Genomic DNA, 55,607 nt, shown 5'->3' with positions numbered 1-55,607 from the left:
CCAGTACAGCTGGGCGGCGATCAGCACCCCCACCAGCATGCCGACCACGCCCCAGACCACGGTCATCACCGCGAACTGCAGCACGACCTTGTCGTTGTAGGTTTCTGCCTTGTTGTCCAGCGTCATCGCCTGCCCCTCGTTGCTTGCCGCGAATTATCCGGTCGGCCCGGCGGGGCCGGCTTGACCCAGGTCAATTCGGCGCCCGGGGCCCGGGGTTTCAGCGCTTGGGAACGGCCAGAGCGGCCCGGACCGCGGCCAGGAAGGCCGGATCGGGCTGCGCGCCCAGCGTTTCCGTGCGCGCCAGCACCCGGCCTTCGCCGTCGAGCAGCACCAGGGCGCTGCTGTGGTTGAACTCGCCGTCGGCCAGGGCGCGGTAGCGGATGCCGAGCACGGCGGCGGTGCGGCGCACGCCGGCGGCCTCAGTGCGGGCCAGGGTCCAGCGGGCCGGGTCGAGCCGGCGCTTGGTGGCGATGCGCTTGAGCGCCGCGGGATCGTCGCGGGCAGGGTCGAGGCTGACCAGCAGGATTGCCAGGCGGTCGCGTTCGGCCGGGGTCAGCGCGTGTTCGACGCCCTTGGCGCTGTCGATGATCAGCGGGCAGATGTAGGGGCAGGAGGTGTAGAACATGGTCGCCAGGCGGACCTTGCCGCGGCCGTCGGCGAGCCGGAAGGCGCGGCCGTCCTGGTCGACGAAGGTGTCGGTGAGGCGGTAGACGGAATCGCCGGGCAGGGCCGGCTCCGCCAGCGCGGGCGCGGACAGCAGCAGGGCGGCGAACAGCATCAGGCCGCGGATCATCGCGTGGCTCCCTGGGAGTTGCGGGCGCAGCGGAAGCCCATGTTGCCGGTGGTGTCGTGCGCCTCGAGCGAGGACAGCATCGCGACGCGCATCAGGATGGCGTAGTTCTCGCGGTCCTCCATCGACAGCGCGCCGGCGCCGCAGAAGCGCATGCTGTCGGGGTCGCCCTGTTCGCGGCTGTCGGACGAGACCAGCATGGCGCTGTGGTCCTCGACCCATTCCCAGACCAGGCCGTGCAGGTCGCGCAGGCCATAGGCGTTCGCCGGGCTCAGGCCGACGCGGTGCAGCGGGCGGTTGGAGGGCACCGAGTACCAGGCCAGGATGCGTTCGCGCCAGGCCGGATCGGCGCGGGCGTCGGTGCGGGTTTCATCGGCCGCGGCGGCGAACTCCCATTCCGACCAGGTCGGCAGGCGCCCGCCGATGGATTCGCAGTAGGCCTGCGCGGCGAACCAGCTGACCTGGACCACTGGACGGTCGGGCAGGGCCTTGGCGCCGGGTTCGGTGGCGGACTGCCAGTTCTGCAGGTAACGCGCCTCGGCGAACACTTCCGGCGCCTGGCCGCGCCGCCATTCCGGGTTCGCGCGCACGAAGGCGGCGAACTCGGCATTGCTGACCGGCTGGCGCTGCATCTCGAACGGCGCCACCCGGACGGTGCCGCCGGTGTCTTCGTAACGCAGCGCCGAGCGGAACTCGCCGCCCGGCAGCCGGGCCCAGTCGCCGGTGGCCGCGTTCGCGGCCGCCGGCATCAGGGCGAGCACCAGCAGCGCGGTGCGCATCTCAGTGCGCCGCGCCTTCCGAGCGCGCGGTCCCGGCGCGCACCTTGGCCACTTCTTCCTTGCTCACGCGGCCACCCGGGTTGCCCCAGCTGTTGAGCGTGTAGGTCAGGATGTTGGCGACCTCGTCGTCGGTCAGCTGGCTCATCGGCGGCATCACCGAGTTGTAGTCCTGGCCATTGACGGTGACCGGGCCGGTGAGGCCATTGAGCACGACCTTGATCAGCTCGGTATTGCCCTTGGCCAGGTAGTCCGAACCGGCGAGCGGCGGGAACACGCCGGCCAGGCCCTTGCCGTCGGGCTGGTGGCAGGTCGAGCAGGTGCCGGCGAACAGCGCGCCGCCCGCCTTGACCTGGTCTTCCTGGCTGAGCGTGCCGGCCTGCGCGGCAGCGGCGGCCTCGGCGACGGGCGCCATGCTCGCGGCCTTGTCGCCCAGGTAGGTGTGGTCGACTTCCTTGCCGCTGTAGATCGCGGTGTTCTCCGGGCCCTCGACCTTCATGATCGCCAGCGCGCCCTTGTTGAAGGCGCGGAACAGCGAGTGGTCGACCAGCACATAGCTGCCCGGAACCTCGGTATAGAACTCGGCGATGGCGGCGCCGCCGGCCGGGATCAGGGTGGTCTGCACGTTTTCCTGGTAGCGGGTGCCGCCCTCGAACCAGACCTTGTCGAAGATCTCGCCGATGACGTGGAAGCTCGAGATCAGGTTCGGGCCGCCATTGCCGACGTACATGCGCACCGTCTCGCCGACTTCGGCCTTGAGCGCCTTGTCGCCGGTGAGCGCGTTTTCGGCGCCGTTGAACAGCACGTAGGTCGGGTTCTCGTCGATCGCGCGCTGCATGTCGAAGGGCGCGAAGCCCTTCTCGCGGTATTTGGTGGTGGTGTAGAAGTCGCCCTGCATCACGTAGAACTCCTTGTCCACCGCCGGCAGGCCTTCCGGCGGCTCGACCAGGATCAGGCCGTACATGCCGTTGGCCACGTGCATGCCCACCGGCGCGGTCGCGCAGTGGTAGACGTACAGGCCGGCGTTGAGCGCCTTGAAGGTGAACTGCGAGCCGTGGCCCGGCGCGGTGAAGCTCGACGCCGCGCCGCCACCGGGACCGGTGACGCCGTGCAGGTCGATGTTGTGCGGCATCTTCGAATCGGGGTGGTTGTTGAGGTGGAACTCGACCGTGTCGCCCTGGCGCACGCGGATGAAGCTGCCGGGCACGGTGCCGCCGAAGGTCCAGAAGGTGTAGGTGACGCCTTCCGATATCTCCAGGTCCACCTCGCGCACCTCGAGTTCGACCTTGACCTTGGCCGGGTAGTCGCGGCCGGTGGCCGGCGGCACGTTCGGCGGGCTGGTGAGCACGGCATTGATCATCTCGCCCTGCGGCGGCCCGAAATCGCCCTTGCGCGATCCGCCGGTGTCGGTGGCATCGGCCGCGGCGGTGGCCTGGCCGCGGGCGTCGAGGTCGGCGTTGGGGTTGTCGCGGCAGCCGGGCAGGGCGAGCAGGGCGGCGATGGAAAGCGCGAGCAGGTGGCGTTTCATCAGTGCTTCTCCGGTCAAGGGTTGATTACCAACCATGGCGGCAGCTTCCCGCGAACACGGCGCCCGCACCCTGACTTGAGTCAAGTCGCCGAGGGGGGCGCCCACAGTCTGCCCCGCTTTGGAGGCAAGGGAAACCCCGGAGGCGGGCCGCGCGGAATCGCCGCGGCTTGACCTGGCTCAGGGGCGGATGCCGTCGGCGCTGCCAGCATTTGCCCGACCCGCTACGGGCCCTGTTACGGAATGCCCCGATGATTCCCGCACGCTTGCTCACCCTGGCGCTGGCCTGCGCCGCCCTGCCGGCGCTGGCCGGCGACTGGACCGCCAACCTGCGCTACCGGCACGAACGCGTCGACGACGCCGCGTTCGCCCGCGACGCCGAGGCGGACACCCTGCGGCTGCGGCTGGGCTGGAGCCATGCCTTCGCCCACGGCCTGAGCGCCGGCGCCGAACTCGACGCGGTCGCCGGGCTAGGCGACCGCTACAACTCCGGCGCCAACGGCCGCAGCGCCTATCCGTCCGTGCCCGACGCGCGCGCGTTCGAACTCAACCAGGCCTGGCTGCGGTGGCGCGGCGACAAAGGCGGCGCGGTGCTGGGCAGACAGCGGCTGCTGTTCGACAACCAGCGCTTCATCGGCAATTCCGGCTGGCGCCAGAACGAACAGACCTTCGACGCCGTGGCCTTGGACTTCGCCGCACACGAGGGCGTGGTGCTGCGCTACGCGTGGTTGGGCCGCGTGCATCGCGTTGCCGGCGACAACGCCCGCGATCCGCTGGCGCGCGAACGCCGGCTCGACGCGCACCTCGCCAACGCGGCGTGGACGGGCGCGGCCGGCACCCTGGTCGGTTACGGCTACTGGCTCGACGATCGCGACGTCGCGACCGCTTCCACCCGCACCCTGGGCCTGCGCTGGACCGGGCAGCGGCCGCTGGGCGCCGCCAGCGTCGCCTGGTCGCTCGAGGCCGCGAACCAGGCCGACCATGCGGGCAACCCGCGCGACACCGACGAGAACTATTTCCTGGTCGAACCCGCGCTCACCGCGCGCGGCCTGACCTGGAAGCTGGGCTGGGAGCAACTGGGCGGCAGCGGGCTCACCGCCTTCCAGACGCCGCTGGCGTCGCTGCACGCCTTCAATGGTTGGGCCGACAAGTTCTCGGTGACACCGGCGGACGGGCTGGACGACCGCTACGCCGCGGTGTCGGGCAAGCTCGGCCGCGGTCGCCTGCAGGACAAGCTGGCCTGGACCGTGGCCTGGCACGACTTCGACGCCGACCGTGGCGGCGCCGACTATGGCCGCGAGTGGGACGCGTCGCTGGCCTTCCCGCTGCCGCATGGACTCTCGGGGTTGGTGAAGTTCGCCGACTACCGCAGCGACGGCTACGCGCGCGACACCCGCAAGCTGTGGCTGCAGCTGGAATGGAACCACTGAACCTGTGGACCGGCGCGGCCCGGATTGATCCTGATCAGGGCGGCGCGGCGCCCGCCGCGCTGGAATGGACACATGGACGACGACCTGCCCCTGCTGGACCTGCGTGACCTTCCCGCCCCGGAGCCGCTGGTGCGGGCCCTGCTCGCCGTCGAGGCACTCGCGCCCGGCGGCGCGCTGCGCGTGCTGACGCCGATGTTCCCGCAGCCGCTGCTGGACGTGCTGCGGTCGCGCCGTGTCGGCTACTCGACCACCGCCTGCGACGGTGGCGGTTGCGCGGTGACGGTGTGGACAGAAGATGGTCCGCCTGGCGCTTGACCAGGCGCCGCTGCCGGAGGGTCCCGGTCGATTCCTGCGAAGCGTGCCCGCCTGGGGTGCGCTGGCGGGACTGATGCTGATGGCGCAGGGACCGACGCTGCTGCTGTCGCGCTGGTCGCCGGCGACGGTGGCCCTGGTGCACGTGTTCACCTTGGGCGTGCTGGGCAATGCGATGGTCGGCAGCCTGCTGCAGTTCCTGCCCGCCGCGGCCGGCGTACGCCTGCGCGGCGGCCCCCGGCTGCCTTGGGTGCTGCACGCCCTTCTCAATGCCGGCACCGTGGCTCTCGTGGCGGGATTCCAGCTGCCCAGCGCGACGGGACGAACGGCGGGCGCCGTGTTGCTGGGGGCGACGTTCCTGGTCCTGGCCGCGGCAAGCCTGCCGGAGCTGCTGGCGCGCGCGCGGTGCAGCCTGCTGCATGCGGGCATCGTGTTGTCCCTGCTCGCGGCGCTGGCGACGGTTGCGCTGGGCTGCCTGCTCGTCGCGGCGATCGCCGGCAGGGTCGCGCTTTCGATTCCGCGCTGGACCAATCTGCATGCCGCGGTTGGCGTGCTGGGCTGGGTGCTCGGCCTTGTCGCCGCGGTCGGGCGCGTGGTGATGCCGATGTTCCAGGGCGCACCCGAGGTGCCGGCGCGGCTCCAGGCCGGCTGGCTTGCGGCGCTGGCGCTTGGGCTGACGGTGGCCGGTGTGCTCGCCGCCGGCACTGGCGTCGATCTGCCGCTGCGCGTGCTTGCCTCGGCCGCGGCGCTCTCGCTGGCTGGCGGCGGGCTGTGGCTGCAGTCGCGGTCGCGAAAGTCCGCGCCGGGCGAATTGGCGCGGTTCTGGCGCTTCGGTTTCCTGGCGCTGGCCGCGGCTGGCGCCCTGTTGCTGGTCCCGGGCGAACACAGCCTGCTGGTCGGCGTGCTGGGGCTCGGCGTCGGGTTGCCGATGCTGGTGCTGGGCATGTTGCTGGAAATCGCCGCCTTCCTGGGCTGGATCGCGCTGCACCGGCGCTGTGGTCGCGGCCTGCAGTTGCCGGGTGTGCAGGTGCTGCTGCCGGCGTCGCGTCGCCGGATCGTGCGGCGCTGCTTCGCGTTGGCCGGCCTCGCCCTGGTCGCCGCCGCGCTCTGGCCGCCCGCATTCGCCCGACTGGCCGGAGCCCTGCTGTTGGCGGCAAACCTGTCGCTGGCCTGGGCGCTGGCGGGCGTCGGGCGCGGTGTGCGCGAATTCACCGCCGCGCATCCCGCACGCTGACCAGCGGTTTTTTTGGAGATACCCATGGTCCGTACCGCCCCGCTGCTTCCTGCTTTCCTGATGCTGGCACCGTTGCGCCGCGGTATCGACGGACTCGACGACGCCCTGCTGCTGCTCCTGGCCGGGCGACGCCAGCTCGTGGCCGCCGCCGCCGCCGTAAAGCAGCGGCAAGGGCTGCCGGTGCGCGATGCCGGCCGCGAAGCGCGCATCTTCGCGCGCGGCAAGGGCCTGGCCCGGCGGCTCGGGCTGCCGTCGGAGTTGGCTCGAAGGCAGCTCGCACTGGTGATCGACGATGCCTGCCGCCAGCAGGGGCTCGCACCTGATCCGGGTCAAGGCGCCCCCCCCGTCGCCCCGGGCAGTCTGTCGCCCGCCATGACGCCTTCCGCTTCCGACCATTCCTTGCTGACGCGCCGACTGCTGCGCGGATTCCCGCCGCCGGCCCGCTGGGCGGCGCTGCTGCGGCGACTGCCGCCGTCATGGCAGGCGCGCGTGCTTGAAGCCGCGGTTGCCCGGCTGCTGGCGCAGCCGCTGGGCGCGGGACAGCTGGATTTCATGCAGGGCCGGCGGCTCGGCATCGAGGTGCCGGACCTGGGCCTGTGCTGGGTGCTGGTGCTGGACGGAAGCCGCCTGCGCGCCACCGACGCGCCGGCGGAGGCGACAGTGCGCGGCAGTGCCACCGATCTGCTGCTGCTGGCCAGCCGGCTTGAGGACGCCGACACCCTGTTCTTCCAGCGTCGCCTCGAACTGACCGGCGACACCGAACTGGGCCTGACCGCGCGCAACCTGCTCGACCGCCTGCCCTGGGAAGAGGTCCCGCTGGCCGTCCGCATCCTGCTCAACCGCGGCGCCCGCGCCGCCCGCGCCGCCCGCCGCGCGCACCGGGGCGAAGCATGAGCACGACCGCGCCGCGCTGGCGCCCCGAGCTCGAGCAGCAGTACGCCGGCCTGGCGGAGCGGCTCGAGCAGCTGTTGCCCTGCCTGGAAGTGCCGATGCACCTGCCGTGGATCGACGCGATCCGCGAACTCAAGCGCGAACGCGGCGCGGTGGTGATGGCGCACAGCTACCAGTCGCCGGAGATCTTCCACGGCGTCGCCGACATCACCGGCGACTCGCTGGCGCTGGCGCAGGCGGCGGCGCGCTGCCAGGCCGAGGTGGTCGTGCTGTGCGGCGTGCACTTCATGGCCGAGACGGCGAAGATCCTCGCGCCGCACGTGAAAGTGCTGATCCCGGACCCGGCCGCGGGCTGTTCGCTGGCCGATTCGATCACCGCCGCGGATGTGCGCGCCCTGCGCGCGCGGCATCCGGGCGTGCCGGTGGTGAGCTACGTCAACACCACGGCCGAAGTGAAAGCCGAGTCGGACGCCTGCTGCACATCGGCCAATGCCGTGCAGGTGGTCGAGGCGATGGGTGCGGACAAGGTCATCTTCCTGCCCGACAGGTACCTGGGTGCCCATGTCGCCAGCCAGACCGCGGTCGAGCTCGTGCTGTGGGACGGCCGCTGCGAAGTGCACGAGACCTTCACCGCCGCCCAGGCGCGGCATGCCCGCGAGCGTTTCGACGCACGCCTGGTCGCACATCCCGAATGCCCGCCGGAGGTCCTGGCCGAGGCCGACTTCATCGGCTCCACCAGCGCGATGGCGCGCTGGCTCGAGCGCGAGAGGCCCGAGCGGGTCGCCCTGATCACCGAATGTTCGATGGCCGACAACCTGCGCCTGAGCTTCCCGCAGACCGAGTTCATCAAGCCCTGCAACCTCTGTCCGCACATGAAGCGCATCACCCTCCAGAACATCCACGCCTGCCTGCTCGGCATGGGTCCGGAGGTGCTTGTGCCGTTGGACGTGGCGGCGCGGGCGCGGCGTGCACTCGAGCGCATGCTCGCGGTGGGCCGCGGCGAGCGGGTCTGAGCGAGGTGCCGGCGCCGCTGGTGGTGGTCGGTGCCGGTGTCGCCGGACTGAGTGTCGCGCTGGCGGCGGCGCCGCGGCGCGTCCTGCTGTTCAGCCGCGCGGCGGGCGACGGCGCGACGGCGCTGGCGCAGGGCGGCATCGCCGCCGCGCTGGCGCCGGACGACGATCCGGATCAACACGCCGCCGACACGCTGGCCGCGGGCGCCGCGCACAACGATGCAGCGCTCGTGTCCCGGCTGGTCAACGGTGCGCCGGAGGCGATCCGCTGGCTGGCCGCCCGCGGCGTGCCTTTCGACCGAGAGGGGTCCGGCTGGCAGCTGGGCCGCGAGGGCGGGCACCAGCGGGCCCGCATCGTGCATGCGGGTGGTGACGCCAGCGGCCGCGAGCTGCTGGCGGCGCTGTCCGGCGCGGTCGCGACGGCACCCCACATCGAGCGGCGCGAAGGCTGGACCCTGCGATCGCTGCGGCTGCAGGACGGACGCATCGCCGGCGTCGGCCTGGCACGGACGACAGGCCGCGGCGAAGTGCAGATCGAAACGCCCGACGTGGTGCTGGCCACCGGCGGCATCGGTGCGCTCTTCGCCGCCACTACCAATCCACCGGGCGCGGACGGCGCCGGCCTCGCGATCGCCCTGGCCGCCGGTGCGGCGGCGCGCGATCTGGAGTTCGTCCAGTTCCACCCGACGGCTCTGGCGGTGCCCGGCCTGCGTCCGCTGCCGCTGGTGACCGAGGCGCTGCGCGGCGCCGGCGCGGTGCTTCGGGACGCGCAGGGCCGGGCGCTGATGGCCGGGGTGCATCCGCTGGCCGACCTGGCGCCGCGCGACCGGGTTGCGCGCCGCATCTGGAGCGAGCTGCGCTCCGGCGGCGAGGCCTGGCTCGACGCCACGGCGCTGGACGCGTCGGCATGGCGGCAGTTTCCGACCGTGCGTTCGCTCTGCCTCGCGCACGGTATCGACCCGCGCGTGCAGCCGATCCCGGTGACACCGGCGGCGCATTTCCACATGGGCGGCATCGCGGTGGATGCGCGCGGACGCAGCCGCCTGCCGGGGCTGCATGCCGTCGGCGAGGTGTCCTGCAGCGGCGTGCACGGCGCCAACCGGCTGGCGAGCAATTCGCTGCTCGAGGGCGTGGTGTTCGGGCGCCGGCTCGGCGAATGGCTTCGGAAACCCGGCGTATCGCCGCGCACAAACGTCGCTGCGCAATCGGTCGTCCTGGCGCCTGCGGCTGCCGAGCCCGCACTGCTGCAGCTGCGTGAATGGCTGTGGCAAGGGCTGGGCCCGGTCCGGGATGAAGCGACGATGCGTCACGCGCTCGCGCGCATCGACGCCCACGCCGGACTCAGCGAGAGCTGGCAGGCCGGACTGGCGCGCCAGCTCCTCCTGTCTGCGATCGCACGGCGCGAAAGCCTCGGTGCCCACCATCGCGTTGACGTGTCGCCGGATTCTTCCATACACCAGCGAATCGCTACGCCTGCGTACGGCGAAAATAATTGACGCGAGTCAGCCACGAGGGTGCGTGGGGATGAAAGAATCGCGCTTTCCCTTGAAGGAGCGCGCCATGAACCTTCCGCTTCCCCATTCCTTCGATCGAAGTCAGCTGCTCGAATGCGCCAGCGGTGCGATGTTCGGCGCCGACGGCGCACGCCTGCCGTCGGACCCGATGCTGATGTTCGACCGCATCACCGAGATCCGCGAGGACGGGGGCCGGCACGGCAAAGGTTTCATCCGCGCCGAACTCGACATCCGCCCGGAGCTCTGGTTCTTCCAGTGCCACTTCACCGACGACCCGGTGATGCCCGGCTGCCTGGGCCTCGACGCGATGTGGCAGCTCGCCGGCTTCTTCCTGCCCTGGCTGGGCGAGCCCGGCCGCGGCCGCGCGCTCGGCGTGGGCGCGGTGAAGTTCACCGGCCAGGTGCTGCCGACGGCCAAGCTCGTCACCTACGAGATCGACATCCGCCGCGTCGTGCGCGGTCGCCTGAAGATGGTGATCGCCGACGGCCGCACGCTCGTGGACGGCCGCGAGATCTACACCGCCGACGAGCTGCGCGTCGGCCTGTTCACTTCCACCAAGGACCTGTGACGATGCGGCGTGTCGCGATCACCGGCATGGGCATCGTCTCGTGCCTGGGCAATGAACTCGATGTGGTTTCTTCGGCGCTGCGCGAAGGCCGGGCCGGCATCCGCCAGCTGCCCGAGGCCGCCGAACGCGGCCTGCGCAGCACGGTCGGCGGCGCGCCGGAGATCGACCTGGCCGCGCGCATCGACCGCAAGCAGCTGCGCTTCATGGGCGAGGCCGCGGCCTATGCCCACATCGCCATGCAGTCGGCGATCGCCGACGCGGGCCTGGACGAAACCGCGGTGCGCAGCCCGCGCACCGGCCTGATCGCCGGCTCCGGCGGCGGTTCGGCGCAGTGGCAGGTGGAGGCCGCCGACCTGTTGCGCGAGCGCGGCGTGCGCAAGGTGGGCCCTTACATGGTGCCGCGTACGATGTGTTCGACGGTGTCGGCCAACCTGGCCACCGCCTTCGGCGTGCAGGGCGCGACGTATTCGATCGGCGCGGCCTGCGCCAGCTCGGCGCACTGCATCGGCGCCGCCGCCGACATGATCCTGGCCGGCCGCCAGGACATCGTCTTCGCCGGCGGCGGCGAGGAGCTGCACTGGACCCTGAGCCTGCAGTTCGACGCGATGGGTGCGCTGTCCACCCGCCACAACGATCACCCCGCGCGCGCCTCGCGTCCCTACGACGCGAATCGCGATGGTTTCGTCATCGCCGGCGGCGCCGGCATGCTGGTGCTCGAGGATTACGATCACGCGATCGCGCGCGGCGCGCGCATCCACGCCCTGCTGGCCGGTTACGGCATCAGCTCGGACGGCGCCGACATGGTCGCGCCGTCGGGCGAAGGCGCGGTGCGCTGCATGCGCATGGCGCTCGAAGGCGTGGATGCGCCGGTGGATTACCTCAACACCCACGGCACCTCGACGCCGCTGGGCGACCTGGTCGAACTGCGCGCGATCCGCGAGGCCTTCGGCGACGCGGTGCCGCCGCTGTCCTCGACCAAGGCGCTGTCGGGTCATTCGCTGGGCGCTGCCAGCGTGCACGAGGCGATCTACTGCCTGCTGATGATGCGCGACGGTTTCATCGCCGGCTCGGCCAATATCGAAACGCTCGATCCGCAGGCCGAGGGCTTCCCGATCGTGCGCGAAAGCCGCGCGGCGAAACTCGACACCGTGATGTCCAACAGCTTCGGCTTCGGCGGCACCAACGCGACGCTGGTGTTCCAGCGGAATAGGTGAGCGATCAGCCGGGCGGCAGTCCCGGCTTTCCCGGCTGGCCGTGCCAGTAGCCGTTCACGGCACCGCGGCGCGGTGGCGGCTGGGGCGAGCGGCGGGCGAGGTCGAAATGCTCGACGACCTCGCGCATGCCCTCGGCCTGCGGATACAGGCGCAGCAGGTCGACGCCCAGCGCGCGCAGCGCCGGCAGTTCCGGTCCCAGGTCGGTCACTTCCTCGCCCTGGACCTGGATGCCGTTGATGCGCAGGAAGGGCTCGCCCTCACGCGTCGCCAGCGGCAGGCCGTCCGGATGTTCGATGCAGCGGAAGCCGCAGGCGTCCTTGGCGACGTCGAGTGCGCGGGCGGTGAAGCAGCGCGCCGAGTAGGCCAGCGGCAGGCGGCCCCAGGCGATCACCTCGAGCTCGGGTATCGCGCCGCCTTCGGCGCGCCGCGCGTCGAGCAGCTCGGCGATCAGCGCCTGTCCCTGCTCGACGCCCGGAACCCAGCGGCGCAGGCCGTCGTCCATCAGCATGGCCAGGGCACGGTGGTTGTAGAGGTTCAGGCTCGGCCCTGCGACGAAGGGCAGGCGCCGTTCCCGGCACAGCTGCACCGCGGTCAGGTCGTTGGCCTCGATCAGGAAGCCGCCGTGGTCGAGCATGCGGTTGAGCGCGTTGAGTTCGGATTCGGCCTCGACCAGGGCCAGGCTCGAGAGCACGATCTCCTTGCCGGTGGACGCGAGTTCGAAGGCCAGCGAAATCCAGTCGCGCGTGCCGAGTTCGCGGCGTTTGCTGCAGACGGTTTCGCCCAGGTAGACGCTGTCCACCGGCCAGTCGGCAGCCTCGCGGTAGAAGGCGAGCGTGCGTTCGCGGGGCCAGAAGTATTGCGGGGGTCCGAGGCTGAGTTTCATTCGGTCAGTGCCAGGCGCGGTGATAGGGGCCGAGGGTGGTCTGGTGGCCCTCGGCGTGGGCGGACAACGCGGCCTGCCACTCCCCGCGCGGCGCCCAGGCGTCGGGCGCGGCGGCATGCCGGTCGATCGCTTCGCGCCAGGTCCGGGTGACCGCGGTGACGTAGGCGACGCCGCGCTGCCGCCCTTCGATCTTGAGCGCGGCCACGCCGGCGCGGGCCAGGCGCGGCAGCAGCTCCAGGGTGTTGAGGCTGGTGGGCTCCTCGAGCGCATGGAAGGTTTCGCCGCCGACCGTGAAGCGCCCCTTGCACACGGTCGGATACGCCGCCGGTTCGCCGGGCGAATAGCGGTCCATCAGCAGGCCGTTCAGACGCACGCCGCGGCTGCCGTCGCCGTGTTCCTCCCAGCGCACGAATCGCGCCGGCGAACAGACGCCGTGGCGGTTGGGCGAGGCGCCGGTGACGTAGCTCGACAGCTGGCAGCGGCCCTCGACCATGATGCACAGGCTGCCGAAGCCGAATACCTCCAGCGGCACCGGCGAGGTTTCGCACAGCCGTTCGACCTGCTGCAGCGACAGTACCCGCGGCAGAACCGCCCGGCTGATGCCGAAGCGTTCGTGCATGTAGCGCAGCGCCGGCGCCGTGGTGGCCGAACCCTGCACCGACAGATGCCTTGCCATGCCCGGATATTCGCGCGCCGCATGCTCGAGCACCGCCATCTCGGCGGCGATGATGGCGTCGCAGCCCAGCTCCGCCGCATGGTCGACCGCGGCCTGCCAGGCGCGCAGGCGCGAGGTTTCCGGATAGGTATTGAGCGCCAGGTAGACCTTGCGGCCGCGCGCGTGGGCGTAGGCGATGCCGGCGCGCAGTTCGGCTTCGTCGAAGTTCAGGCCGGGAAAGGCGCGGGCGTTGGTCTGGTCGCGGAAACCGGCGTAGACGGCGTCGGCGCCGGCGTCCACGGCCGCGCGCAGGGCCGGCAGATTGCCGGCGGGACAGACCAGTTGCATCGGGAACTCCTCGTCGGGGCCGGTGGCCATGCTGTACGCGACGAAGCGGGCGGACATTGACCTGGATCAGTTCCCGTCGCCGTCGCCGGGTCCAGCATGGCGACATTCGGTCCCGCCGGGACCGGTCGAGGAGACCCCGATGATCCGTCCTTCCATGCGCTGCCTCGTGGTGGCACTGGCGCTGCCCGTCCTGGCCGCGGGCTGCGCGCACCATCCCGGTCGCGGCGAAGCGGCGCCGCAGCACGCCGGACCCCATGCCGATGCTGCGGGCCCCGGGGATACTGAAGACCACTCGGGCCACTCGGGCCACTCGGGTCACTCGGGTCACTCGGGTCACTCGGGTCATGCGTCCCATGCAAGGCATGCGAACCCCGCCGGGCATGCCGCGGGGGAAGCGCCCATCGACGCGCCGGACGCGCGCTGGCCGGCCGATGCGGCGCTGAGCCGCGGCATGGGTCGGGTGCGCGCCGCGGCCGACTCGCTGGTGCACGCCTCCCACGGCCACCTCGATGCCGCCGGAATCCAGGCGCTTTCCGCCGAACTCAAGTCGGCGGTCGAGACGATGTTCCTCGAATGCCGGCTCGACCCGGCGCCGGACGCGGCCCTGCATCCGCTGCTGGCGCGCGTGCTCGGCGCGAGCGAGGCCCTGTCCGACGGCCAGTTCGACGCCGGTGCCCTGGCCGAGCTGCGCGCGGTGCTGGCGCGTTATGGCGAGCTGTTCGTCGACGACGCCAGCAGCGTCGACCAGATCGACTCGGCCTGACGTTCCGCCGCCGGGTCGGGCACGATCGGTGCGCTCCAGGGCCGGCGCGTTTCGCCCGGCCACTTGTGCGTCGCGTCCAGGCCGAGCTTGGAACCGAGGTTGGGCTCCGGGCTGGAAAAGTCGAGGTAGTCGATCGGCGTGTTCTCCACCAGCAGGCTGTCACGCGCGGGGTCCACGCGCGTGGACAGCGCCCAGACCACCTGCGGCCAGTCGCGCACGTCGATGTCCTCGTCGGTGACGATGACGAACTTGGTGTAGGTGAACTGGCGCAGGTACGACCAGATTCCCATCATGATGCGCCGCGCATGCCCCGGGTACTGCTTGCGGATGCTGACCACGGCGATGCGGTAGGAGCAGGCTTCCGGCGGCAGATGGAAGTCCACGATCTCGGGGAACACCTTGCGCAGGATCGGCACGAACACGTCGTTGAGTGCGGCCGACAGCACCGAGGGCTCGTCCTGCGGCGCCCGGCCCATGTAGCTGCCGTGATAGATCGCATCGCGGCGCATGCGCAGCCGCTGGACCGTGAAAACGGGGAACTCGCCCTGGGCGTTGTAGTAGCCGGTGTGATCGCCGAACGGGCCTTCGGTGGCGGTGTCGTCCGGGTGGATGAAACCCTCCAGCACGATCTCCGCGCCCGCCGGTGCGTCCAGGTCGGTCAGGGCACTGCGCCAGACGCGGGTACGTGCGCCGCGCAGCAGGCCTGCGAATTCGTACTCCGAGAGCGTGTCGGGCACTGGCGCGACCGCCGCCAGCATCGTCGCCGGATCCGCGCCGATCGCGACCAGCACGGGGAAGGGTTTGCCGGGGTGGGCGGCCCGGAAGTCGGCGAAGTCCAGGGCACCGCCGCGGTGCGGCAGCCAGCGCATGATCACGCGGTTGCGGCCGATCAGCTGCTGGCGGTAGATCGCCACGTTCTGGCGCGGCTGGCGGGTGCCGCGCGTCACCACCAGGCCGAAAGTGACCAGGCGCGCGACGTCGCCCGGCCAGCAGCGCTGGATCGGCAGGGCGCCCAGGTCGATGTCCTCGCCTTCGAGCACGATGTCGTCGAAGGCGGCGTCGGCCACCACCCGCGGCGCCACGTGCGCCAGCTGGGCCAGCTCCGGCCAGCTCGACAGGGCCTGGCGCAGGTTGGCCGGCCAGCGCGGTTCCTTCAGTGCGGCCAGCAGCTCGCCCAGCTCACGCAGCGAGGCCAGCGGTCGCCCTCCCAGCGCCAGTTCGATGCGGTCGCGGTGGCCAAACAGGTTGCCGAGCAGGGCCTGTCGCGAGCCCACCGGGCGCGTCATCAGCAGGGCCGGCCCGCCGCGCATCAGCGACAGGCGGCACAGCGCGGTGCTTTCCAGGTCCGGGTCCACCGGCGTGCCGACCTCGCGCAACTGGCCGCGCGCCGACAGCGTTGACAGGAAGCTCCGCAGGTCGTGGTGACTCACGGGGCGACGATGCCCAGCTGCGCACGCAGCCGCGCCAGAGACGGCGCCAGGCAGATGCCGCGGGCCGTCAGCCAGTCCGGGTCGAACAGCGTCTCGGCGTAGCGTTCGCCGCGGTCGCCGAGCAGGCTGACGATGCTGCCGGTGCGGCCCTGTGCGCGCAGGCGTGCGGCCAGCTCGAGGCAAGCCACGAGGTTGGTGCCGGAGCTGCCGCCGTAGCGCCGGCCGAGCAGCTCTTCCAGGGCCCAGGCGCCGGCGATCGAATCAGCGTCGTCCACTTCGACGACGTCGTCCACCACGTCGAAAAGGAAACCCGGCTCCACGCGCCGCCGGCCGATGCCTTCGACCCGCGTGGGCGCAAGTGCGACGGCATCGCGGCAGCCGCTGCGCCAGCCGGTGGCGAAGGCGCCGCCGGTCGGCTCGGCCACGCAGACGCGGGAATCGAGCCGGCGGTAGCGCAGGTAGCGCCCCAGCGTCGCGGAGGTGCCGCCGGTGCCGGCGCCGCAGACGATCCAGGCCGGCTCCGGGTCCGGTTCCCGCGCCATCTGTGCCAGGATCGATTCGGCGATGTTGTTGTTGCCGCGCCAGTCGGTGGCGCGTTCGGCCAGGCCGAACTGGTCGAGGTAGCACAGGCCGCGGGCGGTGGCGAGCTCGCGCGCCATCGCGCTGGCGTCCATGGCCGAGGGCACCAGCACGCATTCGGCGCCGAGCGCGCGGATCGCGCGGATCTTGCCGGGCGCGGTGCAGTCCGGCATCACCGCCTTGAAGCGCAGCCCGAGCAGGCGCGCGAACCAGGCTTCGGAGATCGCCGTACTGCCCGAGGACGCATCGATGACGATCTGGCCCTCGTGCAGGCGGCCATTGCACAGCGCGTAGAGGAACAGCGAACGCGCCAGCCGGTGCTTGAGGCTGCCCGTGGGATGCGAGGCCTCGTCCTTGAAGTAGAAGCGGATGCCCGGGAACGCCGGCAGGTCGACGCGCAGCAGGTGGGTGTCGGCCGAACGCGCGGCTTCCTGTTCCAGCGTTGCCAGGGCGCCGTGCAGCCAGCGGCGGTCGGCGGCGGTTTCCGCGACGGCATTCATGCCGGCACCGCCATCAGGGCGGTCGCGCGCCGTTCCAGATAGTCGAAGTACAGCTCCAGGTAGCTGATGCCGTTGCCGCTGTCGAGCAGGAAGGGATTCATCAGGGTGTGACGCAGGATCACCAGGCGATCGTCGTCGTCGCCGCCGGCGTCGAGCGTGGCCGGGTCCAGGGCCAGCGAGGCCAGCACACGGGCGGTGTCGGCGTCTCCCAGGATCTCCGGGCGCAGGGTCGTCATCGAGCCGAAGAACTCGCGGGCCTGCAGCGGCTGGTGCGGGTCGTAGCTCAGGCCTTCGTGCAGGGCGCGCACGAAGCGGTTCATGCGGCCCACGTCGCGGTTGCCGGCGGGATTGAGGGCAAGGCAGATCAGGTTGCTGTCGGGTTCGAAGGGGATGCGACAGTGCAGGCGGCCTTCGAGCCGCGCGGCGAATCGCGCCGCCGCGGTGCGGAAGGCTTCGGTGGCCAGGATGCTTTCCCGCGGCAGCGCGCCGAAGTTCTCGTGGTCCAGCGGCAGCACGCGATGGGTGACGTAGACCGCCGCCGCCGCCGCGCCGGACTTCGAGCCCTCGGGGATGTAGCGCCCCAGCTGCCGGAAGCGCTGGAAATAGTCTCCGCCGGTGTCGGCGCTGAAGACGTAGTCGGCGTCTTCGGCCAACAGGGCCATCGCGCGCTGGTCGCGGCAGAGGAAAGCACCGGCGCCGTAGGGCAGGTAGCCGAGCTTGTGCGGGTCCACGGTGATCGAATCGGCGCGGTGCAGGGCGCCGACGGCGGCGTGCACTTCCGGCGCGGGGAAGTCGCGGAACTCCTCGCGCATGTCCGCCAGCGGGCGCAGGCGGCCGTCGGGTTCGCGGAACAGGGTGGCGAGGTAGCCGCCCCAGGCCGCGTCCACGTGCACGGCGAAGCCCAGGCCGAGCGGCGCCCAGCGCTCGCGTGCGGCCACCAGTTCGTGCACCGGGTCGACCGTGCCGAACTCGGTGCTGCCCATGACGCCGACCACGGCGAGCACCGGCTGGTGATTGCGCAGGCAGTCGTGCAGGCGTTCGTCGAGCGCGCCGGCATCCAGGCGCATGCCCGTCTCCGGCACCAGCTCCAGCTGGGCGCGGCCCAGGCCCATCAGCTTCATGCCCTTGGACCACGAGTAGTGCGCCGTGACCGGCGCGAACACCCGCGGCGAGCCCAGCGCGGGATGCCGGCCCAGGAACTCGGCCAGGCCCAGGGTTTCCAGCCGCTGCGCCGTCAGCCGCGCGCGCCATTGCCGGCGGTCGGCAGGCGACTGCGTGGCCAGCCACGTTTCCCAGGCCGTCAGAAGGGCGATGGCGTCCGCCGGCGTCGTGTTGAAGGCGGCGCGGTCGTCTTCCGGCAGCGCCAGCCCGGGCGGCGCCGCGGTGCGCAGCGCCACCGGGAACGCCTTGAGCGCCAGCGCCAGCCGCAGTGCCTGGAAGTTGGCGAGCGTGCCGCCCGAGGTCAGGTGGCCGAAGGCGCAGTCCGGCCGCGTCGGGTCGTCGACATAGCCGAACATGCGCGCCAACTGCAGGCCGGCCTTGATCTCCAGGTCGATCGTCACCGGCGCGGCGTCGAGGCTGACGTTGTTCGGGTTGTAGGGCAGGGTGAGGAACTGCGCCGCCAGTCCCGGCAGCAGCAGGTCGGACACCATGTGCCCGATGTAGCGCGGGCTGTGGAAGGGAACGGAGCGCTTCAGCGCCGCCGAAAGCGTGTGCAGTTCGCGGCGCATGCGCGCCTCGAAGTCGCGGAAGGCCGGTTCGCCCGCCGCGGCGGTCGGAATCGCCGGCGGGTCCTCGGGATGGAAGTTGCGGCGCCAGTACACGTGGTCGCGCAGGAACTCGACGACCAGTTTTTCCAGCAGCGTGTCGTTCTCGCCGTAGGGGCCGAGGAAGCAGGGATGCAGGGAGGGCGAGGTCATGACGCCAGCCCCTGCAGGATGCCCAGCGGATGGTGCGCGCGGGCCACGAAGTACATGAAGGCGAAGCAGCCCAGCGCCGCGGCGTAGCAGAGCGCGCGGCCGCGGGGGCTGCGCGCGCGCTTGAGCGCCAGGGTGCCCAGCACCACGTAGCACAGCAGCAGGCTCAGTTTCACCGACAGCCAGGGTACGGCGAAGGGATTGAGCTTGAGTGCGGTCAGCAGCATCAGCGCCGCGGTGAGCAGCACCGTGTCGATGCTGTAGCTGAGGTAGCGCAGCGGCGCGGCCATCGCCCAGCGCTGGCCGGCCAGCACGGCGGCGCCGCGCAGCGCGAACAGGCCGCCGCTGGCCAGCACGGCGGCGATGTGCACGGCCTTGATCTGCAGGTAGAAGACGATCATCGCGCTCTCCGCTCAGCCCGGCCGGCCGTCGGCGCGCGGCGTGGCGTAGATCCACAGCGAGCGCAGCACCCAGGGCAGGAACACCGCCACCCAGGCCAGACCGGCGGCGAGGAACCACGGCGCCGGGTTCGGCGACAGCTCGGAGAACACGCGCACGACGGCGACGACCTGCATGCCGATGAAGGCCAACGCCGGGATCCGCCCCAGCACCAGCGGCCGGCCCGAGTGGCCCTGGGTGACACGCGTCACCATCGCCACCAGCAGGCTGCCGAAGAAGCCGACCGACACCGCGTGCACCGGCCCACGCCCCAGCGCGAACTCGCCGGTACCGAGGAACCACAGGCTCTGCGCCGCATACAGGGCCAGCGCCACCGGCAGCCAGGCGTAGCCGATGAACAGCACGCGCAGCAGCGCCGGCGCCTTGCCGCGCGGCCACCAGCGCCACAGCGTCAGCACGCCGAGCCCGAGCAGCGGCAGGTCCACCAGCCAAAGCCACTGGTATAGATGCGCGAGCTCCAGCGCCACATGGCCCAGCCACAGCGGCCACGACGCCGCCAGCAGCCACATCGGACGCCACGGTTTATAGCCGGGCACGATGTTGCCGGCGAAGAAGGGGAACATGCGGTGGGCGACCGTGCTGTAGACCGGGACCAGCAGGCCGAAGGTGCCGATCTTCAGCATGGCGAAGGCCAGGCGCGGCTCGGTGGGCAGATGCAGGTAGATCACGAAGGCGATCAGGCCGGCCAGGCCCATCAGCAGCCCCGCGAAACACGAGACCGCATGCCAGTTGCCGCTGCGGTCGCGCGCCAGCCAGCCCGCCAGCACGACCATCGCCGCGATCCAGCCGGCCAGCGTGTTGACCACGCCGATGTGCAGCAGCACCGCCGAGCCCGACAGCAGGCCGGCCAGGGTCAGCGCCTGGCCCGCGACCAGGCCCAGGCCCACTGGCAGGTAGTGCCAGCGGCTGGCTTCGGTCTGCGCCATCCAGCGCGGGAACACCGTGAGCAGGAAGCCGAAGATGAAGGTCGGCAGCACCTGGTACTGCATGATGAAACCGTGCATCCAGCCGGCCGGCACCGTCGGTGCGGGCAGCAGGCCACCCAGCCAGCCCGTCCACCAGGCCATCGCCGCGAGCACGTTGGCGGCGCCGATGAAAAACAGCAGGCGGTGCGGTGCGGCGGCGAGGGCGGCCAGCGGGAAGGAGCGGTCGAGCGGGACGGCGGTGGCCATGGCGGACTCCACGGATTCTGGTGTCCATGGTGGATTGGCCGCGGTGCCGGCGCCTTGATTCAGGTCATCCGGGGCCGTTCCCGCGGCCCGCGCAAAAAAACGGGGCCGCAAGGCGACCCCGTTCAAGACCGACCGCAGTGTCCCTCAGCGGGCGGTTTCGGTCACGCCCTCCACCTTCACCGGCGCGGTGCGCGGCTTGATCCACAGCCGCGCCACGAACCAGGCCAGGGCCACGGCGCCGACGCTGAAGATGGTGTCGCCGGGTACGCGCATCCACACCAGCATGTCGATGATCGGCTGCTGCATGAACTCGGCCGAGCGGGCGTACCAGTAGCCCTCGCCGATGGCGGCGTTGAGCTGCAGGATGCCGATCGGCAGCAGGGTGAACAGCGCCATGCCGACCAGGCCGATGTTCAGCGCCCAGAAGGCGGTGCGCAGCGGCGCCTCCGGCCAGATTGCCTGCGGCTTCATGCCCCGCAGGCAGAACAGCATCAGGCCGATGCCCAGCATGCCGTACACGCCGAACAGGGCGGTGTGGCCGTGCAGCGGGGTCAGGTTCAGGCCCTGCATGTAGTACAGCGGCAGCGGCGGGTTGATCAGGAAGCCGAACAGGCCGGCGCCCACCAGGTTCCAGAACGCAACCGCGGTGAAGAACAGGATCGGCCACTTGTAGCGCTGCATCCACGGCGTCGCCTTGCCCAGCTTGAAGGTGTGCCAGGCCTCGAAGCCGACATAGGCCAGCGGCACCACTTCCAGGGCGCTGAAGCTGGCGCCGAGCGCGATCACCGCAGTCGGCGTGCCGGTGAAGTACAGGTGGTGCAGGGTGCCCAGCACGCCGCCCGCCATGAACACGATGGTCGCGAACAGCGTGGCCAGGGTGCCGGTGCGGATCTTGATCAGGCCCAGCCTGGTGAACAGGAAGGCGATGACCGCCGTGGCGAAAACCTCGAAGAAGCCTTCCACCCACAGGTGCACCACCCACCAGCGCCAGTATTCGACCATCGACAGGTGCGTGTGTTCGCCCCACAGCAGGCCGGCGCCGTAGAACAGGCCGATCGCCACGGTGGAGAGGAAGAGCAGGGTGGTGATGGACTTCGACTCGCCGCCGGCCTTGATCGCCGGCACCAGGCAGCGGCCCACCAGGGTCAGCCAGATGCCCAGGCCCAGGAACAGGAACCACTGCCAGAACCGGCCCAGGTCCACGTATTCCCAGCCCTGGTGGCCCCACCAGAAGTTGTGCTCGAGCCCGAGCTTCTGCATCACCGCGAACCACTGGCCCGCGAAGGAACCGACCACGATGATGATCAGGCAGACCCACAGCACGTTGACGCCCAGGGCCTGGTATTTCGGCTCATGCCCGGAGATCGCCGGGCCGATGTACAGGCCCATGCCCAGCCAGGCCGTGGCGATCCACAGCACCGCCAGCTGCGTGTGCCAGGTGCGCGTGAGCGAATAGGGCAGGATTTCCGACAGCGCGAAGCCGTAGGCCTCCTGGCCTTCGACCTGATAGTGCGCGGTGATCGCGCCGAGCAGGATCTGGGTCAGGAACAGCGCGATCACCACCCAGAAGTACTTGGCGGTGGCCTTCATGGACGGGGTGACCACGATCTTCGCCAGCGGGTCGCTGGCCGGCAGCACCGGGTGCTCCTCCTTGTCGTGGCTGACCGCGTAATGCCAGCCCAGCAGGGCGACGCCGGCGATCAGGAACAGCACGCTGAACACCGTCCACACCAGCAGGTTCGGCGGCGGCGTGTTGCCCACGAGGGGCTCATGCGGCCAGTTGTTGGTGTAGGTGATGTCCTTGCCCGGGCGCTCGGTGACCGCCGTCCAGGCCGTCCACCAGTAGAAGGCGGTCATCTGGCGCCGGTGTTCGGCGTCGGGCACCGTCGCTTCCTTCATCGCGTAGGCCTCGCGCAGCTCGCGCGTGGCCGGGTCGTTGCTGAACAGGCTCTGGTAGTGCGCCGAGACGTTGTTGATGGCGGCCAGGCGGTCGGCGTCGATCACGATCACGCCATTCTCGGCGTCGAAGGTGTTCGTGCGCAGCCGCTCCTGCAGCCGGGCTTCCAGCAGCGCCTGCTCGGGCTTGCCCAGCGCGGCATGGTTGGCCACGGCATAGTCTTCGCGGGCCCAGCGGTCCAGGATGTCCACCGCCTCGCGGTGCAGCCAGTCGGCGGTCCAGTCCGGCGCGACATAGCCGCCGTGGCCCCAGATCGAGCCCAATTGCTGGCCGCCGATCGACTGCCAGACCTGGCGACCGGTCTGGATGTCGTCCTTGGTGAACACCACCTCGCCCGAGGTGGTGACCACCTGGTCGGGAATCGGCGGCATGACGCGGTGGATCTCGCTGCCCACCCATAGCAGGGCGGAGAACGAGACGATCAGAAGGGCGGCCAGGCCGGCCCATAGTTTGCGGGTACTGCTCATGACGGCTCTCCTGTCAGGATGGCGCCATGCTCTGCCCTTCGCCGCCGGCGGACCCTGATTCAGGTCAAGTCGGGGCAGGGTGGACGGGGCCTCAGTGACGCAGGACCGGCCGGGCCAGCTCTTCCAGGCGGGCGGGGTCGAGCATCTCGAGCTCGCGGCGGTCGACCCGGATCAGGCCGTCTTCCTGTAGCCGCTTGAGCACGCGGCTCACCGTTTCCGGCGCCAGGCGCAGGTAGTTGGCGATGTCGGTGCGGGTCATGGTCAGGTGCAGGCGCGTGGCGGAAAAACCGCGCTGGGCGAACCGCCGCGACAGCGCCACCAGGAAGGCCGCCATGCGCTGGTCGGCGCTGTAGTCGCCGGCCAGCAGCGCGGCCTTGCCGATGTCCTGGCTGAGCAGGCGGAACAGTTGCGCCTGCAGGCCCGGCATGCGCGTGGCCAGCAGGGCCATCTTCGGGAACGAGAACCGGCACAGCATCACCGTGTCCAGCGCCACCGCGTTGCAGGGATAACGCGCCTCGCTGATGGCGTTGAGGCCGATGATCTCGCCGGGCAGGTGGAATCCCAGCACCTGTTCCTGGCCGCTGGCGTCGAGCACGTAGGTCTTGACGGTGCCGGCGCGCACGGCGGCGATGGCGTTGAACTCGTCGCCCTCGCGGAAGATGTGCTCGCCTTCGTGGAAGGGGCCGATGTGCTCGACCAGCACATGCAGGTCCATCAGCGCCGCCTTGTCGTAGCCCTGCGACAGGCAGGCGTCGGAGAAGGCGCAGGTGCTGCAGAAGCGCAGTTCGTTGCCGTCGTCGGCGATCGGATTGGGCCGGGGCCGGCGCGACGGAGTGCTCACCGGAACGCCCCGGAGATAGTCAGATGGACTTCGAGTAGCGCACGGGCTGCTCGCTGGGCTGGTGCAGGTAGCGGTCGAAACATGCAGCGATGATACGCAGCAGCAGGCGTCCGCGCGAGGTCGCCCGGATCCGGCCGGCGGGCCGTTCGACCAGGCCGTCGGCCTCCAGCGCCTGCAGCCGCTCCAGGTCGGCGGCGAAATAGATGTCGAAGTCCACGTCGTGTCGCTCCTCGAGGGCGGCGATGTCGATCTCGCCCTGGCACATCAGCTGCTGGATGAGGTCGGCGCGCAGCACGTCGTCGGCGTCCAGGGTCATGCCGCGCCAGGTGGGCAGGCGGCCGGCGTCGACGGCGATCTCCCAGCTGGGCAGGTCGCGCGGGTTCTGGCTGTAGGTGTCGCCGATGTGGCTGATCGCGCTCACGCCCATGCCCACCAGGTCGCTGTCGGCGTGGGTGGTGTAGCCCATGAAGTTGCGGTGCAGGCCGCCGCGCTCCTGCGCCAGCGACAGGTCGTCCTCGGGCAGGGCGAAGTGGTCCATGCCGACGTAGCGGTAACCGGCCACCGACAGTTTTTCGATCGCCAGCTGCAGCAGACCCAGCTTGGTCTCGGGGTCGGGCAGCAGGCTGGCGTCGAGCTGCTTCTGCGGCTTGAACAGCTGCGGCATGTGCGCGTAGCTGTACACCGCGAGGCGGTCCGGGCGGGCTTCGATCACGGTGTCGAGCGTGCGGCCGAAACCCTCGCGGCTCTGCAGCGGCAGGCCGTAGATCAGGTCCACGTTCACCGAGCGGAAGCCGTGTTTGCGGCAGGCGTCGATGACGGCGCGGGTTTCTTCGACCGACTGGATGCGGTTGACCGCCTTCTGCACCGCCGGGTCGAAGTCCTGCACGCCGAGGCTGGCGCGGTTGAAGCCCATGAAGGCCAGGGCCTCGATGTCGCCGGGGTTGACGAAACGCGGGTCGAGCTCGATCGAGAAATCGCGCTCGGGCGAGCGGCTGAAGCGGAAGTGCGTGTCCAGGCTTTCCAGCAGTTCGCCGATCTGGCCGGGCGTCATGAAGTTCGGGGTGCCGCCGCCCAGGTGGATCTGGATAACCTCGCGGTCGCGGTCGAACAGCGGGCCCAGCATCGCCGCCTCGCGCACCAGGCGCGAGAGGTAGGCCTCGGCGCGCGAATGGTCGCGGGTGATGATGCGGTTGCAGCCGCAGTAGAAGCAGGGGCTGAAGCAGAACGGCACGTGCGCGTACAGCGACAGGCGGCGCGGGATCGGGTCGTCGTTGCTCTGGCGCGCGGCGCGGGCCATCTCGGCGGCGCCGAAGCCGCCGTGGAACTGCGGCGCGGTCGGGTAGGACGTGTAGCGCGGCCCCGGCCGGTCGTAGCGGCGGAGCAGGTCGGCGTCGAAGGGCGGGATCGCGGTCATGGCAGGCAGGGTAGGCCGGGCCCGGCCCACCCGCCTTGATCCGCGTCAAGCCACCCCCGCAGGAGGAATTTCGAACGGGGTCAGGTTCACTTCCTGGCGCGGGAAGTGAACCTGACCCCGTTCTTTGCCGCGGCCCGCGCCGTACCGCGGGTCAGATCCATTTCGCGCGGCGCAGCACGACGAACAGCCCGGCCACGATCGCCGCCGTGCCGCCGATCAGGATCCAGTAGCTGTAGCGCCCGCCCAGCTCCGGCATGTGGGTGAAGTTCATGCCGTACCAGCTGGCGATCAGGGTCGGTGCGGCCAGCAGGCCGGCCCAGCCGGCCAGGCGCTTGACCACCTCGCCCTGGCCGACGGTGACCAGGGCGAGGTTCACCGACATCGCCGCGGTCAGCATCTCGCGCAGCGTGTCCACCGCGTCGTTGACGCGCAGCGTGTGGTCGAACACGTCGCGGAAGTACAGCCGCATCTCCTCGCCAACCAGCTGCGTGTGTACGCGGGTGAGCTGGCCGGTGATGTCCTGCAGCGGCGCCACGGCCAGGCGCATGCGGGTGAGCTCGCGCTTGAGTTCGTACAGGCGCACCACGGTGTCGCGGCGGAAGGTCTCGGCGAAGATGTCCTGCTCGAGCTCGTTGAGCTGGTCGCGGAACTCGTCGACGATCGGCAGGTAGTTGTCGACGATGTAGTCGAGCACCGCGTACAGGCCGTAGCTGGGCCCGATCGCCAGCAGCTCCTTCTCGCGCTCGGCGCGGGCGCGCACCGGCGCGTAGGACAGCGAGGCGCCGTGGCGCAGGGTCACCAGGTAGCGCGGGCCCATGAAGATGTGGGTCTCGCCGAAGGCGATCTTCTCGTCCACCAGCTGGGCGGTGTGGGCGACGATGAAAAGCGAATCGCCGTAGGCCTCGATCTTGGGCCGCTGGTGCGCGTTGCGGGCGTCCTCGACCGCGAGGTCGTGCAGGCAGAACTCCTCCTGCAGCTTGTCGAGCAGCGCATCTTCGGGATTGAACAGTCCGACCCAGACGAAGCTGCCGTCGTCCACGGCCAGCACGTCGCTGATCTGGTCGAGGCTGAGGTCGCGGCGGGTGCCGTCGCGGCTGTAGGCCACGCAGTTGACGACGCAGGCGGGGGTGGTCGGCGCGGCGGGAGCGGAGAGGTCGTTCATGGCCGGCATCATCGGCCGCGCGGCCGGTGCCGGCAAGCGTTCAGCGCCGGGGCGCGAACGCGCGCAGCAGGGCCCAGTGCAGGGGCAGCAGCAGCAGGACCCATTCGACGTTCTGCTGCGGCCGGAACGGCAGGAACTTCAGGAAGCCGGCCAGCGCGGCGCAGGCGGCCACCGCGACCAGCAACGCGCGGAAGAACTTCGAGGCTTCGCGGCCGCGGGCGACGGCCCAGCCGCCGGGCAGCAGGCCCAGGCAGAGCGGGCTGAGCAGCAGCAGGTTTTCGTTGCCCCAGCCGGCGACATGGGCACTGCCGAACCAGATGAAGAGCATGGTCAGGCCCGCCAGCCCGGCCACGGTCCAGACCGGAAGGGCCAGCGCGGCGAGCAGGCGCGGGCGGCGCCGGCCCAGCCACAGCGCGCCACCAGCCAGCACCAGGCCGGCGGCGAAGGCCGCGCCGCGCAGCTGCGGCGCTTCCGCCGGCGGCTGGCCGATGCGGTGCGGCAGCAGGGTTTCTTCGGCCAGCACCAGCGGACGGCCATCGGCCAGCTTCACCTCGCGCAGCGCGTCGCGCAGGCGCATCGGGATGAAGGACTCGTCCCAGCGCGACAGCGGCCGGTCGGCGTAGTCGGACAGGCCGACGTGGAAACCGATCGCCATCCAGGGCGCGGGGGCGGCCAGGCGCACCGATTCGCTGCGGTAGGTATTGCCCTGCGAGCGGCCGCTGAGCTGGGACTTCAGCAGGCCATCGAGCGCGCCATCTATCGCGTCACGCACCTTGGTCGAGCAGTTGCTGGTGTAGTAGTCGTAGCGGTAGCGGGCGTTGTCGCCGGTGGCGTTGGCTTCCAGCGCGGCGGCGAGCGCGACGACCTGGCCTGGCGTGAGGTCCAGCCACTGCACGGCGGCGCCGCGGCCGAGCCGGGCGTAGCGCGCCAGGTCCTGGCGCAGCGGCAGGGCCACCAGCCAGTAGCGCATGTTGCCGTGCACGAAGTTGCCGACGAAGTTCGGCTCGTCCAGGTCGAAGTAGCCGAAGTTGTAGGCGACCGGCTCGCGGCCGTCGCGCGGGTCCACGACGATGGCGTTGTGGCCGAAGCGTTCGAAGAAGATCTCGCCCGGCTCCATCGTCACCACGCCGATGCGCGCGGCCGGAGCGGCCACCGGTGCCGGCGTCGTGGCCGGCACGGCGGGCAGGGGCGCGCCGGGCACGGCGGGGTCGGCGCTGGCGGCGCTCGCCACCAGCAGCAGGCAGCCCGCCAGCAGTGCGCGCAGCCTATTCCGCAGGGGCATGCACGCTGACCACGAAGGTGTGCACCCGGCGCCGGTCGGCGCGGCCGACCCGGAAGTGGAAGCGGCCCAGGGCCAGCTCCTCACCGGCCTCGGGCAGATGGCCGATGGCGGCGGTGACCAGGCCGCCGATGGTGTCGTATTCGTCGTCCGGGAAATCGGCGCCGAACTGGTCGTTGAAGTCGGAGATCGGCGTCAGCGCGTCGACCATGAACTGGCCGTCGGCCTGGGCGGCGATCAGGTTGGCCTCGTCGGCGTCGTCGTGCTCGTCGTCGATCTCGCCGACGATCTCCTCGAGCACGTCCTCGATGGTGACCAGGCCGGCGACGCCGCCGTGTTCGTCCACCACGATGGCCATGTGGTTGCGCGAGAGGCGGAATTCCTTCAGCAGCACGTTCAGGCGCTTGGATTCCGGGATCAGCACGGCCGGGCGCAGCAGCTCGCGCACGCTGCCGGGGCCGCCGTCGGCGACCATGCCGCGCAGCAGGTCCTTGGCCAGCAGGATGCCCAGGATCTCGTCGCGGTCTTCGCCGTGCACGGGGAAGCGCGAGTGGCCGGACTCGACCACCAGCTTCATCAGGTCCAGGAACTTGGCGTCGATGGGCAGGGACACCATCTGCGAGCGCGGCACCATGATGTCGCCGACCTGCTGTTCGGACACCGACAGGGCGCCCTCGAGCATCTTCAGCGTGTCGGGGCCGAGCAGGCCATTGGCCTGGGCGTCGCGGAGGATCTCCACGAGGTCGGCGCGGGTCTGGGGTTCGCCGGAAAAGGCCAGGCTCAGGCGTTCGAGCCAGGAGCGGCGTTCCGGCGCGGTACTAGGGGAATCCTCGGACATCTCGGGTGGGGCAGGCGCCGCGGGGGCGGGACGCTGGAGTGTACCCGGGAACCGTTTCCGGTTCATTTTTCCCGGGCCGGGGCCCGTCAATAGGGGTCGGGCAGGCCCAGGCCGGCCAGGATGTCCCGCTCCATCTGCTCCATGGCCTCGGCCTCGCGTTCGTCTTCGTGGTCCAGGCCCAGCAGGTGCAGGACGCCGTGCACGGTCAGGTGGGCGTAGTGGGCCAGCAGGGGCTTGCCCTGCTCGGCGGCCTCCTTGGCCACGACCGGGGCGCAGATCACCAGGTCGCCCAGCAGGGGCAGGGTCACGCCCTCGGGCAGTTCGGCCGGGAAGCTCAGCACGTTCGTGGCGTAGTCCTTGCCCCGGTAGTGGCGGTTCAGGGCCCGGCCTTCCTTGGTGTCGACCAGGCGGATCGCCAGGTCGGCGCGGCGGATCCGGCCCTGGGCGGCCGCGGCGGCCCATTTGCGGAAGCTGGCAGCGCTGGGCAGGCCCTTGCGGGGCAGGCCGTAGCTGACGCTGACATCAAGCTGCACGGGACCCTTGGTCATTCCTGCGACTCCTTGCCGTCCCGGGCATCGTAGGCCCGGACGATGCGCGCCACCAGCGGATGCCGCACCACGTCGTGGGCGGTGAAGAAGGTGAAGCTGATGCCTTCGGTGCCGCGCAGCACGTCGATGGCGTCGCGCAGGCCGGACTTCTGGTGCTTGGGCAGGTCGATCTGGCTCAGGTCGCCGGTGATCACCGCGGTGCTGCCGAAGCCGATGCGGGTCAGGAACATCTTCATCTGCTCGATGCTGGTGTTCTGGGCCTCGTCGAGGATCACGAAGGCGTCGTTGAGGGTGCGGCCGCGCATGTAGGCGAGCGGCGCGATCTCGATGACGTTGCGTTCGAGCAGCTTGGCGACCTTCTCGACGCCGAGCATTTCGTACAGCGCGTCGTAGAGCGGGCGCAGGTAGGGGTCCACCTTCTGGCTCAGGTCGCCGGGCAGGAAACCGAGCTTCTCGCCGGCTTCGACCGCCGGGCGCACCAGCAGCAGGCGCTGCACGCGGCTCTCGTTGAGCGCCTCGACCGCCATCGCCACGGCCAGGAAGGTCTTGCCGGTGCCGGCCGGGCCGATGCCGAAGTTGATGTCGTGGGTGGCGATGGCGTGCAGGTACCTGGCCTGGTTGGCGCCGCGGCCGCGCACGGTGCCGCGCTTGACCTTGATCGCGACCTCCTGCGGGTCGAAGCCGCCGCCCGAGGTCAGCCGCTCGAGGTTGGCGCTGCCCAGCCGCGAGTGGATCTTGTGCGGGTCCAGGGTCTCGCGCTCGGCTTCGGCGTAGAGCGCGCGCAGCAGTTTCTCCGCGGCGTCGGCGGCCTTGGCGTCGCCGGTGACGCGGAAGACGTGGCCGCGGTTGGCGATCTCGACGCCCAGGCGCAGCTCGAGCTGGCGCAGGTGCTCGTCGAAGGGTCCGGCGAGGTTGGCCAGGCGTTCGCTGTCTTCGGGTTCGAGCACGAAATCGCGGTGCGCGGGTTTGTTCATGCGGTGGCGTCCTCGGTGATCAGCACCTCGCCGCGCAGCGAGTTGGTGCGCGCCTCGGTGATGCGCACGTCCACGAAGCGGCCGATCAGGCGCTTGCCACCGGCGAAGTTCACGTTGCGCATGTTCTCGGTCTTGCCGGTGAGCTCGTCCGGGTCCTTGGCGCTGGGCCCCTCGACCAGGATGCGTTCGACGGTGCCGACCATGGCTTCGGAAATCTTCCGCGCGTTGGCGTTGATCGCCGCCTGCAGGCGCTGAAGGCGCGCATTGGCGACCTCGGCCGGCACCTCGTCGTGCAGGTTGGCGGCCGGCGTGCCGGGGCGGCGGGAATAGGCGAACGAGAAGCTCTGGTCGAAGCCGATGTCCTCGACCAGCTTGAGCGTCGCCTCGAAGTCGCGCTCGGTCTCGCCGGGGAAACCGACGATGAAGTCGGAGCTGATCACGATGCCTGGCTTGGCCTCGCGCAGACGGCGGATCTTGGCCTTGTATTCGAGCGTGGTGTGGTTGCGCTTCATCGCCGCCAGGATGCGGTCGCTGCCCGACTGCACCGGCAGGTGCAGGTAGCTGGCCAGCTGCGGCACGTCGCGGTGCGCTTCGATCAGGGCGTCCGAGAATTCGACCGGGTGCGAGGTGGTGTAGCGGATGCGGCCGACGCCGTCGAGGGTGGCGATGGCGCGGATCAGGGTGGCGAGGTCGGCGATGCCGCCGCCGTCCCCGATGGGTCCGCGGTAGGCGTTGACGTTCTGGCCCAGCAGGTGGATCTCGCGCACGCCCTGGGCGGCGAGCTGGGCGCATTCGAGCAGCACGTCGTCGAAGGGCCGCGACACTTCCTCGCCGCGGGTGTAGGGCACCACGCAGAACGAGCAGTACTTGCTGCAGCCCTCGATGATCGAGACGAAGGCGGTCGGGCCCTCGGCGCGCGGCTCGGGCAGGCGGTCGAACTTCTCGACCTCGGGGAAGCTGATGTCCACCTGCGGCCGGCCGCTGTCGCGGCGCGCCTCGATCATCTGCGGCAGGCGGTGCAGGGTCTGCGGGCCGAACACCAGGTCGACGTAGGGCGCGCGCTTGAGGATGGCCTCGCCCTCCTGGCTGGCGACGCAGCCGCCGACGCCGATCAGCACCGGCTTGTCCTTCTTCAGGTGCTTCCACTTGCCGAGCTGGGAGAACACCTTCTCCTGCGCCTTTTCGCGGATCGAGCAGGTGTTGACCAGGATGACGTCGGCCTCGGCCTCGTCGGTGGTCAGTTCCAGGCCGTGTTCGGCGGCGAGCACGTCGGCCATCTTGGCCGAGTCGTACTCGTTCATCTGGCAACCGTGGGTCTTGATGTAGAGCTTGCCCCGGGCGGGCGAGTTCACGGGCATGGCGGCGGTTATTCCGTTCCGTGGGGGGCGATAGTGTAGCCCGCGGGGCAGGGCGGGCGGCCCGTGCCGGCTGTCCGGACCGGGCCGGCCGCGTCGTTTTCCCGTCCAGACCCTTGGCAACCGGCCGGGCATGGAGTAAACCTCGCGCCGATGAGCCCCTGCCGCCTGCTGACGCTGGCCAGCCTGATCCTCGCCGCCGCCCCGGCCGGGGCCGGCACGCTGTACCGCTGCACCGGCGCCGACGGCATTCCCAACTATTCCGGCAAGCGCGTGGCCGGTTCCCACTGCGAAGTGGTCTCGACCTATACCGCCGCCGACTCGCGGCCGCGCGGGCCCGCCCCGGCGCCGGCGGTGGCCAGTTCCGGCGGTGCCGGCTCCGGCGGGACGCCGCGCGCCACGCCGGCCGCCCGGGTCGATTTCCGTACCGCCGGCGCCGGCCAGGCCCTGGCGGCCGCACCGCGGCCCAGCGGCGCGCGCGTGACCCGCGGCGCGGTCTACAAGTACGAGCGCGACGGCGTGGTGCACTACACCAATGTGCGCCCGGCGGGCGCCACCGCGGCGCAGATGCTCTTCAGCTACGTCGAGACCTGCTACGCCTGCGGCGTTCTGCCCGGCGTGGATTTCGGCACCGTGCGCCTCAACCTCGACAGCTACGCCGCCGAAGTCCGGGCCGCGGCCCTGGAATACGGCGTCGACGAAGCCGTGGTGCGCGCGATCATCCACGCCGAATCGGCCTTCCGCCCCAATGCGGTCTCGCACGCCGGCGCCCAGGGCCTGATGCAGTTGATCCCGGCCACGGCCAGCCGGTTCGGGGTTTCGGACGTGTTCGATCCGAACCAGAACATCCGCGGCGGCGTGCAGTACCTGGCCTGGCTGCTCAAGCGCTTCGACAACGACCTGACCCTGGCGGCGGCCGGCTACAACGCCGGCGAGGGCGCGGTCGACCGCCACGGCGGCGTGCCGCCCTATGCCGAGACCCAGCGCTACGTCCAGCGCGTCGGCCAGCTGGCCGAACGCTACCGCGGGGCCCTGGCCTCGAACTGAGCGCCTTCACGGCCGGTCGGCCGGCGGCCCAGCCCGCCGTTGTGACCGCCGCGCTCCCTCCGCTACAATTGCGCGTCTTTGCGGGCCCCCTCGGGCTCCGCAGCTCTGTTTTCAGCCACTTAGCAAGATTTTCGGAGAGCCGGATGGCTAACGAAGGGGTCAACTCAGGCCGTCGCCGCTTCCTGACCGCCACCACCGCCGTGGTCGGCGCGGTCGGTGTCGCGGCCGCGGCGGTGCCGTTCATCAGTTCCTGGAAACCCAGTGCACGGGCCCAGGTCGCCGGCGCGCCGGTCGAGGTCGACATCAGCAAGATCGACCTCGAGCCGGGCATGCGCATGATCGTCCAGTGGCGCGGCAAGCCGGTCTGGATCTTCCGCCGCACGCCGGAACAGCTGGCGGCCCTGCCGGGCCTCAACGACCGCCTGCGCGACCCGGCATCCGACAACGTCGACCAGACCCCGGCCTTCGCCAAGAACGAAACCCGCTCGCTCAAGCCCGAGCTGGCCGTGATCGTCGGCATCTGCACCCACCTGGGCTGCTCGCCCAGCTACGTGCCGGAGCTGCAGCCGCAGGCCTTTGATTCCGAGTGGGCGGGCGGCTTCTACTGCCCCTGCCACAACTCGCGCTTCGACCTGGCCGGCCGCGTATTCCAGGGCGTGCCCGCGCCGTCGAACCTCGAGGTGCCGCCGTACCACTTCGTCGACGACAACCACCTCATCGTGGGCGTCGCCCCTGAAGGAGCCGCGTAATGGCCAACCTGATCAACCGCACGGTCGAGAACGTCACCGGCTGGTTCAACGACCGCGCCCCGGGCTTCGTGCCGTTCTACAAGAAGCACATGTCGGAGTACTACGCTCCGAAGAACTTCAACCTCTGGTACTACTTCGGTTCGCTGGCCCTGCTGGTGCTGGTCAACCAGATCGTCACGGGCATCTTCCTGACGATGCACTACAAGCCGTCCGCCGCCGAGGCCTTCGCCTCGGTCGAGTACATCATGCGCGACGTGGAGTGGGGCTGGCTGATCCGCTACATGCACAGCACCGGCGCTTCGCTGTTCTTCATCGTCGTCTACCTGCACATGTTCCGGGGCCTGATCTACGGCTCGTACCAGAAGCCGCGCGAGCTGGTCTGGGTGCTGGGCATGATGATCTTCCTGGTGCTGATGGCCGAAGCCTTCATGGGCTACGTGCTGCCCTGGGGCCAGATGTCGTACTGGGGCGCGCAGGTGATCATCAACCTGTTCGGCGCCATTCCCTTCATCGGCCCGGACCTGACCGAGTGGATCCGCGGTGACTACCTGGTCGCCGACGCCACCCTCAACCGCTTCTTCGCCCTGCACGTGATCGCGCTGCCGCTGGTGCTGCTGCTGCTGGTCGTGCTGCACCTGGGCGCGCTGCACGAGGTGGGTTCGAACAACCCGGAAGGCGTGGACATCAAGAAGGTCAAGGACTACGAGACCGGCAAGCCCAAGGACGGCATCCCCTTCCACCCGTACTACACGGTGAAGGACCTGTTCGGCGCCGGCTTCTTCCTGATCCTGTTCGCCTTCATCGTGTTCTTCGCGCCGGCGATGGGCGGCTGGTTCCTGGAGTGGGACAACTTCATCGCCGCCGATCCGCTGGTGACCCCGGCGCACATCAAGCCGGTGTGGTACTTCACGCCCTTCTACGCGATGCTGCGCGCGATCCCCGACAAGCTGTTCGGCGTGATCGTGATGGGCGGCGCCACCCTGATCCTGTTCGCGCTGCCGTGGCTGGACCGCTGCAAGGTCAAGTCCATCCGCTACCGGCCGATGCTGCACAAGATCCTGATCGCCATCTTCGCGGTGAGCTTCGTGATCCTGGGCTGGCTGGGTGCGCAGTCGGGCTCGGACACCCAGAAGCTGGTGGCCCAGATCCTGACCGTCTACTACTTCGCCTTCTTCATCTTCATGCCCTTCTGGTCCGCGATGGGCCAGACCAAGGCCGTTCCCGAGCGGGTGCCCTCGCATGACTAAGCTGCGCCTCTTCGCCCTCCTGCTGGCCTTCGTGCCGGCCCTCGGCCTCGCGGCCAGCAGCGGTCCGCTGGAATCCTCGGGCACCGACCTGAGCGACCGGGCGTCGCTGCAGCGCGGCGCCGGCCTGTTCATGAACTACTGCTCCGGCTGCCATTCCCTGTCCCTGCACCGCTACTCGCGGATCGCCTCGGACCTGGGCCTGAGCCAGGAGCTGGTCGAACAGCACCTGATCCAGGGTGACGCCAAGTTCGGCGAGAACATCAACACCGGCATCGCCGCCGGCGACGGCAACGCCTGGTTCGGCAAGGCCGCGCCGGACCTGAGCCTGACCGCCCGCGCCAAGCTCGGCGGCCCGGACTGGATCTACAGCTACCTCAAGGGCTTCTACGTCGACGAAAGCCGTCCGCTGGGCTGGAACAACACCGTGTTCCCGGGCGCCTCGATGCCGAACGTGCTCTGGGAGCTGCAGGGCATCCAGCGCCCGGTCTACGAGGAAGGGCACGACGGCATGCAGCATGTCGCCAAGCTCGAGCTGGCCTCGCCGGGCCGCCTCGACGCCGCCCAGTTCAACCAGGTCGCCCGCGACATCAGCGGCTTCCTGCAGTACGTGGCCGAGCCGGCCGCGCTCAAGCGCGAGTCGGTGGGCGTGTGGGTGGTGCTGTTCCTGGCCTTCTTCACCTTCATCGCCTACCTGCTCAAGACCGAGTACTGGCGCGACGTGCACTGATCCTCCGGGATCAGGCCGCCAAAAGGCCGCCTCCGGGCGGCCTTTTGCCGTCCTGGAGCCGGCAAACGCACCGTTCCGGGCCACGGATCACGGTTCCGGCACCCCGGCTTGCGGCGGACCGGCCGTTTCGGGCAGGGTTAGGGCTTCCGACGACCGCCGGCAGGGGCTGGCGGCGTTTTGGGGGACCCCTGATGGCTGCCAGTCCACGCATCCGCAACGCCCTGACCCTGTTCTCCTCCCGCGACTGCGTCGTCTGCCACCGGGTCCGCCTGGTCCTGGCCGCCAAGGGCGTCACCTACGAACTGGTGCCGGTGGACCCGGGCAATCCGCCCGAGGACCTGGTCGACCTCAATCCCTACCATTCCGTGCCGACCCTGGTGGACCGCGACCTGGTCCTCTACGCCGCGTCGGTGGTGTCCGAATACCTGGACGAGCGTTACCCGCACCCGCCGCTGATGCCGGTCGACCCGCTGTCGCGCGCGCGCCTGCGCCTGGCCATGCTGCGCCTGGAGCACGACTGGGTCCCGCACGTGCAGGCCATCCAGCACGGCAACAAGGCCCAGGCCGACGCCGGCCGCAAGCGCCTCAAGGAGCTGCTGCTGGCCGCGCTGCCGCTGTTCAAGGCCTCCAAGTTCTTCCTCAACCCGGAAATGAGCCTGGCCGACTGCGCGATCGCGCCGATCATCTGGCGGCTGCCGGCCCTGGGCGTGCAGCTGCCCAAGGAAGCCAAGCCGATCGAGGACTACGGCATGCGGATCTTCCGCAACCCCGCCTACCTGCGCAGCCTGACGCCGGAAGAGAAGGCGCTGCGCGAGCTGCCTCAGTGACCGACGCGGTTCCGGTGATGGGTTCCAACCGCCCCTACCTGCTGCGGGCGCTGAACGAGTGGATCAACGACAACAACATGACGCCCTACCTGCTGGTCGATGCGGGCAGGGATGGCGTGCAGGTGCCGCAGTCGTCGGTAAAGGACGGACGCGTCGTGCTCAACATCGCGCCGCGCGCGGTGGCGCAGCTGGTCATCGACAACCGCGAGGTGCGCTTCAAGGCGCGCTTCGGCGGCGTCAGCCAGTCGGTGGTGGTGCCGGTGACGGCGGTGCTGGCGATCTACGCCCAGGAAACAGGGCAGGGCATGATGTTGCCGGAAGACGGCGCGGCGATGCCGGACGAGGGTCCGGACGACCCGACGCCGTCGCCCGAGGGCGGCGACACGCCGCGCCGCAGCCATCTGCGGGTCGTGAAATAGGGCGGCCGCTCAGTGCAGCGTGTCTTCCGCCGGCATCGGCCCGATCAGGGACAGCAGCCTGCGTCCGTGCAGCACGATCCGGCCGGCATGCCGGTCTTCGCCGCCGGTGGAGTATTCGAAACGGTACTGGCGCTCGAGGCCCAGCCAGCCCGCCGGGCCGCGGGACAGCCGCATCCCCATCAGGTGCACGCTGTGGTCGAGCCACTGCACGCGGGCACGGGCGCAGGCCTGCTGGCCCAGCCAGGTGGCCGTTTCGGCCGCCGCGCGCCCGGCGAACCAGAAGGCCAGCAGCGCTATCGCAAGAAGCAGGAATATCAGGGTCGAGAGCATGACCGCAGTGTGGGGACGGCCCGGCATCGCCGCAAGGCGGACCCCCTGACGAGTTTGCGCGCGCATGGCTAAGATAGGCCCGGATGCCGGCCCGCGGGGCCATCGCCGATTCGCAGGAGAGCGAAGATGAAACTGGTGTTTCCCAATGGCGAGCATGCGCAGGTCCTGCTCAACGCGGGCGTGAACCGGATCGGTTCCTCGGTCGAGGGCGCGGTCGTGCTCGACGACCCCGAGATCCTGCCGCGGCATTGCGAAATCCATGTCACCAGCACTGGCGCGAATCTGCAGGTTCCCGACGGCGGCGGCCCCGTGTCGGTGAACGGCAAGCCGGTCGCCGACATCATGGCGCTGCGCGCCGGCGACCAGATCGGCATCGGGCCGATCCTGGCGAAGTTCACCGTGGTGGAGGCCGCGCGCAGCGCGCCGGCACCGGGCGTGACCCCCGGTTCGGACGAAGACAGCGGCGCCACGCGCGTGCGCATGGCGGTGCCCAAGTTCCTGCTGCGCGGCGTGTCCGGTGCGGTGTTCGGCAAGGTGTTCCCGGTGACCGGCCCGGTGGCGATCGGGCGCGCGCCGGAATGCGACATCTCGGTGCAGGCGGAGGAGATTTCGCGCCGCCACGCCCTGGTCAAGCCGAACCAGGACGGCCTGTCGGTCGAGGACCTGGGGTCTTCCAACGGCACCTACATCAATGGCCGCCGCGTGCAGCAGGGATTCCTGAACCCCGGCGACGAACTGCGCCTGGACGCGGTGCGCTTCATCGTCGTGGCGCCGGGCATGGACATGGCGCAGCAGACCAACCGCCTGGCGACGCCGGCGAACGAGGCCGCGCCCGCGGCGGCACCGACGATGAGCAAGTGGGTGCCGATCATGCTGACCGCGGCGGCGATCCTGGTGATGGTCGCGCTCTACCTCAGTCGCGGCTGATCCCGGCCCCGGGGTGCACCGGCGCCCCGCTTTGCCGCGGACGGATCAGGACTCGCCGGGCGGATGCCCCAGGCGCAGCGACAGGTCCAGCGCCTGCACGTGTTTGGTCAGCGCACCGATGGACACGCAGTCCACGCCCGTGGCGGCGATCACCGGCAGGCGCTCCAGGCTGACGCCGCCCGACACTTCCAGCGGAATGCGGCCGGCGGCGCGGCGCACCGCTTCGCGCAGATCGTCGGCGCTGAATTCGTCCACCAGGATGCGGTCGCAGCCGGTGGCCAGCGCCTGGTCGAGTTCGTCGAGGGTTTCCACTTCGATGATCAGCGGAAGCGCCGGGTGCCTCGCGCGCGCCGCCGCCGCCGCCGCGGCGATCGAGCCGGCGGCGTGGATGTGGTTCTCCTTGAGCATCACCGCGTCGTACAGGCCCATGCGGTGGTTGTCGCCGCCGCCGGCGCGCACGGCGTATTTTTGCGCCTGGCGCAGGCCGGGCAGGGTCTTGCGGGTGTCGAGGATACGCGTGCGGGTGCCGGCCACCGCGGCGACGTGTTCCGCCGTGCGGCTCGCGGTCGCCGACAGGGTCTGCAGGAAGTTCAGCGCCGGCCGTTCGGCGCTGACCAGGGCGCGGGCGCGGCCCTGCAGCGTGACCAGCACGGTGCCGGCCGCGACCGGCTCGCCTTCGCGCACGCGCCACTGGATGAGCACGGCGGGATCGAGTGCGCGGAAGCAGGCGTCGAACCACGGCCGGCCGGCGATCACCCCGGCTTCCTTGGCGACCACGTAGGCCGATTGCGGACCGTCGGGCAGCAGCTCGGCGGTGGCGTCGCCCGGGCCCAGGTCTTCGGCGAGCGCGCGCGCGACGTCATCGGCAACGATATCGGCCGGTGGCGGCAGCAGGGTCGCCATCAGCGCGGGAAGTCGGGGATCTGGGTGGTGGCCAGGGCTTCGTCGGCCAGAAGGACCGGGATGCCGTCCTCGATCCGGTACACGGTGCGGCGGTCGCGCGTGATCAGGCCTTCGGACAGCGGTTCGGCCTGCGCGCTGCCGTCGGCCCGCGCCAGCTTGCCGGCCGCGACCGCCTGGTTGATGGCGGCCAGGTCGGGCCCGTTGAGCAGGGCCAGCGGCTGTTTGCTGGTCGGGCAGCAGAGGATGTCGAGGAGCTTGCGGTCCATGGGCGGGAGCGGTGTCCGGACTGGGGGCTTGGGGTCTAGAATAGCCTTTTGCCGAAGCCACCCGCCATGAACCAAGCCGTCGTTGCCCCGCTGGTCGGGGTCGTCATGGGTTCCCGATCGGACTGGGAGACGATGCAGCACGCCGTCGCCCGGCTTGAACAGATGGGCGTGCCGCACGAAGTGCGCGTCGTTTCGGCGCACCGCACGCCCGACCTGCTGGTGGAGTACGCGAAGTCGGCGGCTTCGCGCGGACTGCGTGCGATCATCGCCGGCGCCGGTGGCGCCGCCCATCTGCCGGGCATGATCGCGGCGATGACGCCGGTGCCGGTACTGGGCGTGCCGGTGCAGAGCAAGGCGCTCAACGGCCTCGACTCGCTGCTGTCGATCGTGCAGATGCCGGCCGGCATCCCGGTCGCGACCTTCGCGATCGGCGCGGCCGGCGCCGCCAACGCCGGCCTGTTCGCCGCGGCGTTGCTGGCACCGGAGCATGCGGCGGTGCGCGGTGCGCTGGAAAACTTCCGCGCGAAGCAGACCAGCGACGTGCTGGACAAGCCGGACCCGCGGCAGCCGTGACCACGGTCGGCATCCTCGGTGGCGGGCAGCTGGCCCGCATGCTCGCGCTTTCCGGCGCGCCCCTGGGCCTGCGCTTCCTGGTGCTCGACTCGACGCCGGACGCCTGCGCCGCGCAGTTCGCGCCGCTGCTGCAGGCCGACTACCGCGACCAGGCCGGGCTGGCGGAATTCGCCTCGCGCGTGGACGTGGCCACCTTCGATTTCGAGAACGTGCCGGCCGAAAGCGCGCAGTGGCTGGCCGACCGCGTGCCGGTGTTCCCGAGCCCGCGCGCGCTGGCGGTGGCGCAGGACCGGCTGGCGGAAAAATCCCTGTTCCGCGAGCTCGGCATCCCGGTGCCGGAGTTCGCCGCGATCGATTCGCGCGCCGGCCTCGACGCCGCGCTGGCGAAGATCGGCACGCCCTGCATCCTCAAGACCCGCCGCCTCGGTTACGACGGGAAGGGCCAGTTCCGCCTGAAATCGCCTGCCGACGCCGATGCCGCCTGGGACGCGCTGGGTGCGCAGGCGGGCACCGTCGGCCTGATCCTCGAAGGTTTCGTCGCCTTCCAGCGCGAGCTGTCGGTGGTGGCCGTGCGCGGACGCGATGGCGAACTGCGCGCCTGGCCGCTGACCGAGAACTGGCACGAGTCCGGCATCCTTTCCGCCAGCCTGGCGCCGGCACGTGTGGATCCGGCCCTGCAGGCGCAGGCGCTGGGCGCCGCGCGCAAGATCGCCGAGGCGCTGGACTACGTCGGCGTGTTCGCGCTCGAGCTGTTCCTCAAGGACGGCGTGCTTCTGGCCAACGAGATGGCGCCGCGCGTGCACAACTCCGGCCACTGGACGATCGAGGGCGCGGAAACCTCGCAGTTCCAGAACCACCTGCGGGCGGTGCTCGGGCTGCCGCTGGGCGACACGCGCGCCGTCGGCCACAGCTGCATGCTCAACTGGATCGGCACGCTGCCCGCGGCGGCGCCGGTGCTGGCCGAGGCCTGCGGCCACTGGCACGACTACGGAAAATCGCCGCGTGAAGGCCGCAAGGTCGGGCATGCCACCTTCCGGGCCGACAGCCGTGGCGAACTGGCAGCGGCGCTGGACCGCGCCGGCCGGATGCTGGACCGCAGTGCGCAGGTGGCGCCGGTGCTGGGGCGGCTCGCGGAAAGCAGCGGCTGAGCCATCGCGCCTGCATGCGGCAGGCGTTCGGGCCTTCAGCCCACGTCTTCGTCGGCGAACACCACGACATGGGCCAGGTCCGGCCGCACGCGCACCCGGGCGCCCGGTTCCCGCTGCTGGTGGCTGGGGAACAGCGCCGTCAGCGCCGTACCGTCCGGAAGTTTCAGGGTATGCAGCGTCTCGGCGCCGCGGAAGGCGACGGCGCTGACTTCGGCTTCGATGCCGCCGTCGTCGCTGGGCATCAGGTCGTCGGGGCGCAGCAGCACACGTACGGCGCTGCCGACAGTGAAGGGCAGGTCGCTGCCGACGGTGAGTTCGCCCAATGCCGTGCTGACGCGGCGCCGGTCGATCACGCGTGCCGCCAGGAAGCGCCCTTCGCCGACGAAGGACGCCACGAAGGGCGTGGCCGGGCGGTGGTAGAGCTCGAAACCCGGCGCCCACTGCAGCAGGCGACCGGCGTTCATCACGCCGACGGTATCGGCGAAGGCGAAAGCTTCCTCCTGGTCGTGCGTGACCAGCAGGGCGGCGATGCCCAGACGTTTTAGCAGGGCGCGCAGTTCGTCGCGCAGGCGGCCGCGCAGGTCGGCGTCGAGGCTGGAGAAGGGTTCGTCGAGCAGCAGCAGGTCGGGGCGTGGCGCCAGCGAACGGGCGAGCGCCACACGTTGCTGCTGGCCGCCGGAGAGTTCGTGCGGGTAGCGCCCTGCCAGGTCCTGCAAGCCGAGCAGGGCAAGCGTCTCCAGGCCGCGCGAGCGGCGGGCGCCGGAATCGAGGCGATGCAGGCCGAAGGCGACGTTGTCGGCGACGGTGAGGTGGGGGAACAGCGCGAGGTCCTGGAAGACGAAACCCAGGCCGCGCTTCTCGGGTGGCAGGGCCAGCGCATCCGCGCCACGCAGCCGGAGCGTTCCGGAGCTGGGCGCGTGGAAGCCGGCGATCGCCCGCAGCAGCGTGGTCTTGCCGCAGCCGCTGGGGCCCAGCAGGCAGCCGAGCTCGCCGGGCCGCAGCGTCAGCCCCAGCTCGCGCACCGCCGGCTGCCCTGCGTAGGCGCAGGACAGCCGGTCGATGTCGAGCAGGAGGCCCGGGCCGCTCATCAGGCCAGTCGGTCGGCCACGAAGTCCCAGTTCACCAGGTTCCAGAACGCCTCGACGTACTTGGCGCGGGCGTTGCGGTAGTCGATGTAGTAGGCGTGTTCCCAGACGTCGCAGGTCAGCAGCGCGGTGTCGGTGCCGGTGAGCGGGGTGGCGGCGTTCGGGGTGCTGACCAGGGCCAGCGAACCGTCCGGACGCTGCACCAGCCAGGCCCAGCCGGAGCCGAAGGTGCCGATCGCGGTCGCGGTGAACTGCTCCTTGAACGCCGCGAACGAACCGAAAGCCTTGGTGATGGCGTCGGCCAGCTTGCCGGTCGGTTCGCCGCCGCCGTTGGGCTTGAGGCAGTTCCAGTAGAAAGTATGGTTCCAGACCTGCGCGGCGTTGTTGAACATGCCGCCCTGGGCCTTGCGGATGATGGCCTCGAGCTCGAGGTTCTCGAATTCGGTGCCCTTGATCTGGTTGTTGAGGTTGGTGACGTAGGTCTGGTGGTGCTTGCCGTAGTGGAAATCGATGGTTTCCGCCGAGATGTGCGGCTCGAGGGCGGCGCGGTCGTAGGGCAGGGCGGGCAGTTCGATGGCCATGGGAATCTCCGTTCTGAGGGGGCTGGGCACCGGCGGGCCGGGCCTTGGCCGTATAATTCTAGCCCTTATCGCGCCCCCGTCCCGGGGTCGCCCACCGAACGGAGTTTTCCATGAACGTCATGGACCGCATCAAGGCCGAGGTCGAGGGCCATCCGATCGTGCTCTTCATGAAGGGTACGCCGCAGTTCCCGATGTGCGGCTTTTCCAGCCGCGCCGTGCAGGCGCTCAAGAACGCCGGCGCTTCCGGCTTCCACAGCGTCAACGTGCTGGAGGATCCGGAAGTGCGCGCAAGCCTGCCGCGCTACTCCGACTGGCCGACCTTTCCGCAGCTCTTCATCAATGGCGAGCTGATCGGCGGCTGCGACATCACCGTCGAACTCTTCGACAGCGGAGAACTGGCGCGCATGGTGTCCGAGGCGCAGAAGGCGGCATGACGATCGCTGCGGCCGCCCTGCCGGACGTCGCCGGCGATGCCCTGGCCGGGCGCACGGTGCTGGTCACCGGCGCGCACGGCGGCTTCGGCGCGGAAGCGGCCAAGGCCTGCGCGCGGGCGGGTGCGACCGTGGTGCTGCTCGGGCGGCGCGTGCCCAAGCTCAACCGTGTCTATGACGTGGTGAAGGCGCTGGGACCCGAGCCGGCCCTGTATCCGATCGACCTCGCCGGCGCCGACCCGGCCGACTACGCCGACCTGGCCGCCAAGGTCGCGGGCGAGCTGGGTGGTATCCACGGGCTGCTGCATTGCGCCGCCGAGTTCACCGGCCTGGCGCCGCTGGAGGCGACCGCTCCGGAAGCCTTCGTGCGCAACCTGCATGTGAACTTCACCGCACCCTGGCTGCTGACCCAGGCCTGCCTGCCCTACCTGCGCAGGGCCGGCGACAGCGCCGTGGTCTTCGTCACCGACGACCCGGCCCGGGTCGGCAAGGCCTATTGGGGCGCCTATGGCCTTGCCAAGCAGGGCCTGGCCGCCCTGGTCCGGCAGTTGAGCGCCGAAACCGACAGCACGCCGGTGCGGGTGTCCGGCCTGGAGCCGGGCCCGATGCGCACTGACCTGCGGGCCCGCGCCTATGCCGACGAAGCCCAGCTGCGGGTGCCGGCGCCCGCCGCCTACGCGCCGGCCTGCGTCCACCTGCTTTCGCCCGCCGGCCTGGTCCACCGGGGCCAGGTCTGGGCCCCGAGGCTTTCGCCGTGACCACGCTTTCCGCCGCCCTGCTGCTGTTCCTGATCCTGGACCCCTTGGGCAACATCCCGGTGTTCCTGGGCCTGCTCAAGCCGCTGCCGGCACACCGGCGCCGGGTTGTGCTGGCCCGCGAGCTGATGATCGCCCTGGTCGTCCTGTTCGCCTTCCTCTGGGGCGGCAAGTACGTGCTCGAGGCCATGCACCTGCGCCAGGAGTCGGTGTCGATCGCTGGCGGCATCGTGCTGTTCCTGATCGGCCTGAAGATGATCTTCCCCAGCGCCGAGGGCATGTTCGGCGAGGTCCCGGACGGCGAGCCATTCATCGTTCCGATGGCCATACCCCTGGTGGCCGGCCCCTCGGGCATGGCGGCCGTGATGCTGCTGGCGGCCCAGGAGCCGGACCGCATGGCCGACTGGAGCCTGGCCCTGACCCTGGCCTGGCTGGGTACGGCGGCCCTGCTGTTCAGCGCCACCTACCTCTACAAGATCCTGGGCATGCGGGTCCTGGTGGCGGTCGAGCGGCTGATGGGCATGCTTCTGGTGGCCATTTCGGTCCAGATGCTGCTGGACGGCGTGGCGGCCTACCTGAGGGCCGCCCCGGCCCTGTGACGGCGGGCCCGGTCTTGTCACCTGAATGACATGTGACCGGGGTACCGTGTTAAACTCTTGTTATTGCCCGGGGACCCAGGGGACACCCAACCAGGCAAGCGATTTCAAGGATCAGCCGTGCCTGGCCCGTCAGGCACCGCGGCGGGATGCCGCATCGCCATTTTCTAGCCACTAAAAATCAGGGTTCATACCATGACCAATCGCAACCGGGTTCGGCTGTCTCAGCTCTCCCTCGGCCTCGCCATCGCGCTCGCTGCCGCGCCGGCGTTCGCCCAGAACACGACCGCCGTCGTCGGCGGCCGCATCGTCTCGGCCGACTCCCAGCCGGTGGCCGGCGCGCAGGTGACCATCCTGCACACGCCGTCCGGCACCGTCAGCACCGCGACCACCAGCGCCGACGGCCGCTACAGCGCGCGCGGCCTGCGCGTCGGCGGTCCGTACACGATCACGATCGTCAAGGACGGCGTGACCGAGGTCCGCGAAGGCGTCTACCTGCAGCTGGCCGAGACCACCTCGGTTGACGCGACCCTGGGCCAGGCCCCGGCGACCACTACCCTGGAAACCGTCGAAGTCACCGGCACGTCGACCCTGTCGGAAGTCTTCAGCGCCGACAAGATGGGCACCGGCACCAACGTCAGCCGCGACATGATCGACTCGCTGCCGTCGGCCAACCGCAACATCCAGGACTACATCCGTACCGACCCGCGCATCTCGCAGGTCAGCAAGGCCGACGGCGCCATCTCCGCCGGCGGCCAGAACACCCGCTACAACCTGATCAAGATCGACGGTGTCGGCACCTCCGACCCGTTCGGCCTGGAGTCGAACAACCTGCCGACCGAGCGCCAGCCGGTGTCGATCGACGCCATCGAAGCGATCAACATCGACGTGGCGAACTACGACACGACGATCTCCGGCGGCACCGGTGCGGTGGTCAACGCCGTGACCAAGTCCGGTACCAACGAGTTCCACGGCTCGGCCTACTACACCCTGCGTGACGGTGACTGGGTGCGCGAGGACCTGCGCGGCGTGACGTTCGGTGGCTTCGAATCCGAGGATACCTACGGCGCCACCTTCGGCGGCCCGATCCTCAAGGATCGCCTCTTCTTCTTCGTGAACTACGAGAACTACGTGCGTTCCGCGCCGGCCACCGGCTTCGGCGGCACGCCGTACGGCAACGGCAACATTGACGACACCGATATCGCGGACGTGCGCGCCGCGGCGACCGGTTTCGGCTTCGATGCCGGCAGCCTGGATGGATTGAACGCCGACACCGAGATCGAGGAATACGCGGTCAAGCTGGACTGGAACATCAGCGACAACCACCGCGCGGCGCTGCGCTACAGCTTCCTCGAGCAGGGCGTGCTGCGCTTCCCGCAGGTGGACAACAACTCCATCTCGCTGAGCACCTTCTGGTACAACTACGCCAAGGAATTCGAGAGCACCGTCGCCGAGGTCTTCAGCGACTGGACCGAGAACTTCTCGACCGAGTTCAAGGTTTCCAAGCGCGACTACTCCGCGATCCGCGAGACCAACTCGAACCTGCCCCAGATCGAGATCCGCGGCTTCGGCGGCAACAGCTCGATCTTCCTCGGCACCGAGCAGAACAGCCACGTCAACATCATCGACACCAAGCAGACCAGCCTGTTCGGCGCCGGCAACCTGTTCGTGGGCGACCACACGTTCAAGTTCGGTTTCGACTGGGAAAAGAACGACATCATCAACTTCTACGGTCGTGACCTGAACGGCGTCTACGTGTTCAACACGCTCGCCGACTTCCAGGCCGGCAACCCGGCCAGCTACACCGTCCGCGCCCCGCGCGCCGGCGGCAGCTACGCCGACATCCCGGCGGCCTATGAGCAGAAGAACACCGGCCTGTTCGTGCAGGACAGCTGGGCGGTCAACTACAACCTGAACCTGATGTTCGGCCTGCGCTACGACAAGCCGGACTTCGACGATCAGCGCCTGTACAACGCCTACATCTCGAACATCTACGGCTACGACAACTCCAACACCGTCGACGTCGACATCCTGGCGCCGCGCGCCGGCTTCAACTACACCTTCGACAGCGAGCGTCCGACCCAGGTCCGCGGCGGTGTCGGCCTGTTCCAGGGCGGTTCGCCGAACGTCTGGCTGGCGGGCGCCTACCAGAACACCGGCCTGAACTACGTGCAGTACGAAGAGTTCAACGGCGGCACCTTCGATCCGACCCTGCCGCCGTACATCCCGAGCACCGGCACCAACCCGGCCTGCAACCCGGTGCCGACCTTGGCCAGCTGCCCGCGCCAGAACGTCGACATCATCGCGCCGGACTTCGCGCTGCCGTCGGTCTGGAAGGCGAACATCGCGTTTGACCACGAGCTGCCGTGGTACGGCATCGTGCTGTCGGCCGAGCTGCTCAAGACCAACGTCAAGGACGGCATCTTCATCCAGCGCCTCGACCCGTACAACGCCGCTGGCCAGGGCGTGACGGCGATCGGTCCGGATGGTCGCGAGCTGTTCTGGAATGCCGCCGGCCTGAACCCGACCAATGCCGGCAACTTCGGCATGACCAACGGCCAGAACGGTGCCTTCAACCGCGCGTTCCGTCCGTTCGGCGTCGGCGACGTGTTCCTGATCAGCAACACCGACAAGGGCCAGAGCAGCCAGTTCACGATCAGCCTCGACAAGCCGATGGGCGACGCCTGGTCCTGGAACCTGGCCTACACCTACACCGAAGCCACCGATGTCAGCCCGATGACCAGCTCGACCAATTCGTCGAACTGGGGCGGCACGCTGATCGGCAGCATCAACGATGACGTCGCCTACAACTCGCGCTACGCCATCAAGGACCGCATCACCGGCAGCGTCAGCTGGAAGCACAACTTCTTCGGCGACAACGAGACCCGCATCTCGATGTTCTACGAAGGCCGTTCCGGCCGTCCCTTCAGCTACATCTTCCGCAACGACGCCAACGGCGACAACGGCGGCTTCAACGACCTGTTCTACGTGCCGAACGGCCCGGGCGACGTCGTCTTCGCCACCCCCGCGCAGGAAGCGGCGTTCTTCGCCTGGCTCGACGCGAACCCGGAGCTGAAGGCCTACCAGGGCAAGATCGCCCCGGCGAACGCCTTCCGCACCGATTTCGTCAACAGCTTCGACGTGCGCATTTCCCAGGAGCTCCCGGGCTTCATGGAAGGCCACAAGTCGATCCTGGCCCTCGACATCATGAACATCGGCAACATGATCAACGAGGACTGGGGCGTCATCGAAGACTACGGCTTCAACGCGACCCAGCAGCTCGCCAACTACGGCGGCATCTGCACCGACGTGGTGACCGCGCGCTGCCCGGCGGGTTCGGCCGGCAAGTACTTCTACACCTGGACGGGTCCGGCCGCTGGCCTGGGCGTGCAGGAGAACAACAACGACAAGGGCAACACCGCGGTGTCGCGCTGGTCGGTCATGCTGAGCTTCAAGTACCAGTTCTGATCTGACGCCCTCGTGGCGTATGGACGGCCGGCGGGAAACCGCCGGCCGTTTTTTTTGCCGGCTTCCCGGTGCTCCGGCCGGTGGTAAAGTCAGCCGTTCACTACGACGACAGAGCAGCAATCGACCCATGAACGACCCGTTGAGCCTTCCCGCCACGGCCAATGCCCGCATCTCCCCGCGCGGTGGCCTGGATGTCCTTTCCCGCGACGAAGTCGCCCGCCTGCGGGACGCTTCCACCGGCGGCCAGCGCGACCTGCTGCGCCGCTGCGCGCTGGCCGTGCTCACCACCGGCAGCGAGTCGGATGACCCGCGCGCCGCCGCCCAGCGCTATCCCGATTTCGACATCGAGGTGCAGCAGCAGGACCGCGGCATCAAGATCGAGCTGCGCAACGCGCCGGCAACGGCCTTCGTCGACGGTGAGATCATCCGCGGCATCGCCGAGAACCTGTTCGCGGTCGTGCGCGACATCGCCTACAACGCCAACGAGGTCCACGGCAGCGCCAAGTTCGATCTCGACACCTCGGCCGGCATGACCAGCGCCGTGTTCGAGATTCTGCGCAACGCCCGCGTCATGAAGTCCTACCAGGACCCGAGCCTGGTGGTCTGCTGGGGCGGCCACTCGATCAACCGCGAAGAGTACCTGTACACCAAGAAGGTCGGCTACGAGCTGGGCCTGCGCGGTCTGGACATCTGCACCGGCTGCGGGCCGGGCGCGATGAAGGGGCCGATGAAGGGCGCCACCATCGCCCACGCCAAGCAGCGGCACTGGAAGCCCCGCTACATCGGCATCACCGAGCCGGGCATCATCGCCGCGGAGTCGCCGAACCCGATCGTGAACCACCTGGTGATCATGCCGGACATCGAGAAGCGGCTCGAAGCCTTCGTGCGCCTGGGCCACGGCATCATCGTGTTCCCCGGTGGCGTCGGCACCGCCGAGGAGATCCTGTACCTGCTCGGCCTGCTGCTGCATCCCGACAACGCCGAGCTGCCGTTCCCGCTGATCCTGACTGGGCCGCGTGAATCGGCGGCCTATTTCGAGCAGATCGACCAGTTCCTGCGCCTGACCCTTGGCGAGGCGGCGACGCCGCGCTACCGCATCATCGTCGACGACCCGGCCGAGGTGGCGCAGGCCATGCGCCAGGGCATCAAGCGGGTGCGCGAACACCGGCTGAAGGAGCAGGACGCGTTCTTCTTCAACTGGTCGCTGCACCTGCCGCTGGAGTTCCAGCGCCCGTTCGCTCCGACGCATGCGGCGATGGCGGGGCTCAACCTGCATCGCGACCAGCCGGCGCACCTGCTGGCCGCCGACCTGCGGCGCGCGTTTTCCGGCATCGTCGCCGGCAACGTCAAGGAAGAGGGCATGCGCGAAATCGAGCGCCACGGCCCCTTCGTCATCGACGGCGACCGCGACATCATGCGGGCGCTCGACGCGCTGCTGAACGCCTTCGTCGAACAGCGCCGCATGAAGATCAACGGCACCTACAAGCCCTGCTACCGGGTGCTGGGCGGCTGAGGACCGCCCTGCTCAGGCCGTGTGGCGGGGCAGGGTGATCGTCGCGACGTAGCGGCCGTCCACGACTTCGGTGTCCAGGCGGCCGCGGCCCTGGCTGAGGGCCAGGATGCGCTCGCGCGACGAGAGCAGCCCCACATGGTGGCCGTTGGCCGGCCGGTGGCCGCCGGCCGGGAGGTCGTTGCGGATGACGATGCGCACCACCGAAGGCTCCAGCGTCACGCTGACGTCCACGGCGCCACCTTCGCCCGAGGGTTCGACGCCATGCCGGATCGCGTTCTCGACCAGGGGCTGGATCGACAGCGTCGGCACCAGCACTTCGGGGATCTGCTCCGGCAGGTCCCAGCGCAGCCGCAGTCTGGGCCCGAAACGCAGGGCCTCGATCTCCAGGTAGCGGCGAGCGAGCGCCAGTTCATCGGCCAGGGGGATCTCCCGTGGCCCGGACAACGCGGCGCGGAACAGGTCGGCCAGGTCCAGCAGCAGCCGCTCCGCCTCGCCCGGCCGGGCATGGACAAGGGCTGCGCCGGTATTGAGGGTGTTGAACAGGAAGTGGGGGCGGATGCGCGCCTGCAGCGCCTCCAGCTGGGCCTGCCTGGCGTTGAGCGCATGGCGTTGGCCGCGCCAGTAATTGTCGAAGATCGCCAGCCCGAGGAAGCCGACCACCAGGGTGATGCCCGACGCGAGGCGGGCCAGCCGGGGCCAGTCGATCGCCTCGGGGCCGGCGATCGGGCCGTAATAGGAACGGGCCGCCCAGGTCAGCAGCCAGCAGAACAGCAGTGCGACCACCAGGGCGATGGCGCCCACGGTGACCGGCGGGATGGCTCCCAGGAGCCCGCGCGCGGCATAGAGCACCCCCAGCGTCGACAGGGACACCCACTGGACCCAGAGCGATGTCACGGCGAAGTACAGCCAGCGGTCTTCGACCAGGCCTGGCGCGAGGGCCAGCACCCCCGCCAGGCCCTCCCCCGCGGCCACGATCCAGGCCAGCGCCACGGGGCGCCATAGGGCGTCGAGCGGTCGCATCGACGGGCTGGGCGGCGTTTGGGAGGTCATGGGCAGGCGCGGTAGGGTCCGCCGCCATCATGCCCGAGGACGCTTCCCGGCGCCGCCTCCTGTCATGTACCGGGAGCCGTTCATCGGGAGTCGTTGGCGCCCGGCCTGGGGATGGGGCTAACGTGCCCAGGTATTCCGGAGAGAGCGATACCGCATGCGCCATCCTCCTTTCCCCTGCCCGGTCCAAGGGCGCCGTGAAGTCGCTGGTTTCACCCTGGTCGAGCTGATGATCACGGTAGCCGTGCTCGCGATCGTCCTGGCGATCGCGGTCCCGAGCTTCCGCGACATGATCAACCGCAACCAGCTGGTTTCGGCGGCGAACGAGATATCCGCGACGCTGAATCTCGCGCGGATGGAGGCCATCCGCCGCAACCGCCGCGTCGAGATCTGCCCGTCGACAAACGGCACCAGCTGTTCCGGCAGCAACTGGTCGCGGATGATCGTGCGCGAGGCGGCCGCCGGCACCCTGATCCGCGATGTGCAGATCGTCGGGACCGGCGTGACGCTCACCGCGAGTTCGAACGTTTCGACGAACAACCGGTTCGGCTTCCTGCCGACCGGGTTCGCGCGTGTCGGCAGTGGTACGGCGGTAGCCGGTAGCCTGTCGGCCTGCTCTTCGAAGCTGCCTGTGGCAGAAAACACCCTGGATGTCGGCATCGTCGCCAGCCGTATCGCGGTCACTCCGCGCAACGGCGGCACGGCCTGCTCGGCGCGCACGGACTGATGAAACCATGACCACTCATTCGAACCCGGGTCGGACCGCGCAGCGCGGCGCTTCCCTGCTTGAGGTCCTCATCGCGGTGCTGATCCTCGCAATTGGCATGCTCGGCATCGCCGCGCTTCAGGCCGTCAGCCTGCGCAACACCCAGAGCTCCGGCGACCGTACCACCGCGGTCATCCAGTCCTATTCGATGCTCGACATGCTGCGGGCCAACCGGGTCGCGGCACGCGGCGGGCAGTATGACCAGGGCTACCTGTGCGCGGTGCCTGATGAAACCGACAACCGGATCGACGCCGAAGTCGGAATGTGGATCGCCTCGCTGCAGGAGGCCATGGGGCCGACGGCCTGCGGCGCCATCGACTGCGCTGCCGAAACCTGCGAGGTCAAGGTCCGCTGGAACGATTCCCGCGCCACGGCTGGCGAGGAAACGCACGAACTGGTTACGGAGACGAGGCTGTGAAGAACCCGAAGGCCTTGAAGATGTCCCGCCGCGTGGTACAACGCGGCTTCTCGTTGATCGAGCTGATGATCGCGCTGCTGCTCGGCCTGCTGGTCACGGCGGCGGCCGGCGGCGTATTCATATCCAACAAGCGCGTCTATGCCGCGACCGAGACGCTCGGGCGCATCCAGGAAAATTCCCGCGTGGCGTTCGAACTGATGTCGCGCGACGTGCGCGAGGCCGGCGGCAACCCTTGCTCCACCGCGGCGACGCTCGTCAGCCAGCTCACCACGGGCTCCAATGGCTGGTGGACCGGCTACGCCGATGGCCTGGAAGGGTTCGAGGGGACCGTGGCGATGCCGGCAACGGCGATCGGCACGGCGGTCGGACAGCGCGTAAGCGGAACCGATGCGATCCAGCTGCACCTGGCCCGCGACGGAGCGGTCCGCGTCACCGACCACGACACGCCCAGTGCGGTACTTTCGGTCAGCGACTCGGCGGGCATCGCCGTCGACGACATCCTGCTGATCTGCAACATGAACTTCGCGTTCGTGTTCCAGGTCACCGGCCTGCCCTCGGGCAAGATCCAGCATGCCGGCGGCACCAGCCTCAACTGCAGCCAGGAGTTCCAGTTCGAGCGTCCGGAGGACGGTTCGTGCTGGACCGGCGCCAGCGCCGATGCCGGCTACTGCTTCACCGAAGACGACAGCCCCTGCGATGCGGGCAGCTTCGCGCCGGCTTTCCTGGCGCGCGTCAACTCGATGCAGTGGTACGTGGGCAACAATGATCGTGGCGGCACGTCCCTGTTCCGCGCCCGGGTGGTGAACGCCGGCGCGACCGAGACACCCACGGTCCAGGGCGCCCGCGAAGAGATCGTCGAAGGCGTCGAGGACATGCAGCTGGAGTACCTCGAAGCCGGCGACGATGACTTCGGCGCGGAAACGACCGTCGGTGACTGGGGGCGTGTCATCGCCGTCCGCATCCGGCTGCAGATGACCGGAGCCGAGGGTGCGCTGACCGGCAACGAGATCCGCGGCCAGAACGGCGAGGTCCTCGGGCGGGTCATGACGCATGTGGTCAACCTGCGCAACCGGGAGGACCTGCTGTGAATCCCAGTCTCCGCAAACGGCAGCGCGGCGTCACCTTGGTGGTGGTCCTGATGCTGCTGCTCGTCATCACCCTGCTTGGCCTGGCCGCGATGCGCGGAACGGTGATGCAGGAGCGCATGGCCGGCAACTCGGTCGCGCGCGCCGAGGCCTTCCAGCTAGCCGAGGCGGCGCTGCGCGAGGTCGAATCCGACCTGGCCTCCGCCGGTGCCCGACCGACCATGCCGACCAGCGGTTGCAGCGCCGGCCTCTGCGCCATGCCGGTCGATGGTGCGGCCTCAGCCTGGGAAGCCACCAGTTTCTGGACCACTGCCGGCAGCGGTTACGGAACGGCGGATGTCCAGGTCAGCCCGGCGATCGTCCGTTATGTCGTCGAAGACATGGGAGACGGCCAGGCGGCCAGCGGCGAGTGCACCACCGGCATCGACGTCTCCGCGGACGAATGCACGGCCTCGGGCACGCCGGTGCGCAATTACCGGATCACTGTTTTCAGTCAGACGGGCAACGGGTCTGAAGTCCTGTTGCAGACCACTTACCAGCTTCCGTAGGCCAGGTGCCAGCCATGAACGCGAACCGCAACAAGCCGCTTCGGCGCGCCGCCACGCCTCTCTTCGTCGCGTTCGTCGCGACCCTGGGCGCGGCACCGGTGACTTCCGTCTTCGCCCAGAGCTTCCCGCAGTACCCACTGCAGACGGGCGCCGGCGAGCCTGCCCCCAACATCCTGTTCATCCTCGACGATTCCGGGTCGATGGAGGACAACGTGATGGTGAACCAGGCGCTGCCCACGGTCTGCCGCCGGGTGTCGAACGGCGACTGCGCCAGCTCTTCGACATTCAACATCTCCAATAATACGTTCACCAGCAACACGCTGATGTACGACCCCCGCCAGACCTACCAGACCTGGGTGCAGGCTGACGGCACCCGCATGACCGGCGGTACCAGCTATTCGGCGGCCTATACGAGCGACAACTTCGCCAGCGGCGACACCACCGACCTGAGCGGCAGCGCACGGACCTTCTACGTGCCCAAGTGGATGGTCGACACGCCGAACACGCCGAACAACACGACCAACTACCTGCGCGAGTCCACGAACTACTACCGGTACGAGATTCGCAACGTTGACGGAACGATGCGGTCGATCCGCACCGTCCTGAAGCAGGGCACCGACTACGGCGCTTTCCCGCCGATCGTCAGCACCGACTCGGGCACGGTCGCCACGTGGACCGGGGTGGCGGTCCCCCGCAACAGCAACTCCGGCACCAATTACCAGTTCGATACCGACGATACCTACGATTCGCTGGTCATCACGCTCGCCGCGAACAACGGCAACGCCAATCTGCAGGTCTACCGTCGAGTCAGCGGCAACTGGCAGCTGGCATGCAGCGGCGCCAACGGGGCGGGCAGCAATGAGACCTGCACGATCAGCAACGCGCCGGAAGACGACTATCTCGTCTACATCACGACGACCAACGCCGGCACGGCGGCGGTTTCCAATCTGACCATCAACGTCACCTACAGCGATTCGACCACGACCTACCAGAACTCCGGCTGCTCAGCCGCAGCCTCGTCGACGACCTGGAACTGGGCGGGATGCACCGAAGCGCTGCCGCCGCAGCCGGTCGATGCCGCACGCACGACGATCGCGGCCGAAATGGTCAACTTCGCGACCTGGTACTCCTACCACCGGACCCGCATGAAGATCGCCAAGGCCGGTGCGGCCGAGGCCTTCAACAGCCTGGGCAACAATGTCCGCGTCGGCTTCTGGTCGCTGCACGAGAACAACAGCAACACCAACTTCAACATCCCGGTCGGCACGAACGACGGCCTGTTCACGGCGAATACCGCGAACCGGACGAACTGGTTCTCCAAGCTGTTCAATGCCCAGGGCAACAGCGGCACCCCGCTGCGTTCGACCCTGCGCGAAGCCGGCGCCTATTTCGGCACCAGCGACGCCACCGGCCCGTACGGCCCCGAGGCCGCGGCGGACCAGCTGGCCTGCCGGCAGAACTTCGCGATCCTGACCACGGACGGTTACTGGAACAGCGACTGGTCCGACAGCAACGTCACCGGCATCAACGACCAGGAAGGTACCGCGGGCGCGTCGATCATCGACCATTCCAAGGAGCCGACCGAAGACGGCTACAACGCGGTCCGCTACTCGGTGTCCACGAGCGAGCCGTATGTCGACGGCGCCTCCACCAACCGCGAGGACACGCTGGCCGACATCGCGATGAGGTACTGGAAGAACGACCTTCGCACCGACCTGGACAACATCGTCACGCCCAGCGTCGCCAACCCGGCCTTCTGGCAGCACATGGTCACCTTCGGCATCTCGATCGGCCTCAAGGGTACGGTGGACCAGACGACCGTCGCGGACGTGGTGCGCGATGGGCGGCCGCGCGTCAACGGCAACCCGGGCAACTGGCCGGATCCGCAGATGTCGAATACCAGCGGTACGGCTGAGATCCCCGCACGCATCGACGACCTCCTGCACGCAGCGGTCAACGGCCACGGCGAGTTCATCACCGCCACGAACGCTTCCGCGTTCCGCTCAGCGCTGGAGGAAGTGCTCGGCGCGATCCAGTCGCGGCTGGCGTCCGGCTCGAACGTTGCGACGAACGCCGCGACCTTCGCCGTCGGTACCCGCATGTACCAGGCGACCTATCAGTCGGGCCTGTGGTACGGCGACCTGCTGGCGCGCAACGTCACTGAGGCGGGTATTTCCTCCGATGAACTCTGGCGCGTGTCCGAGGTGATCGCCGCCGGCGGCACGACCTTCCAGAACCGCACGGTTCTGACCTGGGGCGGAACGACGGGTACGGCATTCCCGACGTCGACGCAATCGACCGCGCTGGCGCGCGTCGGCGGCATTGCTCCGGTAACCGGCGCCAACAACGCGGCCTACGTCAAGGGCAACCAGTCGCTGGAGATCTCGGCGGCGCAGGGCAATGTGCTGCGCAACCGCGTCTCGCCGCTCGGTGACGTGATCAACTCGTCGCCGGTCTTCTCGGTGGATACCCAGACCATCTTCGTCGGCGCGAACGACGGCATGCTCCATGGCATCAACTCCGCCAATGGCCAGGTGCAGTTCTCCTACGTCCCGGCAGGCATCAACCTGACCCACCTGGCGTCGCTGAGCCATCCGGACTACGAGCACGCGTTTTTCGTCGACGGTCCGATCGCGCTGGGCGGCGACCGCGACACCACCGCGGTGAACTATCTCGTCGGCACCCTGGGCCGTGGCGGCAAGGGCGCCTTCGCGCTCGAGGTCAACCAGCCCGGCTCGATGGGCAACGGCGACGTGCTCTGGGACCACACGGCGACCACGGATGCCGACATGGGCTATGTCATCGGCGTGCCGCTGATCGCGAGGGGCAACAACGGCGACATGCTGGCCTTCGTGCCCAACGGCATCGACAGCACCAACGGCAGCGCGGCGCTCTTCGTTTACAACCTCACCAGCGGCACGCTGGTGAAGAAGATCGTCGCCGATTCGACCGGCGGCAACGGCCTGGCCGCGCCGCGTGGCCGCGACGACGACGGCGATGGCCGGGTCGACTACGTCTATGCGGGCGACCTGCTCGGCAACGTCTGGAAGTTCGACACGACCGACGCGGACCCGACGAACTGGGCGCTTGCCCTGGGCGGCGAGCCGCTGTTCACCGCCACCGATCCGGACGGCAATCCGCAGCCGATCACGGCCGGCCTCGCGCTTGCCCAGGAGCAGGGCGAGGACAGCGTGTTCGTGGCCTTCGGTACCGGCAGGCTGATCACTGTCAGCGACGTGGGTTCGACCGAGATCCAGTCGATCTACGCGATCATCGACGAGGATGAAGTCATCGCCGACCGCTCCGAGCTGACCGAGCGCGAGATCATGGCGGTCGGTGAGGATTCG

Annotated in this window: 54 protein-coding genes (2 of these 54 running past the window's edge); 28 read left to right on the top strand and 26 right to left on the bottom strand. The window is 69.7% G+C overall.

Annotation, left to right across the window (positions count from 1 at the left end):
• The 4 genes from ccoN to nirK all read right to left on the bottom strand — a co-directional run.
• On the bottom strand, positions 1-126 hold the beginning of the coding sequence (ccoN, locus tag E1B00_RS09850) for a cytochrome-c oxidase, cbb3-type subunit I (RefSeq protein WP_139448245.1). 1,320 nt of this gene lie to the left of the window's left edge; the window shows 126 of its 1,446 coding nt (coding positions 1-126); the start codon lies at positions 124-126; its stop codon lies beyond the left edge, outside the window.
• A gap of 91 nt (positions 127-217) precedes the next feature.
• On the bottom strand, positions 218-793 hold the full coding sequence (locus E1B00_RS09845; protein WP_139448243.1) for an SCO family protein: 576 nt from the start codon (positions 791-793) through the stop codon (positions 218-220).
• Positions 790-1,569, bottom strand: a complete 780-nt coding sequence (locus tag E1B00_RS09840) for a formylglycine-generating enzyme family protein (RefSeq protein ID WP_139448241.1) — start codon at positions 1,567-1,569, stop codon at positions 790-792. Before E1B00_RS09840 ends, E1B00_RS09845 begins: the two co-directional genes overlap by 4 nt.
• 1 nt (position 1,570) lies before the next feature.
• Positions 1,571-3,094 carry a copper-containing nitrite reductase gene (gene nirK, locus E1B00_RS09835; RefSeq protein ID WP_139448239.1) on the bottom strand — a complete coding sequence of 508 codons (1,524 nt, stop codon included), beginning with the start codon at positions 3,092-3,094 and terminating at the stop codon, positions 1,571-1,573.
• A 248-nt stretch (positions 3,095-3,342) separates the two neighbouring features.
• On the opposite strand from nirK, the gene E1B00_RS09830 reads away from it, so the two are divergent.
• From E1B00_RS09830 to fabB, 8 genes are all read left to right on the top strand, one after another.
• Positions 3,343-4,521 (top strand): alginate export family protein, encoded by a 1,179-nt coding sequence (locus E1B00_RS09830; protein WP_139448237.1) that lies wholly within the window; start codon positions 3,343-3,345, stop codon positions 4,519-4,521.
• A gap of 72 nt (positions 4,522-4,593) precedes the next feature.
• On the top strand, positions 4,594-4,836 hold the full coding sequence (locus E1B00_RS09825) for a DUF2249 domain-containing protein (protein ID WP_139448235.1): 243 nt from the start codon (positions 4,594-4,596) through the stop codon (positions 4,834-4,836).
• A complete protein-coding gene (locus tag E1B00_RS09820; RefSeq protein WP_220396267.1) occupies positions 4,817-6,067 on the top strand; it encodes a hypothetical protein in 1,251 nt (416 codons plus the stop codon). The genes E1B00_RS09825 and E1B00_RS09820 overlap by 20 nt, the downstream gene beginning before the upstream one ends.
• A gap of 24 nt (positions 6,068-6,091) precedes the next feature.
• The gene (gene ubiT, locus E1B00_RS09815) at positions 6,092-6,961 is read left to right on the top strand and encodes a ubiquinone anaerobic biosynthesis accessory factor UbiT (RefSeq protein WP_246048647.1); all 870 of its coding nucleotides are present in this window, start codon (positions 6,092-6,094) and stop codon (positions 6,959-6,961) included.
• Positions 6,958-7,971 carry a quinolinate synthase NadA gene (gene nadA / locus E1B00_RS09810; protein WP_139448231.1) on the top strand — a complete coding sequence of 338 codons (1,014 nt, stop codon included), beginning with the start codon at positions 6,958-6,960 and terminating at the stop codon, positions 7,969-7,971. Before ubiT ends, nadA begins: the two co-directional genes overlap by 4 nt.
• Positions 7,972-7,976: 5 nt before the next feature.
• On the top strand, positions 7,977-9,464 hold the full coding sequence (gene nadB, locus E1B00_RS09805; protein WP_246048645.1) for an L-aspartate oxidase: 1,488 nt from the start codon (positions 7,977-7,979) through the stop codon (positions 9,462-9,464).
• Positions 9,465-9,528: 64 nt separating this feature from the next.
• Positions 9,529-10,050: a 3-hydroxyacyl-[acyl-carrier-protein] dehydratase FabA gene (gene fabA, locus E1B00_RS09800; RefSeq protein ID WP_139448229.1), complete on the top strand. Its 522-nt coding sequence runs from the start codon at positions 9,529-9,531 to the stop codon at positions 10,048-10,050.
• A gap of 2 nt (positions 10,051-10,052) precedes the next feature.
• Entirely contained in the window at positions 10,053-11,264 is a 1,212-nt protein-coding gene (gene fabB / locus E1B00_RS09795; protein ID WP_139448227.1) for a beta-ketoacyl-ACP synthase I, read from the top strand.
• A 4-nt stretch (positions 11,265-11,268) separates the two neighbouring features.
• On the opposite strand, the gene E1B00_RS09790 is transcribed toward fabB, so the two are convergent.
• Both E1B00_RS09790 and ubiU read right to left on the bottom strand, forming a co-directional pair.
• Positions 11,269-12,147 carry a U32 family peptidase gene (locus E1B00_RS09790; RefSeq protein WP_139448225.1) on the bottom strand — a complete coding sequence of 293 codons (879 nt, stop codon included), beginning with the start codon at positions 12,145-12,147 and terminating at the stop codon, positions 11,269-11,271.
• 4 nt (positions 12,148-12,151) lie between these two features.
• Positions 12,152-13,207, bottom strand: a complete 1,056-nt coding sequence (ubiU, locus tag E1B00_RS09785; protein ID WP_342774279.1) for a ubiquinone anaerobic biosynthesis protein UbiU — start codon at positions 13,205-13,207, stop codon at positions 12,152-12,154.
• A gap of 82 nt (positions 13,208-13,289) precedes the next feature.
• Between ubiU and E1B00_RS09780 the strand changes: the two genes are divergently transcribed.
• Positions 13,290-13,913 (top strand): hypothetical protein, encoded by a 624-nt coding sequence (locus E1B00_RS09780; protein ID WP_139448223.1) that lies wholly within the window; start codon positions 13,290-13,292, stop codon positions 13,911-13,913.
• Here the strand turns inward: E1B00_RS09780 and E1B00_RS09775 are convergent.
• The 14 genes from E1B00_RS09775 to miaB form a co-directional block, all read right to left on the bottom strand.
• Positions 13,856-15,343, bottom strand: a complete 1,488-nt coding sequence (locus E1B00_RS09775; protein WP_139448221.1) for a UbiD family decarboxylase — start codon at positions 15,341-15,343, stop codon at positions 13,856-13,858. The genes E1B00_RS09780 and E1B00_RS09775 overlap by 58 nt on opposite strands.
• Positions 15,340-16,422 (bottom strand): PLP-dependent cysteine synthase family protein, encoded by a 1,083-nt coding sequence (locus tag E1B00_RS09770; RefSeq protein ID WP_139448219.1) that lies wholly within the window; start codon positions 16,420-16,422, stop codon positions 15,340-15,342. Before E1B00_RS09770 ends, E1B00_RS09775 begins: the two co-directional genes overlap by 4 nt.
• Positions 16,419-18,341 (bottom strand): pyridoxal phosphate-dependent decarboxylase family protein, encoded by a 1,923-nt coding sequence (locus E1B00_RS09765; protein ID WP_139448217.1) that lies wholly within the window; start codon positions 18,339-18,341, stop codon positions 16,419-16,421. The genes E1B00_RS09770 and E1B00_RS09765 overlap by 4 nt, the downstream gene beginning before the upstream one ends.
• Positions 18,338-18,739, bottom strand: coding sequence for a SirB2 family protein (locus tag E1B00_RS09760; RefSeq protein ID WP_139448215.1), 402 nt, complete (start codon positions 18,737-18,739; stop codon positions 18,338-18,340). Before E1B00_RS09760 ends, E1B00_RS09765 begins: the two co-directional genes overlap by 4 nt.
• A 12-nt stretch (positions 18,740-18,751) precedes the next feature.
• Positions 18,752-19,969, bottom strand: a complete 1,218-nt coding sequence (locus tag E1B00_RS09755) for an NnrS family protein (RefSeq protein ID WP_139448213.1) — start codon at positions 19,967-19,969, stop codon at positions 18,752-18,754.
• A 144-nt stretch (positions 19,970-20,113) separates the two neighbouring features.
• Positions 20,114-22,393: a nitric-oxide reductase large subunit gene (locus tag E1B00_RS09750; RefSeq protein ID WP_139448211.1), complete on the bottom strand. Its 2,280-nt coding sequence runs from the start codon at positions 22,391-22,393 to the stop codon at positions 20,114-20,116.
• A 91-nt stretch (positions 22,394-22,484) separates the two neighbouring features.
• Positions 22,485-23,234, bottom strand: coding sequence for a helix-turn-helix domain-containing protein (locus tag E1B00_RS09745; protein ID WP_139448209.1), 750 nt, complete (start codon positions 23,232-23,234; stop codon positions 22,485-22,487).
• Positions 23,235-23,253: 19 nt separating this feature from the next.
• A complete protein-coding gene (hemN, locus tag E1B00_RS09740) occupies positions 23,254-24,648 on the bottom strand; it encodes an oxygen-independent coproporphyrinogen III oxidase (RefSeq protein WP_176693195.1) in 1,395 nt (464 codons plus the stop codon).
• Between the two features lie 151 nt (positions 24,649-24,799).
• On the bottom strand, positions 24,800-25,810 hold the full coding sequence (locus tag E1B00_RS09735; protein ID WP_139448207.1) for a magnesium and cobalt transport protein CorA: 1,011 nt from the start codon (positions 25,808-25,810) through the stop codon (positions 24,800-24,802).
• A gap of 40 nt (positions 25,811-25,850) precedes the next feature.
• A complete protein-coding gene (locus E1B00_RS09730) occupies positions 25,851-27,092 on the bottom strand; it encodes a lipoprotein N-acyltransferase Lnb domain-containing protein (protein WP_139448205.1) in 1,242 nt (413 codons plus the stop codon).
• Positions 27,076-27,927, bottom strand: coding sequence for a CorC family transporter (locus E1B00_RS09725; protein WP_139448203.1), 852 nt, complete (start codon positions 27,925-27,927; stop codon positions 27,076-27,078). Before E1B00_RS09725 ends, E1B00_RS09730 begins: the two co-directional genes overlap by 17 nt.
• A gap of 86 nt (positions 27,928-28,013) precedes the next feature.
• Positions 28,014-28,475, bottom strand: coding sequence for an rRNA maturation RNase YbeY (ybeY, locus tag E1B00_RS09720; protein ID WP_139448201.1), 462 nt, complete (start codon positions 28,473-28,475; stop codon positions 28,014-28,016).
• Positions 28,472-29,449: a PhoH family protein gene (locus E1B00_RS09715; RefSeq protein ID WP_139448199.1), complete on the bottom strand. Its 978-nt coding sequence runs from the start codon at positions 29,447-29,449 to the stop codon at positions 28,472-28,474. Before E1B00_RS09715 ends, ybeY begins: the two co-directional genes overlap by 4 nt.
• The gene (gene miaB, locus E1B00_RS09710; RefSeq protein WP_139448197.1) at positions 29,446-30,807 is read right to left on the bottom strand and encodes a tRNA (N6-isopentenyl adenosine(37)-C2)-methylthiotransferase MiaB; all 1,362 of its coding nucleotides are present in this window, start codon (positions 30,805-30,807) and stop codon (positions 29,446-29,448) included. The genes E1B00_RS09715 and miaB overlap by 4 nt, the downstream gene beginning before the upstream one ends.
• A gap of 150 nt (positions 30,808-30,957) precedes the next feature.
• On the opposite strand from miaB, the gene E1B00_RS09705 reads away from it, so the two are divergent.
• The 6 genes from E1B00_RS09705 (at position 30,958) to E1B00_RS09680 (ending at position 35,820) form a co-directional block, all read left to right on the top strand.
• Complete coding sequence (locus E1B00_RS09705; RefSeq protein WP_139448195.1) at positions 30,958-31,851, top strand: lytic transglycosylase domain-containing protein; 894 nt, start codon at positions 30,958-30,960, stop codon at positions 31,849-31,851.
• A 143-nt stretch (positions 31,852-31,994) separates the two neighbouring features.
• Positions 31,995-32,600: a ubiquinol-cytochrome c reductase iron-sulfur subunit gene (gene petA, locus E1B00_RS09700; protein ID WP_139448193.1), complete on the top strand. Its 606-nt coding sequence runs from the start codon at positions 31,995-31,997 to the stop codon at positions 32,598-32,600.
• Positions 32,600-33,847 (top strand): cytochrome b, encoded by a 1,248-nt coding sequence (locus tag E1B00_RS09695; protein WP_139448191.1) that lies wholly within the window; start codon positions 32,600-32,602, stop codon positions 33,845-33,847. The genes petA and E1B00_RS09695 overlap by 1 nt, the downstream gene beginning before the upstream one ends.
• Positions 33,840-34,574 (top strand): cytochrome c1, encoded by a 735-nt coding sequence (locus tag E1B00_RS09690; protein ID WP_139448189.1) that lies wholly within the window; start codon positions 33,840-33,842, stop codon positions 34,572-34,574. Before E1B00_RS09695 ends, E1B00_RS09690 begins: the two co-directional genes overlap by 8 nt.
• A 191-nt stretch (positions 34,575-34,765) precedes the next feature.
• A complete protein-coding gene (locus E1B00_RS09685) occupies positions 34,766-35,401 on the top strand; it encodes a glutathione S-transferase N-terminal domain-containing protein (protein ID WP_139448187.1) in 636 nt (211 codons plus the stop codon).
• Positions 35,398-35,820 (top strand): ClpXP protease specificity-enhancing factor, encoded by a 423-nt coding sequence (locus tag E1B00_RS09680; protein ID WP_176693194.1) that lies wholly within the window; start codon positions 35,398-35,400, stop codon positions 35,818-35,820. Before E1B00_RS09685 ends, E1B00_RS09680 begins: the two co-directional genes overlap by 4 nt.
• Before the next feature lie 9 nt (positions 35,821-35,829).
• On the opposite strand, the gene E1B00_RS09675 is transcribed toward E1B00_RS09680, so the two are convergent.
• Positions 35,830-36,150 (bottom strand): DUF3301 domain-containing protein, encoded by a 321-nt coding sequence (locus E1B00_RS09675; RefSeq protein ID WP_139448185.1) that lies wholly within the window; start codon positions 36,148-36,150, stop codon positions 35,830-35,832.
• 126 nt (positions 36,151-36,276) lie between these two features.
• On the opposite strand from E1B00_RS09675, the gene E1B00_RS09670 reads away from it, so the two are divergent.
• Positions 36,277-37,077, top strand: coding sequence for an FHA domain-containing protein (locus E1B00_RS09670; RefSeq protein WP_139448184.1), 801 nt, complete (start codon positions 36,277-36,279; stop codon positions 37,075-37,077).
• A gap of 45 nt (positions 37,078-37,122) precedes the next feature.
• Here E1B00_RS09670 and nadC read toward each other — a convergent pair whose 3' ends face one another.
• Positions 37,123-37,980: a carboxylating nicotinate-nucleotide diphosphorylase gene (gene nadC, locus E1B00_RS09665; RefSeq protein ID WP_139448182.1), complete on the bottom strand. Its 858-nt coding sequence runs from the start codon at positions 37,978-37,980 to the stop codon at positions 37,123-37,125.
• Positions 37,980-38,246 carry a Trm112 family protein gene (locus E1B00_RS09660; protein WP_139448180.1) on the bottom strand — a complete coding sequence of 89 codons (267 nt, stop codon included), beginning with the start codon at positions 38,244-38,246 and terminating at the stop codon, positions 37,980-37,982. The genes nadC and E1B00_RS09660 overlap by 1 nt, the downstream gene beginning before the upstream one ends.
• Positions 38,247-38,312: 66 nt before the next feature.
• Between E1B00_RS09660 and purE the strand changes: the two genes are divergently transcribed.
• Together purE and E1B00_RS09650 are read left to right on the top strand one after the other, a co-directional pair.
• Positions 38,313-38,819 (top strand): 5-(carboxyamino)imidazole ribonucleotide mutase, encoded by a 507-nt coding sequence (purE, locus tag E1B00_RS09655; protein ID WP_139448178.1) that lies wholly within the window; start codon positions 38,313-38,315, stop codon positions 38,817-38,819.
• On the top strand, positions 38,816-39,967 hold the full coding sequence (locus E1B00_RS09650; protein ID WP_139448176.1) for a 5-(carboxyamino)imidazole ribonucleotide synthase: 1,152 nt from the start codon (positions 38,816-38,818) through the stop codon (positions 39,965-39,967). The genes purE and E1B00_RS09650 overlap by 4 nt, the downstream gene beginning before the upstream one ends.
• A gap of 35 nt (positions 39,968-40,002) precedes the next feature.
• Here the strand turns inward: E1B00_RS09650 and E1B00_RS09645 are convergent, their stop codons facing one another.
• Together E1B00_RS09645 and E1B00_RS09640 are read right to left on the bottom strand one after the other, a co-directional pair.
• Positions 40,003-41,055 (bottom strand): ABC transporter ATP-binding protein, encoded by a 1,053-nt coding sequence (locus tag E1B00_RS09645; RefSeq protein WP_139448174.1) that lies wholly within the window; start codon positions 41,053-41,055, stop codon positions 40,003-40,005.
• A complete protein-coding gene (locus E1B00_RS09640) occupies positions 41,055-41,633 on the bottom strand; it encodes a superoxide dismutase (RefSeq protein WP_139448172.1) in 579 nt (192 codons plus the stop codon). The genes E1B00_RS09645 and E1B00_RS09640 overlap by 1 nt, the downstream gene beginning before the upstream one ends.
• Before the next feature lie 110 nt (positions 41,634-41,743).
• On the opposite strand from E1B00_RS09640, the gene grxD reads away from it, so the two are divergent.
• The 5 genes from grxD (at position 41,744) to ppnN (ending at position 48,396) form a co-directional block, all read left to right on the top strand.
• Entirely contained in the window at positions 41,744-42,067 is a 324-nt protein-coding gene (grxD, locus tag E1B00_RS09635) for a Grx4 family monothiol glutaredoxin (protein ID WP_139448170.1), read from the top strand.
• On the top strand, positions 42,064-42,822 hold the full coding sequence (locus tag E1B00_RS09630) for an SDR family NAD(P)-dependent oxidoreductase (protein ID WP_139448168.1): 759 nt from the start codon (positions 42,064-42,066) through the stop codon (positions 42,820-42,822). Before grxD ends, E1B00_RS09630 begins: the two co-directional genes overlap by 4 nt.
• Positions 42,819-43,418 carry a YhgN family NAAT transporter gene (locus E1B00_RS09625; RefSeq protein WP_139448166.1) on the top strand — a complete coding sequence of 200 codons (600 nt, stop codon included), beginning with the start codon at positions 42,819-42,821 and terminating at the stop codon, positions 43,416-43,418. Before E1B00_RS09630 ends, E1B00_RS09625 begins: the two co-directional genes overlap by 4 nt.
• Positions 43,419-43,610: 192 nt before the next feature.
• The gene (locus tag E1B00_RS09620; RefSeq protein WP_139448164.1) at positions 43,611-46,883 is read left to right on the top strand and encodes a TonB-dependent receptor; all 3,273 of its coding nucleotides are present in this window, start codon (positions 43,611-43,613) and stop codon (positions 46,881-46,883) included.
• Positions 46,884-47,010: 127 nt separating this feature from the next.
• The gene (gene ppnN, locus E1B00_RS09615; protein ID WP_139448162.1) at positions 47,011-48,396 is read left to right on the top strand and encodes a nucleotide 5'-monophosphate nucleosidase PpnN; all 1,386 of its coding nucleotides are present in this window, start codon (positions 47,011-47,013) and stop codon (positions 48,394-48,396) included.
• Positions 48,397-48,408: 12 nt separating this feature from the next.
• Here ppnN and E1B00_RS09610 read toward each other — a convergent pair whose 3' ends face one another.
• Positions 48,409-49,446 carry a sensor histidine kinase gene (locus E1B00_RS09610; RefSeq protein WP_139448160.1) on the bottom strand — a complete coding sequence of 346 codons (1,038 nt, stop codon included), beginning with the start codon at positions 49,444-49,446 and terminating at the stop codon, positions 48,409-48,411.
• A gap of 154 nt (positions 49,447-49,600) precedes the next feature.
• Here E1B00_RS09610 and E1B00_RS09605 point away from each other — a divergent pair, with 154 nt between their 5' ends.
• The 5 genes in view from E1B00_RS09605 to E1B00_RS09585 are tightly spaced (at most 20 nt apart) and all read left to right on the top strand, a layout consistent with a single transcriptional unit that may run on beyond the window.
• Positions 49,601-50,170, top strand: coding sequence for a GspH/FimT family pseudopilin (locus E1B00_RS09605; protein WP_139448158.1), 570 nt, complete (start codon positions 49,601-49,603; stop codon positions 50,168-50,170).
• A 7-nt stretch (positions 50,171-50,177) separates the two neighbouring features.
• Entirely contained in the window at positions 50,178-50,627 is a 450-nt protein-coding gene (pilV, locus tag E1B00_RS09600) for a type IV pilus modification protein PilV (RefSeq protein ID WP_139448156.1), read from the top strand.
• A gap of 20 nt (positions 50,628-50,647) precedes the next feature.
• Positions 50,648-51,715: a PilW family protein gene (locus E1B00_RS09595; RefSeq protein ID WP_176693226.1), complete on the top strand. Its 1,068-nt coding sequence runs from the start codon at positions 50,648-50,650 to the stop codon at positions 51,713-51,715.
• Complete coding sequence (locus E1B00_RS09590) at positions 51,712-52,260, top strand: pilus assembly PilX family protein (RefSeq protein ID WP_176693193.1); 549 nt, start codon at positions 51,712-51,714, stop codon at positions 52,258-52,260. Before E1B00_RS09595 ends, E1B00_RS09590 begins: the two co-directional genes overlap by 4 nt.
• A gap of 14 nt (positions 52,261-52,274) precedes the next feature.
• Positions 52,275-55,607 carry the 5' portion of a pilus assembly protein gene (locus E1B00_RS09585; protein ID WP_139448150.1) on the top strand. 510 nt of this gene lie beyond the right edge of the window, so only the first 3,333 of its 3,843 coding nucleotides appear in the window; its start codon is at positions 52,275-52,277; the stop codon falls past the right edge of the window.

The sequence above is a fragment of the Arenimonas terrae genome (genome assembly GCF_006265115.1).
Lineage (GTDB): Bacteria > Pseudomonadota > Gammaproteobacteria > Xanthomonadales > Xanthomonadaceae > Arenimonas > Arenimonas terrae.
This window is presented reverse-complemented; position numbering and strand designations above follow the sequence as displayed.

Coding starts and splice junctions, on each gene's coding strand:
- E1B00_RS09845 (WP_139448243.1), bottom strand. CDS start 793: ATGATCCGCGGCCTGATGCTGTTCGCCGCCCTGCTGCTGTCCGCGCCC.
- E1B00_RS09840 (WP_139448241.1), bottom strand. CDS start 1,569: ATGCGCACCGCGCTGCTGGTGCTCGCCCTGATGCCGGCGGCCGCGAAC.
- nirK (WP_139448239.1), bottom strand. CDS start 3,094: ATGAAACGCCACCTGCTCGCGCTTTCCATCGCCGCCCTGCTCGCCCTG.
- E1B00_RS09830 (WP_139448237.1), top strand. CDS start 3,343: ATGATTCCCGCACGCTTGCTCACCCTGGCGCTGGCCTGCGCCGCCCTG.
- E1B00_RS09825 (WP_139448235.1), top strand. CDS start 4,594: ATGGACGACGACCTGCCCCTGCTGGACCTGCGTGACCTTCCCGCCCCG.
- E1B00_RS09820 (WP_220396267.1), top strand. CDS start 4,817: ATGGTCCGCCTGGCGCTTGACCAGGCGCCGCTGCCGGAGGGTCCCGGT.
- ubiT (WP_246048647.1), top strand. CDS start 6,092: ATGGTCCGTACCGCCCCGCTGCTTCCTGCTTTCCTGATGCTGGCACCG.
- nadA (WP_139448231.1), top strand. CDS start 6,958: ATGAGCACGACCGCGCCGCGCTGGCGCCCCGAGCTCGAGCAGCAGTAC.
- fabA (WP_139448229.1), top strand. CDS start 9,529: ATGAACCTTCCGCTTCCCCATTCCTTCGATCGAAGTCAGCTGCTCGAA.
- fabB (WP_139448227.1), top strand. CDS start 10,053: ATGCGGCGTGTCGCGATCACCGGCATGGGCATCGTCTCGTGCCTGGGC.
- E1B00_RS09790 (WP_139448225.1), bottom strand. CDS start 12,147: ATGAAACTCAGCCTCGGACCCCCGCAATACTTCTGGCCCCGCGAACGC.
- ubiU (WP_342774279.1), bottom strand. CDS start 13,207: ATGTCCGCCCGCTTCGTCGCGTACAGCATGGCCACCGGCCCCGACGAG.
- E1B00_RS09780 (WP_139448223.1), top strand. CDS start 13,290: ATGATCCGTCCTTCCATGCGCTGCCTCGTGGTGGCACTGGCGCTGCCC.
- E1B00_RS09770 (WP_139448219.1), bottom strand. CDS start 16,422: ATGAATGCCGTCGCGGAAACCGCCGCCGACCGCCGCTGGCTGCACGGC.
- E1B00_RS09765 (WP_139448217.1), bottom strand. CDS start 18,341: ATGACCTCGCCCTCCCTGCATCCCTGCTTCCTCGGCCCCTACGGCGAG.
- E1B00_RS09760 (WP_139448215.1), bottom strand. CDS start 18,739: ATGATCGTCTTCTACCTGCAGATCAAGGCCGTGCACATCGCCGCCGTG.
- E1B00_RS09755 (WP_139448213.1), bottom strand. CDS start 19,969: ATGGCCACCGCCGTCCCGCTCGACCGCTCCTTCCCGCTGGCCGCCCTC.
- E1B00_RS09750 (WP_139448211.1), bottom strand. CDS start 22,393: ATGAGCAGTACCCGCAAACTATGGGCCGGCCTGGCCGCCCTTCTGATC.
- hemN (WP_176693195.1), bottom strand. CDS start 24,648: ATGACCGCGATCCCGCCCTTCGACGCCGACCTGCTCCGCCGCTACGAC.
- E1B00_RS09735 (WP_139448207.1), bottom strand. CDS start 25,810: ATGAACGACCTCTCCGCTCCCGCCGCGCCGACCACCCCCGCCTGCGTC.
- E1B00_RS09730 (WP_139448205.1), bottom strand. CDS start 27,092: ATGCCCCTGCGGAATAGGCTGCGCGCACTGCTGGCGGGCTGCCTGCTG.
- E1B00_RS09725 (WP_139448203.1), bottom strand. CDS start 27,927: ATGTCCGAGGATTCCCCTAGTACCGCGCCGGAACGCCGCTCCTGGCTC.
- ybeY (WP_139448201.1), bottom strand. CDS start 28,475: ATGACCAAGGGTCCCGTGCAGCTTGATGTCAGCGTCAGCTACGGCCTG.
- E1B00_RS09715 (WP_139448199.1), bottom strand. CDS start 29,449: ATGAACAAACCCGCGCACCGCGATTTCGTGCTCGAACCCGAAGACAGC.
- miaB (WP_139448197.1), bottom strand. CDS start 30,807: ATGCCCGTGAACTCGCCCGCCCGGGGCAAGCTCTACATCAAGACCCAC.
- E1B00_RS09705 (WP_139448195.1), top strand. CDS start 30,958: ATGAGCCCCTGCCGCCTGCTGACGCTGGCCAGCCTGATCCTCGCCGCC.
- petA (WP_139448193.1), top strand. CDS start 31,995: ATGGCTAACGAAGGGGTCAACTCAGGCCGTCGCCGCTTCCTGACCGCC.
- E1B00_RS09695 (WP_139448191.1), top strand. CDS start 32,600: ATGGCCAACCTGATCAACCGCACGGTCGAGAACGTCACCGGCTGGTTC.
- E1B00_RS09690 (WP_139448189.1), top strand. CDS start 33,840: ATGACTAAGCTGCGCCTCTTCGCCCTCCTGCTGGCCTTCGTGCCGGCC.
- E1B00_RS09685 (WP_139448187.1), top strand. CDS start 34,766: ATGGCTGCCAGTCCACGCATCCGCAACGCCCTGACCCTGTTCTCCTCC.
- E1B00_RS09675 (WP_139448185.1), bottom strand. CDS start 36,150: ATGCTCTCGACCCTGATATTCCTGCTTCTTGCGATAGCGCTGCTGGCC.
- E1B00_RS09670 (WP_139448184.1), top strand. CDS start 36,277: ATGAAACTGGTGTTTCCCAATGGCGAGCATGCGCAGGTCCTGCTCAAC.
- nadC (WP_139448182.1), bottom strand. CDS start 37,980: ATGGCGACCCTGCTGCCGCCACCGGCCGATATCGTTGCCGATGACGTC.
- E1B00_RS09660 (WP_139448180.1), bottom strand. CDS start 38,246: ATGGACCGCAAGCTCCTCGACATCCTCTGCTGCCCGACCAGCAAACAG.
- purE (WP_139448178.1), top strand. CDS start 38,313: ATGAACCAAGCCGTCGTTGCCCCGCTGGTCGGGGTCGTCATGGGTTCC.
- E1B00_RS09645 (WP_139448174.1), bottom strand. CDS start 41,055: ATGAGCGGCCCGGGCCTCCTGCTCGACATCGACCGGCTGTCCTGCGCC.
- E1B00_RS09640 (WP_139448172.1), bottom strand. CDS start 41,633: ATGGCCATCGAACTGCCCGCCCTGCCCTACGACCGCGCCGCCCTCGAG.
- grxD (WP_139448170.1), top strand. CDS start 41,744: ATGAACGTCATGGACCGCATCAAGGCCGAGGTCGAGGGCCATCCGATC.
- E1B00_RS09630 (WP_139448168.1), top strand. CDS start 42,064: ATGACGATCGCTGCGGCCGCCCTGCCGGACGTCGCCGGCGATGCCCTG.
- E1B00_RS09620 (WP_139448164.1), top strand. CDS start 43,611: ATGACCAATCGCAACCGGGTTCGGCTGTCTCAGCTCTCCCTCGGCCTC.
- ppnN (WP_139448162.1), top strand. CDS start 47,011: ATGAACGACCCGTTGAGCCTTCCCGCCACGGCCAATGCCCGCATCTCC.
- E1B00_RS09610 (WP_139448160.1), bottom strand. CDS start 49,446: ATGACCTCCCAAACGCCGCCCAGCCCGTCGATGCGACCGCTCGACGCC.
- E1B00_RS09605 (WP_139448158.1), top strand. CDS start 49,601: ATGCGCCATCCTCCTTTCCCCTGCCCGGTCCAAGGGCGCCGTGAAGTC.
- pilV (WP_139448156.1), top strand. CDS start 50,178: ATGACCACTCATTCGAACCCGGGTCGGACCGCGCAGCGCGGCGCTTCC.
- E1B00_RS09595 (WP_176693226.1), top strand. CDS start 50,648: ATGTCCCGCCGCGTGGTACAACGCGGCTTCTCGTTGATCGAGCTGATG.